Here is a 57,671-nt window from a genome sequence, read left to right on the forward strand (position 1 = left end):
GGAAACGCCATCGATCTTCAAAAGAATGATGGAATGGTTGAGGAGAAGGCTCCGGATGATTCGATGGAAAGAATGGAAATTGCCTAAGACAAAAGTGAATAATTTAATAGCATTGGGAGTGACAAAGGCGAAAGCCTTCGAATGGGGAAATACAAGAAAAGGCTACTGGCGTATAGCCAGTAGCCCAATTCTCCATCGCACACTCAATGACCATTATTGGCAACGTATGGGTTTGAAATCATTGAATGCACGTTGAATTTTATGAAACCGCCGTATACGGAACCGTACGTACGGTGGTGTGAGAGGACGGAGGTTAGTCACCTCCTCCTACTCGATTGAGTTTTTGATTATTTAAATGAGTGATTACTCACTTTACTTTTTTGTGATATTGATGTTTAATAAAAGTGAGTAATCACTCACAACATAGAGGAGGGGCGGACGTATGAGTTTTATTGTACAAATGAACAATATTTCACATAAGTTCGGGAAGACCATCATTCTTCAGGACATTAATCTTTCAATTAAAAAAGGTGAGATTTTTGGGCTGTTAGGTCCTTCAGGATCCGGAAAAACGACGATTGTGAAAATGATGACAGGGATTCTATCACCTGGGGAGGGCGAAGTGTTTTTAAATAATGAATTGATGCCCTCGCTTAAACAAATGAAGAGGTACGGATTCATGGCTCAATCGGATGCTTTATATCAGGAGTTAACAGCGAGAGAAAACTTGGACTTTTTTGGTTCATTGTATAAATTATCTAAATCAAAAAGGAAACATCGTATTCAGGAAGTTATGGATATGGTGGATTTAACGAAACATCTTGACCAGCCGGTCGAAACTTATTCAGGTGGTATGAAAAGGAGGCTTTCCCTTGCAGCCGCACTTATTCATGAACCGGAAATCATTATTTTGGATGAACCGACAGTAGGAATTGATCCTGTCCTAAGACAATCAATATGGCAGGAATTATATCAGTTAAAAGAAAATGGTGTAACCATCATTGTCACCACTCATGTTATGGATGAAGCTGAAAAGTGTGATCGTCTGGCGATGCTGCGTGATGGAAAGGTTATTGCCGTAGATTCCCCTGAACACTTAAAAGAGGGGATTGGCGCCTCAACCATCGAAGAAGTATTTCTGCATTATGGAGGTGCTGCTCAATGAATACGTGGACGTTAATGAAACGAATACTAAAGCAGTTTCGCCGGGATAAAAGAAGCATGGCCTTAATGGTTGCAGCTCCGATCTTTGTACTTACGTTGATGTGGCTCGTGCTCGATGGGGATAGTAAAACGCTTAACGTGGCACTTGTTGATGTCCCGGATCCTTTCCAGGAAACGCTTGAGGAATCAGAACTCCAGTTAACTTCCATGAGTTTGGCAAAGGCGGAGGAGGAAATAGATGATGGATCTATTGATGCATTCCTTCAGTGGAAAGAGCAAAAACCTTATTTGATATTAGAAGGAAGCGACCCTAATACAGCCGGTGCTATAAGAAATGAGTTACAGGCAGCAGCGGCGCCAAATGATCCAACTAAAGAAATGAATGTAAGTTTCTGGCATGGTTCGGAAGATATGGAGCTGTTTGATTACATTGGCCCCGTACTAATTGGTTTCTTTGTTTTCTTTTTTGTGTTTATTGTCGGTGGTGTATCTTTCCTTAGAGAGCGGACTCAAGGAACTTTGGAACGGTTGTTAGCATCGCCGATTAAACGAAGTGAGGTCGTCTTTGGCTATCTGGGAGGTTTCGGTTTATTTACGATCCTTCAATCTATTTTAATTGCGGTTTTTTCCATATATGTGTTGGATGTGTATATGACTGGTTCGTTGATGTATGTGCTGTTAATTACCTTTTTATTAGCTCTTACTGCTCTCAGTCTGGGAACGCTCCTTTCTGCGTTTGCTAAAAATGAATTTCAAATGATTCAATTCATTCCTCTTGTGATTGTCCCTCAGGTGTTCTTTTCAGGGCTTTTTCCAATTGAAGGTCTGGCTGTCTGGCTGCAGGCTATAGGCAGGGTTATGCCGCTAACATACGGAGCGGAGGCACTAAGGGGGATCATGCTGCGTGACGAAGGTATCGCAGAGTTTCAGCTTTCCATGTATATACTAATCGGTTTCGTGGTTCTCTTTACTCTCCTCAATATATTCGCGTTAAAACGGCACAGACGTCTATAATGGTACTAGAGATCCTGAGAAGCGAGGAGGACCCACGTGAGTGAATTTAAAGATATCTATAATGCAATAAATGAAGCACAGGATGGAAAGGGTTTAACCCCGAAACAGGAACAAATTCTAAAAGCAGCCGTGGAAATATTTGCTGAAAAAGGATATGCTTCTTCTTCTACCAGCGAAATAGCAGCTAGAGCTGGAGTGGCCGAAGGGACGATTTTCCGTCATTACAAAACAAAAAAAGATTTACTACTTTCGATTGTGACTCCTTTTATGACCCAATTTACTGTTCCCTTATTAGCAAGTCACTTTACAAAAGAAGTTTTTGATGAACCTCCCGAAGGTTTCGAACAATTCCTTAAGAAAATTATTAAGAATAGGTTTGAATTTGCAAGGGAGAATGCTCCTTTATTAAAGATTGTATTACAGGAAATCGCTTTTCAGCCTGAACTTCAAGCCCATTACGAATCAGTATTTCTTGAGGAAGTTTTTCCTAAATTTGAACGTGCATTAAATGAATTGAAAGAGCAGGGGAGCGTGATCGATTTCCCTAATCGTTCGATTATCCGGATGATCATTTCTACGGTTGTCGGATTCCTGGTGACCCGCTTTTTGCTTGCTCCTGAAAGTGATTGGGAGGACGAAGAGGAATTAGATCGAACCATTCATTTTATTATGTATGGCTTAGGAGGAAAATAAACGTTTACACAAAGGGTCCAGCAAAGTGTGCTGGACCTTTTATTTGGTACGGGTGGTTTTCGGTTAAACAAGAATCAGCTCTGGGTATAATAAGAAGAAATGGTACAGGAGGGATTAGAAATGTGCGGAAGATACACTTTATTTTCACAAGAAGCTCAAATAGCAGAGGAATTTGGAATTGCTCATTCAATTGAGGATTATCAGCCAAGATACAATATTGCACCTGGTCAGAAGGTACTAGCTGTTATTCATAATGGTAAGGAAAAGAAAGCGGGCTTTATGTATTGGGGGCTGGTACCTTCGTGGGCGAAAGATCCTAAGATCGGTTATAAGATGATTAATGCCCGGAGTGAAACGGCTCACGAAAAACCAAGTTTCAAACACTTAATGGCTAAGAAAAGGTGTCTGATTATTGCAGACAGTTTTTACGAATGGAAAAAGACCGAAAATGGAAAGCAGCCACTCCGTATTTATCCGGAAAATCGTAAACTGTTTGCTTTTGCGGGTCTTTGGGATCAATGGAAAACGGATGAGGAGGAACGCTTTACATGCACCATACTAACTCAGGAAGCGGATCGTTTCATGGAGGACATTCACCACAGAATGCCGGTGATTCTGCCGAAGCAGGAACAGGAAAAATGGATTGAACCCTTTAAATGGACACCAGAAGAAGCTCACAATTTTGTGCAGGGAATGGGGACGGAACAATTGGAAGCATACGAGGTGAGTGATTACGTGAACGCTGCCCAGCATGAAGGGGAGGAATGTATTGAGCCTTTAGGCTGATTACATGGTAATATTATCTTTTTTAATTCCATATATTCAGGTATACTTTACCCATAAGCGTTGTTACATGAGGAGATAAAAAACGTGGTGAATAAAAATACCCAGATCGATCTAGAAAGAATCACCCATATTTGTGCTCAGCTGGCATTCAGGGCGGGAGATTCCGATTCCCTCAGTCTTTTGGAAGAAGTGAAGAAGATTACGTTCCCATACATAAAGGAATATGAAGAATTGGAAGCGAGTCGGGTTCTTCAAATACAGGAATTCTCACGTACACTTGAAGCTATTGTAAATGTCGTATTTAAAGTGAAAAAGAACGAAGGTCAATCGTTCTACTACGATCTGTTTGAGGGGAAATTAGCGAAAGATATAGGGTTGACTACCGATTTAGTTAAAGGAAAGAATCTAGAAGAATTGTTTACGTACGAACAAGCTGCTTTTTTTCGCCAAAAATATGCCCTGGCGTTTTCCGGAGATACGATCTCTTATAAACATCAATATAAAGGAAGATATTTTGAGACTACACTTTCCCCTGTAGAAAATAATGGGGAAATTGTAGAGGTTATTGGAAGTTCGGTTGAAGTGACTTCTTATGAAGAGGCAGAGCAGAGGCTCGAACACATGGCTTCTCATGATCATTTAACCAATCTTCCTAACCGAAACAGGCTCCAAAAAGATCTTACAAATTCCAGCAGTACCGGAAGTCCATTTACGATCATTTTTTGTAACCTGGATCGATTTAAGTATGTAAATGATACGATGGGGCATATAGCTGGCGACCAGGTCCTGCTATTGGTAGCTGAGAGGATACAACGTTCGCTTTCCGCAAAAGATCAGCTATACCGTTTGGGAGGAGACGAGTTTGTCGTTTGCTTAAAGGGGATGCATACTCAGTCTGAGATTGCCAAGCTTGGGAAAGAGATTTTACAAGATATCCGTCTTCCCATCAACTTGCTGGGGAGGCAGTTTTTTATCACCGCAAGCCTGGGTGCAGCGCAATATCCTAAGGATGGACCTTCTGCAGCCCGATTGCTAACTAGCGCAGAAGTCGCCATGCATTTCTGTAAACAAAATGGCCGGCAGAATTTATTGTTTTATTTGCCTAATATGAACAAGCATTACGAAACAGTAATTACGTTAGAAGGGGATTTGCGTCAGGCTCTTACCCTGAATGAACTCTATTTGCACTATCAGCCTAAAGTGGACGTTCGTACGGGTTACATAAGTGGAATGGAGGCTTTAGTAAGATGGAAGCATCCGAAGCGAGGGTCGGTATCTCCTGCCGAATTTATTCCAGTTGCTGAAGAAACTGGTTTGATAAACCAGCTGGATGAGTGGGTATTGAAAGAAGCCTGCAGGCAGAATCAGGAATGGATTGAGCTGGGTTATGCCCCGGAACGAGTGGCCGTTAATGTGTCAGCAAATGAGATACAACGCCCTGATTTTTCGGAAAATGTAAGGAGCATCTTAGTGGAAAGCATGATGGATCCTCAATACTTAGAAATCGAAGTAACGGAAAACAGTGTCATGAGGAATACGGAGCAATGTATTCAAACCATGCAGAACCTTAAGTCAATGGGGGTATCCTTATCTATTGATGACTTCGGGACAGGATACTCCTCACTAAGTTATCTACGCCAGTTTCCTATTCATTATTTGAAGATTGACCAGGCTTTTATTAAGAGAGTACTGACCGATCCCAGTGACGCGGAAATGGTCAAAGCGATGCTTCAGCTGGCCGAGGCTTTCAAATTGGAGGTGGTAGCGGAAGGGATAGAGGATCAGGAAGTGCTGGATTTCTTAAAAGAAAATGAGTGTGCTTACTATCAAGGTTATCATTTCAGCAAACCACTGCCTCCTCACGAGATGGAAAAGCTGCTCATCAAAAAGCAGACCTACTCCTAATGGAAGGCTTCATAATATTCCTTTTATTTTGCTCTGTTAAAGTTTGTTGTTGATTTTTCATAAGAGGCTTATTACGCAATAGGGCCGGTTACTGTAAGACTCAGTATCGAGATAACTCGGGTCCGTTACTCTATGTGGAAGAGGGCTGGTGGGGAAATAACTCGTCTTGTTCCATCACCCAGACACTCGAGCCATAAGCCGTTCATCAACGGATTGGAAAACCGCCATCCTTTTGATGCTCGGCTTATGCTGTTCGTGTCTTTCGGGGTGATTCCACATTTGAACACTTTCCTATGGCCCTACACGTAGGGTCGATCGATGTTGCGTCGTGCAGGGCCGGAAAGCGAAATCTTCCCCTGGAGGACCTTCCGCTCAACAAATATCTCGAAACTGAGTCTTCAACAAACGGGAGCTTATCCTTAAAATCAACACGAATCGAAGAAAGGCTCTTGCTATAGAGGGTTCTTTAGGAGAGTGACTTTGAGATGATAGTACATGGAATATATCTACCATCTTGGAATAAACCATAAATCGAAATTCATAACTAAAGCGCTGTAGAGGTTCCATAATGAATGAAGAAGCAATCCAGGTATGATTGATTTAGTCCTGACGTATAGAATACCAAGTAATAATCCGAAGACCCCGGCGGAAAAGGGAGAGAACGGATGGTTCACTGTAAAAATAAGCATTTGTAAAATAACAGCTATCCAATTGTTCACCCATTTACTGAAGAAAGCAATCAGGAATACTCTGTAAAAAAACTCTTCAATAATAGGTACTATCAAAACTCTTGCTATTACGTACAATGTAAAACCGAGGACGGGATATTGAAAATGAGTGATGTATGGGATTTCCAAATTGTAAAAAATACGCCAACTATTAGAAATCAGTATTCCATAATCATAGGTGATTTTCATAATTAGATATTGAATAAGTAAGAATCCAATTATGTAGACCCAAGACATCTTCAAAGATAATGAAGTTAATACAAATGAATTTAGAAACATTTTACGAATGACGGGCAATGATACGGTTATCATCAGAGGAACGAGCGCGACGATTATTTCCTTTACATACGTCTTGTAATGAAATGCGGGTGAAGTATCGATTCCTACTAATTCAGTTACTGTGTAAAAGGAACCCGCGGTCACTATGCAATACAAAAACATAAATAAGCTTTCTTTATTATTTAACCTTTCCACATTGTCACCCCATTAAATTGTTATACGCGTTCGTACAACAAAGGTTTCAATAATATGGAAAAGTTCCTTCCCAACTTACCTCGAAACTAAGTCTTACACCCTCCATCCCTATAGTTGAAGAAGCGCCTATAAGAAATCAACAGCGAAGTTTTACATACCAAACAAAAAAGCAGGCCGGCATAACTCCGGACCTGCTTTTTTTTTAACTGTTATATTGTGCTTGTTTTTCCTGCTCGCGTTCTTTCTTAGCCACTTTAAGGAACTTGGTGGTTTCAGCTCCGACTACACCTGATAGAAGCAGCAAGCCGATTAAGTTTGGAAAGGCCATCAGCCCGTTCATCACGTCTGCAAACTTCCAAACTGTATCAAGCTGTGCAACGGCTCCTACAAATACAAATAATACAAATACAATTTTGTATAATCCTAATCCACGTTGGCCGGTTAGGTAGCCGAAACATTTCTCACCATAATAGGACCAGCCTACAATGGTGGAGAAAGCGAAGAAAACCAAGCCGATCGTAACGATATAAGAGCCGACATCACCAAGGAAGACACCGAACGAAGCGGTTGTTAGATCAGCTCCATCCAACTGGCCTTTATACTGCCCTGCCATAACAATGGTCAATCCGGTCATAGTACATACAACAATGGTATCGATAAAAACCTGAGTCATGGAAACTAATGCCTGACGGCCGGCGTAATCCGTACGTGCTGCTGCGGCCGCAATAGGAGCCGATCCTAAACCGGCTTCGTTGGAGAAAACTCCACGGGCCACACCAAAACGAATCGCTGTTCCAAGAAGACCTCCGCCAACAGCGCTACCTGTGAAAGCATCATTGAAAATCGTTCCGAAAGCTGGCAATACCAAATTTAAATTCATAACGATAATAATAAGAGCACCGACAACATAAAAAATAGCCATAATTGGTACAAAGAAAGCTGTTACTCTCCCGATACTGCGGATTCCGCCTAATAAAACAAGCCCGGCAAAGAATAATAAAATGAGTCCAGTTACCCAATGGGGCACGCTAAAGCTTGTTTCCAATACATCAGAAACCGAGTTAGATTGAACCATGTTGCCGATTCCAAAGGCAGCTACGGCTCCAAATATGGCGAAGAGAACTCCAAGAGGTTTCCCGAGCCATTTCGTTTTAAGTCCTCTGGACAAATAATACATGGGTCCGCCTGCCATGTTTCCATTTTGGTCGGTAATTCGGTATTTAACGGCCAGAACTGCTTCCGCATATTTAGTAGCCATCCCGAATACAGCGGTAATCCACATCCAAAACACAGCTCCAGGTCCGCCTAGGAAAACGGCTGTTGCTACCCCTGCGATATTACCCGTACCAATTGTCGCAGCAAGGGCAGTGGTTAATGCCTGGTAATGAGAAATGTCTCCTTTTTCATTTTTCTTTTCCTTAGCTGGTTTAAAAGCCAGCTTTAAAGCGTAAGGAAGGGTCTTAAATTGCAGAAACCCAAGCCTTAGAGTTAAGTATACGCCAGTACCAACCAAAAGAATTAATAAAACTGGTCCCCATACAATCGCGCTTGCTGCATCAAAAAAGTTATATAATGCCCCTTGTTCCTCCATGAATATCCCCCTTCAATTTCTTGAAAATTATGTCTATATATAAAATATTCCGAAAATTATGTATAAAAGTCAAGGAATTTTCAAAAGTTTGAGGAAATAAATCCGGGTTTATAATCACAACTTGAGGGAAATTATCCACTATAGTTGTCGATTTAATGCAGGAATTGGACAGGATTCATAGAAATTATTAAACATGAAATACTATACTTGGGGGCTTTGGAAATGATCCGTGTACTTTTTGTTTGTTTAGGCAATATATGCCGTTCTCCTATGGCTGAAGCCATATTTAAGGACTTGGTGAAAAAGGAAGGACTGGAAGAGGAAATTTCAGTTGATTCTGCCGGTATAGGTCACTGGCATGAAGGCTCAATTCCTCATGAAGGGACAAGGGGGATTTTAGACGAACACTCCATCTCCTATGAAGGAATGAGAGCGCGACAGGTTGCAGAAGCGGATTGGGACGATTATGATTATCTTATTGCTATGGATAGTAAGAACATTCAGGATCTCAATTCCATCCGCGAGAAAAATGGAGTGACCGTGGCTAAACTATTGGATTATACCCCTCATGAGGAAGCGGATGTACCCGATCCGTATTTTACTGGTAATTTCCAATACGTATATGAGCTGGTGAGTGAAGGATGTTCTCGCTTACTTGAACAAATAAAAAAAGATAACCATTTATAAGGAGGAATCGCTATGGGACAGCAAAAGTTATGGAAAGGTGTCGTGATCGGAGCTTTGGTCGGCGGAGCTCTTGTACTCATTGACAGGGATACAAGACAGTATGTAGGTACGAGGTCACGCGAAGCCGGGACTAAATATAAAGGTTACGTGACCAATCCATCAGACGCTATCCATTCGGTAAGGGTAAACTATGAACAATTTTCTAAACGAGTAAGTAAAGGATTAGAAGATTTAATTGAAATATTGAATAAAGCAGAGGACATACTGAATAGAGTAGGAGAGATCAATCAAGAGGTTGAACAACAATTGAAAGCAGTAGATGATCCAAAAGAAGCTTCTTAAGTTAGGGTGATGGAAAATCATGAATAGCGTTTTAACATTTGGAAAAGAGCTGCTGAACCGTTTTAGAGATGATGATGTTGCGGGGCTGGCAGCTCAGCTTGCTTACTTTTTCCTGTTATCATTATTCCCATTTATGATTTTCCTGCTTACGTTGCTTGGTTACTTAAATATTGACGAAGAACGTGTTCTCGCTATTATCAGTACTTATGCTCCTCCTGAAACCTTTGACCTTATTACAGAAAATGTGACTTCCTTGTTGAATAGCGGGAGCGGAAGTCTTTTATCGGTAGGTATTCTTGGTACATTGTGGGCGGCCTCTGTTGGGGTAAGCGCCATCATGCGTGCGTTTAACCGCGCTCATAACGTAGAAGAAAACCGGCCCTTTCTTGTATCAAGGTTTATAGCGATCATTCTGACTATTGCTATGGTTCTCGTTATTTGTATTGCTTTTTTACTGCCGGTTCTTGGACACACGGCCGGAGTTTTCATTTTCTCTTCTTTTGGCTTATCAGACAGCTTTATTGAGGCATGGGGAACGCTTCGATGGGCCATTTCGTCTATCATCTTTTTCATTGTATTATCCTTTTTATATGTAACCGCCCCAAGCCTTCGTTTGAAATACAGGGACGCAGTCGCAGGTGCAGTTTTTGCTACCGTTGGGTGGCAGTTGGTTTCCTTACTTTTTTCCTTTTATGTAAGCAGTCTTGGGAATTTTTCAGCTGCTTATGGAAGTTTAGGCGGGGTCATTGTCTTAATGATCTGGTTCTACCTCTCCGGCATCGTCATTATTTTAGGCGGCGAAATCAATGCTATTTTCCGCAGGCGTCGAAGAGATAAGAAATATTCCTGAACTTAAAATAAAAACAGACATTCCCGCACCCAAAGGTGAGCCGGGAATGTCTGTTTATTTTAATAAACGCAGACCATTTAGAATAACTAAAATGGTACTTCCTTCGTGTCCAACGACCCCGAGGGGAAGGTCAATAACCTGAAGGAAATTGCTGATTATCAGCAGCATGATTATGGTTATGGAGAAGACCACATTCTGCTTAACAATGCGATTCATGCGTGAAGACAATTTTCTTGCCTGTGAAATCCTTGAAAGGTCATTTTTTATTAAAACAACATCCGATGTTTCAAGAGCTACATCTGTGCCTCCTCCCATAGCTACCCCCACATTGGCCGTAGCAAGGGCTGGAGCATCATTAATTCCGTCGCCTACCATGCCTACCTGCGTGAAGTGAGCTTTTAGTTTTTTAATTTCATCTACTTTTTTCTCAGGGAGCAGCTCGGCGATATAGTGGTCAACTCCGGCTTCTGACGCAATAGCTTCAGCGGTGGCTGAGTTATCTCCTGTCAGCATAATGGTATAAACACCTTGTTTTTTTAATTCTTCTACCGCCTTTTTGGTATCCTCTCTGACTGTGTCCTTCATAGCAAAAACAGCAGCAATTTCGTTATTCTTTTTTACAAAAATTACAGTTTTACCTTGTTTCGCTAATGTTTCAGCAATTCCATTCTGAAATAGATAGGCTTCCTCTTTTCCCACAAATTCAGGTTTTCCTACTTTCCACTCATTTCCTTCATGAAATGCTTTTACACCGTTTCCGCTTATATCCTGCATGTGTTCCACTGAGCTCAAAGGCACTCCCTCTTGTGAAGCATACCGGACGATGGCCTGTGCAATAGGGTGGTTTGATTCCTGTTCGATGGATGCTGCAATAGAAAGGATCATTTCTTTATTTTCTTCTGCTGCATATAAAGCATCGGTTACCTCAGGTGTTCCATTAGTCAGCGTTCCTGTCTTGTCAAACGCAATCGCATTCAGATGAGCCAGATTCTCCAGGTGTACGCCGCCCTTAAAAAGCAGCCCATGACGTGCGCCGTTTGAAATGGCTGACAACGTAGCAGGCATAATGGAAGCTACTAAAGCACACGGGGAGGCAACTACAAGAAGGATCATGGCTCTGTAAATCGTATCCATCCAGCTCCAGCCAAATAAAAAATGGGGAAGGAATAACATTACGGCAACTACACCTAGTACAATTTTCACATAGGTACTTTCAAAACGCTCAATAAAAAGTTGAGAAGGTGATTTCTCGCTTTGTGCGGATTGAACCATGAGTATAATTTTTTGGAATAGCGTATCTGTTGATTTCTTGGTTACTTCAACAGTCAGACTTCCATTTAAATTAACGGTACCTGCGAACACTTCTTTGTCAATGCCCTTTGTTACAGGGATCGACTCTCCAGTAATGGCACTTTCATTAATAGCACTTGACCCTTTAATGATCGTTCCATCAGCTGGGATACGTTCACCTGGTTTTATTAAAATACGGTCGTTCACATATAGATCGGTTACTGATACAACTTCGTACCCTTCATCCGTCAATTTCAGTGCTACCTCGGGTTGCATGTCCATTAAGGAAGAGATTTCTTTCTGGCTTTTATTTAACGTGTACGTTTCCAGGGCTCCACTTAACGCAAAGATGAAAATGAGAATGGCTCCTTCTGTCCAATAGCCGATAGCAGCAGAACCAATGGCAGCTAAAATCATGAGCAGTTCAACGTTTAGTTCTTTTTCATGTATGGTGTCTTCGAGTCCTTCTTTGGCTTTAGCAAACCCGCCGATCACGAAAGCAGCAAGGTGAAGAAAAACAAAAACATTTTCAGAAATGTAATTGGATAAAAGCCACGCGGTTAAGACAAGGATTCCGCTTAGTAATGCGGCCAGCAGCTCTGCATGTGTTTTTATGAAATTCCAAGATGGGCGAGCGAAATGGCTCTGAATAGGAAAAGAGTGTGATTCAGAAGACATGATTCTCAACTCCTTAATATAATTGATAACGATTATCAAAACCAACTAGTTGTAAGGCAGGATTCATTGAAACTAGAAGTATTTTAAATTAAAATAATTATAATCTGATATATATTATTAATATATCATTAAATCGTGCGTAGTCAAGTGCAGAACAAGCACTATTTTTTGACAATGCAGGAAATCAATAACCGAGCAAGCTGGTTGATATTAAGGTGCTTGTATTGCTATATTGGATAAGTGCGTAAACAATTTTAGAAAGGTGGATACCTATAAATGCGTAAAGGACTATTAACTATACTTATGCTTACGCTTTCTGTGATACTTGCCGCTTGTGGCTCAAGTGGAGATGAGAACAACAGTGAAAGCAGTGAAGATAACAACTCCAGCCAGGAAGCCTCAGGAGAAAAATGGAGCGAGATCAAAGAAGAAGGAAAAATTGTAGTCGGTACAGCAGGAACATTATTTCCGGCTTCTTACTATCCGGAAGATTCAGACGAACTGACGGGCTATGATATTGAAATTATGCGAGAGGTAGCCAAACGACTGGATCTTGAGCTTTCCTTTAAAGAATACGGGGTAGATGCGTTATTATCCTCCATTAATAGTGGGCGCGTGGACATGGTTATTAACGATTTCCAGCCGACAGAGGATCGTAAGGAAAAATTCGCCTTCAGTGAACCTTATAAGTATTCTTATTCTACAATGGTCGTCCGTGAATCTGATCTTTCTGGAATTGAAACGTTGGAAGATCTGGAAGGTAAGGTACACGGCGGAGGAGCTACCACGGTATACTCTCAAATTGCCGAGCACTTTGGTGCAGAAACCAAAAGTTACGGAAATGTTGCGAATGATGTGTACCTTCGTGATGTAGCGAATGGTCGTACAGATTTCATCATTAACGATTATTACTTGCAGTCGCTTGCTTTAAAAGCTCTTCCGGAAATTGAAGTACAGCTGCATCCGGATCTTCAGTTCCATCCAACCACTTCAGCGATCGTGATGCCTAAAGACGCTCAGACGCTCAAAGAGAAGGTGGATGCTACACTTCAGGAGATGAGAGAAGATGGCACGCTTACTGAAATATCAAAAGAATTCTTCGGAGGAAAAGATGCTTCGAAAAAACCCGATAAAGATGTCCGTGAGCTTGAAGACATCGACTTGTAAGGGCTTATTATGCTAGGTATTCAAATTGATGAGATTAAATTAGAGCAGCTTTTTAATACGGAAACCGCCTGGAACAATCTTCCCTTTATATTAGAAGGGGTCCCGCTGACTCTGCTTATTTCAGTGATAGGCATGGCCATAGGGCTGGTTATTGGCTTTTTCCTCGCTCTTGCCAGGGGAGCGGATCGGATTTGGTTTAGATGGCCTGCCCGCTTATATATCTCATTCATGCGCGGAACGCCTATTCTCGTTTATTTATTTGTGTTGTATTATGGATTTCCGCTTATTGGTATTGAGTTTTCTGCCATTATGGCCGCTATTATCGGTTTTGGTACAAATAGTGCCGCTTATATTGCGGAAATCAATCGTTCATCCTTAAATAGTGTTTCCTACGGGCAATGGGAATCCGCCAGGGCGCTAGGTTTCTCCTATTGGAAAACCATCCGGCGGATTATCATGCCTCAGGCAACCAGAATTGCCATTCCGCCGCTAGGCAACGTATTTCTAGATCTATTAAAAGCGACCTCGCTTGCAGCCATGATTTCTGTACCGGAAATCTTAAACAAAGCTCAAATTGCGGCAGGACGGACGATCGATTCGTTAACGATGTATATCACCGCGGCTTTAGTTTACTGGCCGCTGACGATGCTGTTTTCTGCTTTACAGGATTATTTGGAAAAACGATACAACAAACACTTATAGTTCCAACAAACCGCCGGAAGAAACATTTGTCTGGCGGTTTTATTATTATAGTGCGCACCCTGGGTTTTGGGTTCTCGATATAAGAAACTTCAGCAGACATTGTCCTACCACGAGTCATTACAAAGCTTATTATAAATAAAGGAGCTTATATGAAACGCTGCTATTGAAATAATAGAGCTTACCTAAATAGATAAGTGTTGCGTGAAGAGCTGTCTTGTTTTATGATGAAGATTGCGTTTTAAATCGTAACCATTATGAATTAAATGAGTGGAAAGGAAATATCCTTCTCATTTACTTAAAGTTCTGTGTCTTATATAATTTAAATCGTAATCATTATTATTTTTTGAGAGGGATTAATATGAGTAATCATCCAATTGTAAAGATGGAACAGGTCTCCTTTAAATATGAAAGAGAATGGGTCGTAAAAGATGTGAATTTGACCATTAGACAGGGGCAATTCCTAGGTCTGGTAGGCCCTAATGGTTCAGGGAAATCGACATTAATCAAGCTCATGCTGGGACTTGCTAAACCGGACCGGGGTTCCATTACTCTATATGATCGTCCAATTAAAAATTTCAGCAACTGGCAGGAAATTGGTTTCGTGTCCCAAAAGGCCAACAGTTTTAATTCCGGTTTTCCGGCCACAGTATTGGAAGTTGTAAAAGCAGGATTGGTTTCAAGAATAGGAACGTTTAAATTCTTTAATAAAAAACATAAAGATAAAGCGATGCAGGCTTTGCATACAGTTGAAATGGAAGATTACGCTCATTCCAATATAGGGGAATTATCGGGAGGACAGCAGCAGCGGGTATTTATCGCCCGCGCTCTGGTCAGCGATCCTTCTCTACTTATTTTAGACGAACCAACGGTAGGGGTGGACGCTAAGCACGTGACGGAATTTTATGATCTGCTTGGCCGTTTAAATAAAGAACAGGGGATTACCCTGCTAATGGTCACGCACGATATCGGAACCATTACAGAGCATGCCACCCATGTAGTATGTATGAATAAAACTGTTCATTTCCACGGAAATACAGAAGAGTACAAAGAATTCAATGATGAAGATCTTAATCGTCTGTATGGTCATTCTGTCCAGCAGCTGACTCATAATCATGACCATGACGAGGTGAATCCATCATGATTGAAAGTTTTTTTCAGTATGAATTTCTACAGAATGCAGCCATTACCGGGATACTGATTGGAATTGTAGCCCCTCTTCTCGGAGTATTCATTGTTGTAAGACGCCTTTCTCTGATTGCCGATGCTTTATCTCATATTACGTTGACCGGGATTGCAGCAAGCCTGCTGCTCGAGAAGAAGGTGACAGGCATCAATGACTGGAATCCTGTCTATATGGGAATGGTCTTTTCAGTCGGCGGCGCCATTTTAATTGAAAGGCTCCGGAAGCTTTATAAGCATTATGAAGAACTCGCTATTCCGATCATCCTCTCAGGCGGAATAGGGCTTGGGGTTATTCTTATATCACTCGCAGACGGATTCAATACCGATCTGTTCAGCTATCTATTTGGAAGTGTAACGGCTGTCGATCGAACAAGCATGTGGACCGTGCTCATTATTACCATCATGGTTATTGCTATTGTTATACTATTTTATAAAGAACTGTTTGTATTATCCTTTGACGAAGAACAGGCCTCGATTTCCGGGGTGAACGGCCGTTGGATTCATCTGTTATTTATCGTTATGGTAGCGCTCGTTATTGCCGCTTCCATGCAGGTGGTAGGTATACTGCTCGTTTCTGCCCTGATGACGCTTCCAGTAGCGTCCGCGTTACGCCTGGCAAGGAGCTTCAAGCAGACAATCGGACTATCGATTGCATTCGGTGAGACCTCCGTATTGATCGGTTTGTTTTCATCTTATCATTTGAGTGTGCCTCCTGGCGGAACAATTGTTATGGTTGCCGTAATTATTCTTGTGATGACGATTCTTTTCAAAAAGGTTAGAACCCAACAATGGATAAAGGGTGAAGTATAATGAATGTCGAGACGGCTTTACAGCGATTGAAAGAAAAAGGTTATAAAAGGACGAAGCAAAGAGAACGAATTGTCGAGATATTTGTTCAACAGGATCAGTATATTGCAGCAAAGGATATCTTAAAAGCCATACAAGAGGATTTCCCCGGGGTCAGTTATGATACGATCTATCGAAATCTGTACCTGCTTACGGAAGAGGAAATTCTGGAGACGACAGAGCTTGGTGGAGAGAAACATTTCCGGTTGGGGTGCGAGACCCATGGCCATCACCACCATTTTATATGTACTACATGTGGAAAAACGAAGTCTATTGAATTCTGTCCGATGAACAGTATTAATGAAAATTTAAAAGGCTACGACGTCGAAAATCATAAGTTTGAGATCTATGGAAAGTGCCCTCAATGCCATTAAGAGTCTGCGGTGCCAGGTATCGCAGACTTCCTTTTTAAAACTTTCAAAAAGTAATGATTACTATTTACAAAGTGTAATCGTTACGATATAATTTCGGTGGAATGGAAGAGGAGGAGAAAAGGTGAAGAAACTAGCTATTATATTATCTATAACGATCTTAACAATCATCATGACGGCATGCAGTGAAGAAACTTCAAGTCAGAAAGATAATGCATCTGCAGAAAACAATGAATCGGCCTTGAAGATCCACACGACTGTATATCCTTTACAGTATTTTGCGGAACAAATAGCAGGAGATGCAGCTGAAGTAGAAACGATTCTGCCACCAGGGACAGATCCCCATACGTATGAGCCCACGACTAAGGAAATGGTGGATATGGCTGAGGCAGATGCCTTTATATATAACGGAGCAGGACTCGAAGGGTATGCTCAAAAAATCTCTGATTCTTTGAAACCTGAAGATGTTAAAGTATTGGAAGCGGCTAAAGGGATTGATTTAGAGGAACATGTGCATGACCACGGGGAAGAGACCGAACAAAGTGAGCATGGCCATGAAGGCGAGGACCATGCTGACAAAGAAGATACCACGTCTCATGAGGGTGAAGAGCAGGGTGATCATGAAGGCCATAATCATGGAGAGAATGACCCACATGTATGGCTGGATCCGATTCGTTCCATTCAGTTAGCTGAAAACATTAAAGAAATGCTTATAGAGCTAAAGCCCGAGCAAGAGAAACAATTTAACAAAAACTTTGAAGAATTGGAACAGAAGCTTACGGACTTAGATCATCAATTTCACGAACAGTTAGAAAACAAACCAAAAAATGAAATTATTGTTTCTCACGCCGCCTATGGGTACTGGGAGCAGGCATACGGAATCGAACAAATTGCTGTTTCCGGTTTGAGTCCATCCAATGAGCCTTCCCAAAAGGAACTGGAGGACATTATTGAAACAGCCGAAGCTCATAAGTTGAACCACGTTCTATTCGAACAGAACGTCACCCCTAAAGTTGCGGAGGTTGTTCAAAGTGAAATAGGAGCTGAACCTCTGCGTATTCACAATCTTTCCGTGCTGACAGAAGAAGATATTCAGAACGATGAAAATTATATCAGTCTGATGAAGCAGAACTTGGAGAAGTTAAGTGAAGCTTTGTCTGAATAAAGAAAACTGCGGACTTAAGCGTCCGCAGTTTTTTGTGTCTGAGGATCGCTGGATAAAGCGGTGGCAGCAAACACAATAACTAAAAGAGCAACAATAATATAAAAGAAAGACAGACCTGGTATAAAATCTAAGAAGGCTCCGGATAGAAATGGACCAAGGATACTTCCAATACTAAAGGCCATCCCGCATAAGATATTGCCTGCTGGTAGAAGTTCCCGTGGCAGTAAATCGGTCATATATGAAATTCCTAGGGAAAATAAAGACCCGACAAACAATCCGCCCATTGCAAACGTAGCGAATAAGCCAAAGGTAGATTCTTCAAAAATGGCCGCTAGAATAAAGGCAGCGATCCCTCCCGATAATACTGTCAGGATAACAATCTTACGCCCCACGCGATCACTAAGTGCACCAAGGGGGATTTGGGATAACAGACTGGCTGCTGCGAAAGATGGGATAATAAAGGACAACACATTTACATCATGTCCTATCCTTAATCCATACACAGGGAAAATCCCGTGGAGAGTGGCCTCCAGAAATCCATAAGCCATCGGTGGAAGAAATGCGGCCCAGCCGATTTTAATTGCCCCGAGGAACCGCTTGTAAGAACTGGTTCCGTAAGCGGTGGCCTGATCGTTTGGAGGTGTTTCATTATTAACTCTCCACATCATAAGCCAGACCATTAAACTGAGACCGGAAGATACAAGAAACGGTAAGTAGATATTAAACTCAAGCAAGTTGGTCATTAAAGGACCAATGGTAAACCCTAAACTGAAAAACAGTCCGTAATAAGCGATGTTTTTGCCTCGTGAATGCGAGGCGGACGTAGCGGTAATCCACGTTTGAGTCCCGAAATGAAGGATCTGATCACCGATTCCGATTGCAACTCTTAATATAAACCAGAACCACAAAGCCTGCCAGAATGGGAAAAGAGCCAGAGAGATGAATACAAGGGCTCCCCCAATCATAATCACGGGCTTGTAGCCGAGCTTCTGAAGCGGTTTTTCCATAAAGGGAGAGGATATGAGAATCCCGATGTAGAGCCCAGTTGCATGCAGTCCGTTGATCGAAGAGGAAATTCCATTTTGTTCAAGAATAACAGCGAGCAGGGGAAGAAGCATTCCCTGTGAAAATCCTGATATCGTAACCAGTCCAATTAAAATCCAAAACCTTGTACGAGTGGAGACCAAAGAATTCCCTCCTCTCCAAATATATGATACCTTCATTATCGTAAAGGAATCTCAATAAACAGGGCAAGTCTTTTTACTTAGAAGGTTATGTCGATGGTTAAAACGGTTACTATATAAGTAAAGGCTTGATAAAATTCGAAAGGAGTGGGGAACATGGATTTTTATTTAAAAGAGAACGGGGTACGTACATCATTTGATTATGGACAATTAAATATTTCAGGAGATGAAGCATTTGGATTTCGACCTTATCAATTAATGGTAGCTTCCATTGCAGGGTGCAGCATCGGAGTCTTTCGTAAGATACTAGACAAACAGCGGATTGAGTTTGAAGACATCAAAGTTACGGCAGATGTTACACGTAACTCGGAGATGGCGAATCGAATTGAAAAAATCCATCTCCATTATGCTGTGAAAGGCTATCGTCTTAATCAGGATAAACTACTGAAAAATCTTGATATTTCAAGGAACAATTGCTCAATGGTACAATCAGTTCAAAATAGTATTGAAGTAGAAGAAACACTTGAGTGCATTGAGCTAAGCTAGTAATATAAAAGAGCCTTATCCTTACGAAGGGAAAGGCTCTTTTTTTATGAAAAAGTTATATTAAATCTCAAAGTTGCTTGTTCCATATAAGCTCCCGTTTGTTTAAGATTTGATTTCGTAATATTGGTAGAGCGGAAGGTCCTCCAGGGGACGATTTCGCTTTCCAGCCCTGCACGACGAAGGGTCGATCGACCCTACATCGTGTAGGGCCATAGGAAAGTGTTCAAATGTGGAATCACCCCGAAAGACACGACCGGCTTATGTGTCGGGTGCCTGGGTGACGGAACAAGACGAGTTACTTCCCCGCGATCCCTCTCCTCATGTCGTAACGGACCCCGATTTATCTCAAACTCAATTCTTACAGTATACGGCCAGATAGTGAAACAACTACTTATAACTAATAAAATTAAATAACATTTTGTAACATGGCTTATGGAAAAGGGAGAGAATTTTATGAAGAACATAGCTTTAAAATCGATATTCTATTTAGTTGGAATTGTTGTAATTGCCTTTGGTATATCCTTAACGATTAAAGCTGATTTAGGAGCAGGAGCGTGGGATGCGCTGAATGTTGGGTTAACAGAGTCTTTTGGACTTACAGTAGGAAACTGGGTTATTATTATCGGCGCCTTATTAATTGTCAGCAACGCTCTCATCGCAAAAGAGCGCCCTGATGTACTTGCAGTCATCACTATATTAATCCTGGGGAAAGTTATCGATTTTTGGCTCTTAGGCGTTTTGAATACGGTTACGTTCTCTACGTTCTGGGAGCAATTAGTTATCCTTCTTAGTGGTATTGTCGCTATTGCAATTGGAGTCGCTTTATATTTGCAATCGAAGTTCTCTCTAAATCCGGTGGATGGGTTTATGGTAGCTCTGCAAAAACGATTCGGCTTCAGTCTGACACTCTCGAAGACGCTGACCGAAGCATTTGCATTGGTAGGAGCTCTAATACTCGGAGGACCGATTGGCTTTGGTACACTCGTGATTTTAATAGGAATCGGCCCGGCTATTCAGTATTTCGATACAAAAGCTCAATGGGCTATGAATAAGCTGCTTTCCTGAGGTTTCCAGCATAGGAGAACTCTATCTTCCACAGACTAAGAAAAACGAAAGGCGGTCAGGAAGATGGAGGTAAGAAAGATATTTTTAACTGCTGCAGTGGTTTGGCTTATGGGAGCTTGTTTGTCGGGAACCGCTGTTGAAGCGAAGCAGGAAGACAGAAAGGATACCGACGTGCCAGGTCATGTGGTGAACATTTCTGAAAATAACACTTACACGAATAAGAATGGCGAAGATAGGAAGCTGAAAGAAGAAAACAGAACTCACGAGCTTCTCAGAGATACAAATGTGAAAATTAACAACCCGAAACTAATCGAGATGTTCAATGAAACGTCGATCACTCCTTCCCCTTTTGCGATCGGATATAGAGGGGAGATCTTCCTTGGCCGCTGGCCGCTTGCTTATAACTCTAAAGAAACAGCGGTAAACTGGAAATATCAAAAAATTAATGAGAATGAACTTAATAATGTAAGTGGCCCTCAGACTGAAAAATTAAGTTACGAGCAAATCGCAGAGAAGCAGGTTCAGGGCGGTTTGACTACTCAAACCAGCCATAGTGATCAATTGAGGGAAATGATTTTGCTTGAAGCACAAAAAAACACAGAACTTCCGCTTGCTTATCAAACCGTAATCGGGAGGGGAACGACTCATAGTAAGGCTTACGACGTAGCTGTAGATTATAAAGGTGTTCTCGAGGCATATGCTCCTGCTCTGAAGGAAACGGGTGAAGCAGCTTTTGGGGATGTTTACATTCAGCTAAAGGGAAGCGACAAAAAGGTTATTATAAAAAACGTAACCAAGCAGGAAATAGGAGCCTGGATACCCGTAGAGAATCGGATAAGCTTTCGTTTGATTGCAGAGTGAGAAGACTTATTCTTCCGTTTCGGAGGAATAACTCCTCATTTCAATGCGCTGCTCAGCCATAGCGATCTTATGTTTGTGCATGGTTTCAGCGAGAATCCGCCGGGTTTCTTTGGCAGCTGTCCAGTAAACAAGGTCATAGACCAGTCCAGTCACTGTATATTCATAACCTCGATAGTGGTCGTTCAGGGATGTCATACCGTAGACTTGGAAAGGCTCAATTGGTTTGTCTGCTAAATCCTTTTTCACATAGACATCCAGTTCTTCATTCATTCGCTCACAAGCTTCCTCTAAAACCTCAAACATACGTTTTGGATCTTCTTTGAAGTTCGTCGTGATTTTTTCAATAACACGCATATGTTCAAAATTATAATTCTCAATTGTCGTAATCTGTCCATTGCTGATGGTGAGCAGACGACCGCTCCATTGCCGGATTTTTAAGAACCGGAGGCCGATTTCCTCTACCGTTCCATGAAAGGTATTATTCAAAGTAATAAAGTCACCTTTATGCAGCTGTTTCTCATAAAGTAGAAATAAACCGGCGAAGAAATCTTTAATCAGATTCTGAGCACCAAAACCAACAATAATACCGATGACTCCAGCCCCGGCCAGCAGCCTGCCGATAGGAATGAATTGATCGAGTACAATAAAAATAAATCCAATCACAGCGGCATAGCTTATGATGGAGTTGAACATGGATTCTAATGTTTGCTCTTTTCGCTCCTCGATAAAGGAGGTGCGTTTGAAGAATGATTGAATTATTTTTCGGATGATAATAACAGCTAAGAAAAGTAGAATGGCGCTGCTTATAATTACAACTAACGGACCGGAATCTTCTACCCATTTACTTAAATCTATTTGATCTAAACCCATAGAATCTGACCTCCTCTTAGGCAAGTATTATAGCACGTTTATCCACCAGTATGTCCACGATGCACATAGTGCTATGCTTATCTTAATCCTCATTTTCGGTATGACCTGTTATGTATAGTTGTTAATGGTGAAAATACCCACAAGCTGAAGCGATTGTTTACCTTCATCATGCAAAGCATTAAAATTTGTAAAAATTGGCACCTCAGGTCATCCATATTATGGATGACCTGAGGTGCTAATTTATTCCAATTGAACAAATGCTTATTTTTAAGCTATTTTTAAGAACTTTATAAATGTCTATTAAGTTTTTTGAGGGATAATAGGATCAAGAAACTTAAGAGGAGGAATAAAATGACCCAGCCCATTGCTCAAATCATAAATGTTAAGAAAAGCATAGGGAATACACCCATTATCCACGGGATAACACTCGATATTTATCCAGGAGAAGTATTTGGTTTCCTAGGACCCAATGGAGCAGGTAAGACCACAATGATTCGAATGCTTGTAGGTCTCATGAAGATGTCTGAAGGAGAGATCTATATTCAAGGTCATCACATTCAACGCGATTTTGAAAAGGCTATCGCCCATGTAGGCGGTATAATTGAAAATCCTGAAATGTATTCTTATCTTACTGGCCTTGAAAATTTAAAACATTATGCTCGCCTCACCCCGAAGGATATTCCAAAGAAGCGTTTAGAGGAAATTATTAAACTTGTAGGACTTGAAAAGAGGATCCACGAGAAAGTAAAAGGATATTCTCTAGGGATGAGACAAAGGCTGGGGATTGCTCAGGCTCTTCTTCATTCGCCATCATTGCTGATCCTTGATGAGCCTACGAATGGTCTTGATCCTGCAGGTATAAGGGAAATACGTCAGTATATCCGAAGGATCGCTCATGAAGAGAACCTGGCAGTTTTTGTTTCGAGCCACTTGCTGTCCGAGATGCAGCTTATGTGTGACCGAATTGGGATTATACAACACGGGCGGTTGATTCGCGTAGAAAAAATCCAGGATCTTGTAAGTAAAGATATAGATCTCACGGTTGAACTGAAAGCTTCTCCTATTGAGAAAGCTTTCCAACTATTAAATGACCGTTCATGGCACCCCAAGAAGAAGGGTTCCTGGATAGAATTGACTGTTTCAGAGGAAGAAAAAATCCCTGAATTAGCTGAACTTTTGATCTCAAACCAAGTTAAACTGTATCAAATCTATTCTAATGTACAAACGTTGGAAGATACTTTCCTTGAATTAACCCGGGAGGAATCATAATGCATTTTCTAAAAATCTTACAGAATGAGCATATTAAAATTTATAAAAAAACAGGAACCTGGATTATCATCGGTATTCTAGTGACTTTGCTCCTTGGTTTTGCGATGTTACAGAAGTATGTGCTGGATAATGGAGACCAGTCAAATTGGAGAAATCAAGCAGAAGCGAGAATTGCACAGATGGAAGAAGGTATGGAAAGAGGTCCTGACATTGAAGCAGGTCGAGAAGCCATGGGGAAAGAGATTGCCATTCAGCAATATCGTTTAGACAACGACCTTCCGCCTGTTGCTGCCGACTCTTTGTGGGGATTTATGATAGACGCAACTAATTTCACAGCAATTGCCACTCTGTTCACTATTGTCATCGCAGCAGGGATTGTAGCCAGTGAATTCTCTACCGGAACGATCAAACTACTGTTAATCCGTCCCGTTCGCCGCGGGAAAATCCTACTAGCTAAATTTATTACAACGATGATGTTTGCTCTTTTCATGCTTATTTTATTATTTGGATTTTCTTATATTATTGGTCTTGCATTTTTCGGAAGCACAGGATCCCAGCTTCCCTATTTGACATATACCGGTGGTGAAGTTGTAGAGAAGCACATGGCGGGGCATATTATTAGCTTGATTGGTTTTCGAAGTATAGAAATTATTATGATGGCTACGGTGGCCTTTATGATTTCTACCATTTTCAGAAGTAGTTCATTAGCGATTGGGTTTTCCATATTTCTCATGTTTACAGGTCCCCAGATTGTCCAGCTTCTTAGTCAGTATGACTGGGTGAAATTCGTACTTTTCGCTAATACAAACCTCATGCAGTATGTCGATGGGACCCCTGTTGTAGAAGGGATGACAATGTCCTTCTCGATTGTTGTGCTGCTCATATACTTCTTTGTTTTTCTCGTATCCTCCTGGGTTATTTTCAAGCAAAGAGACGTTGCCGTATAATGACTAACTAAAGTTGTAGAAGGTATAGGGGGGTAAATGTGGAAAAGGAACGAATTCTTGTTGTCGAAGATGAGTTTGAAATCGCGGACTTAGTTAGAGACTATTTAGTGATGGAAGGATACGAAGTAATGCATGCAAAAGATGGTCAGGAAGGGTGGGACTTATTTCAAAAAGAAAATCCTACCCTTACTGTACTTGATCTAATGCTTCCAAAACTTGATGGAATGGAATTATGCAGGCTGATCCGCTCCCGATCGATGATCCCGATTATTATGATGACAGCTAAAAAGAGTGAATCCGACAAAATTATCGGACTGGGTATTGGTGCTGATGATTACATTACGAAACCCTTCAGTCCAAGTGAGTTAGTAGCACGGATTAAAGCCCAACTCAGGCGCTATAGACACTTTTCTCAGGATGCCTATTTACATCAGGACATTTTAACGTTTGGGGATTTAACAATCGACGCTAGTGAGTACAAGGTTCGAATTAAAGACCATCCGATTGAGTTATCAGCAAGGGAATTTCAGATCCTGAATCTTCTGGCAAGTCATGCAGGACAAGTCTTCACGAAGGAGCAGCTTTTTGATAAGATTTGGGGCTATGATCATATGGGTGATTTCAATACATTAATGGTGTATATGCGCAAACTTCGGGAAAAAATTGAAGTGGACCCTTCTAATCCTGTTTATCTTAGGACTGTGTGGGGGGTGGGTTATAAATTTGAGGGAGGAGTTGAATCATCATGGGGCGATTGAAAGTGCGTTTAATCTTAGCGTTTCTTTCCCTTATTCTCCTGCCTATTGGAGTGACAGGTTCCCTTCTTCAACTCCAATCTTCAGAATTAGAAGAAAAAGAACGTACTTACCGAAATTCGATGAATGAATTAGAATCCACACTTAAAAGACAATTAAACAACACTTCTGTATCCAGTCTTGAACTCAATGCGCTCGCTAATCAATACGCAGCAGAAATTAACATTAAGGATGTCGAAGGAGAGACCGTTTTCACATCATACAAGGACTCCGAAGCTGCGTCTCAAAATAAAGCTTTCGCAGATAGTTCTACTCTTTTTCACGTTCAGGCTGAAGACGGCCGCATTTTATTTGTCGAATTATCCAGTCGGATGCCTTTCACCGATACCATTTTAAGGAGTATCCTCATTAGTGTTGGAAGTGGATTAATTGCACTTATTTTGCTTATAATCGGGTGGACTTGGTATATCTCACGTACAATTCTTAGTCCTTTGAAAGAAATTTATGCAGCAACTGAGGAAGTTAAAGAAGGAAATTTAGATTATCCTATTCAGTATCGAAGAAAGGATGAGATAGGCAAGTTTATCCGTGGCTTTAATACGATGAGAACCCACTTGAAACAATCGCAGGAAAAAGAGGAACAATTCAGGGAAGACCGCAAGCAGCTGATTGCCAATATCTCGCATGATCTTCGTACTCCACTTTCTTCTATCAGAGGGTATGTAGAAGGATTGCAAGATGGAGTAGCTCAAACGGATGAAATGCAGAAAAAGTATTTTCGGGTGATCAGGCAAAAAACCGATCAGCTGGACCATCTAATAGAAGACCTCTTTCAATTTTCTAAATTGGATCTTCGACAGCTGCCTTTGGATCAGCAGTTTGTGGACAGCCGTGCTTTCTTTCAATCTTTATTAGACGATACAGTAGAAGACGGCAAAAGCAAAAATGTGCGTATTGCCATTCCACAGCAGATCCCCTCCGTCCCCCTGTCGCTTGACCCTGTTAGAATAACCCAAGTGATGAATAATCTGACGGAAAATGCTGTTCGATATGGAGCTGATTCTATAGTAATTGCCATTAAAATCGAGCATGATAAATCTAATTTAACTATATCCGTTAAAGATAATGGGGAAGGGATGGAAAAAGAAGATCTTACTAAGATTTTTTCACGTTTTTACAGAGCGGAAAAGTCACGATCAAGGGAATCGGGAGGTACAGGGCTTGGGCTCGCTATTGTAAAGTCCATAATAGAACAACATGGAGGGGCTCTATGGGCTGATAGTGAACTTAATTATGGAAGTACGATCGCTTTCACTCTTCCGTTTTTAAAAAAATAATTAGTTATAGGCTGTAATGTTATAGGGTTTATCTTCCAGTAAGTCCATGATAGACATAAGGCTATGCTTGTACTATGATAAGCATGGCTGAAAAAGTACAAAAAGGAGTTCGATAATATGACCCAGCAAGAGAGAATCGATGACTTAAAAACACGATTATCTGAATTCATGGTTCGAATCGAAGAATTAGAGCCTGAAGAAACTTCTGTAGAAGATATTGACCATTTAATTTCTATGCTTGAAGAATTAGAGAATAAAATGAACAAATAATAAAAAGGGAGGGGAATGAATTGGATCTGTTGATTTTTTATATTTCCCCTGTGCTCGGCTTTTTGTTTATGCTGACCCTTATTATGGCTCTATACCGTAAAGTTTCAGGACGGTCCATTCAATATTCACAAAAGAAGATTCTTATGGGCTCAAGTATGGCTCTAGCAGCTATTATTATTTATGTGAATTTTTTCTAGGTTAACTCTCGAATAAGAGGGTTGATTTTTTTAATATTGTACTTTATCATGGTAAATCGCTAATAAATAAAAGATAGAAGTAGAGAGGAGAATGGATTATGGCCTGGGCAGTTGTTGTATCTGTCCTCGTAATGACGATTTTAAGTCTATTACGAATTAATGTCATTATCGCAATTATTGCTGCGGGACTAACCGCCGGTTTAATGAACGGAGAGTCGCTTAAGTCCTCTGTGGAAATACTAGTTAATGGAATGGGAGGTCAGGCAAGTGTCGCTTTAAGCTATGTATTGCTTGGCGCCTTTGCTGTGGCTATAAGTTATTCTGGAATCACGTCATTATTAGTAAATTATTTGCTTCGTGCATTAAAGAGCAGACGTACGATGATTGTATTCGTAATTGCTTTCGTAGCGAGTTTATCTCAAAACGTTATACCCGTTCATATTGCTTTTATACCTATATTAATACCGCCGTTATTAAAGCTTTTCGATGAAATGAAACTGGACCGTCGCGCTGTTGCTGCAGCTTTAACGTTTGGCTTGAAAGCTCCTTACGTTATGATTCCTGTAGGATTCGGTTTTCTCTTTCATGAGACAATCCAGGAAGCTATGGACGCGAATGGAATAAGTCTTGGGATCGGAACGATTGCCCAATCACTGATCATTCCAGGGTCCGGGATGATTGTTGGGTTGTTTATAGCAGTACTGATCACATATAGGAGGAAGCGGGAAGCCCCAGTTCTTGCGGAAGCCGACTCTGTGGTGGAAGAACCCGTTAAAAGCCAGAGTTTTCAGACGAAACATGTTTGGACGATTCTTGCTATTTTAGTCACTTTATTTATCCAGGCTTTCTGGCAGAACCTGATTCTCGCTGCTCTAGCTGGAATAATTATTATGTTCATCTTTCGTGTTGTTCCTTTCACTAAAGGTGACAAAGTGGTTAACGACGGAATAGGCATGATGGGGTTCATCGCCTTCGTTATGCTGGTAGCATCAGGTTATGCTAATGTGTTAACCCAAACAGAATCAGTAAGTGCATTAGTGGAAATCAGTTCTGATTATATTGGTGATAATCAAGCTATGATTGCCTTTATCTTATTGCTCGTGGGACTAGTCGTTACTATGGGAATTGGATCTTCCTTTGCGACTGTACCCATTTTAGCAGCTTTATTCGTTCCTATATGCGTCAGTGCCGGTTTTTCACCGATGGCTACAGCAGCGCTGATCGGAACTGCAGGCGCTCTGGGCGATGCAGGCTCGCCAGCGTCCGACAGCACACTTGGGCCTACATCAGGTTTAAATGCGGACGGCAGGCATAACCACATCTGGGATACATGTGTACCCACTTTCCTCCATTATAATATCCCGTTATTCATTTTCGGATGGGCAACGGCATTAATTCTTTAAAAAAGGCGAGTGGGTAATATTCCCACTTGTCTTTTTTATATTTAGCTCGGGACTCACGCATACTAAGCAAAAAGTGAGTGGTAGTTATGTGGAAAGTTATTCTGGCTTTACTTGTATCCTGTGCATTTCTTCTTCAGCCGTTAACGATACAGGCAGAAGGCTGGGGGTACAAAAAAAGCAATAACGGAGAAGCGCCGGATGTAGGTCGGTATGGGCCTATGCTGGAAAAAGAGGATGGATTTTATGTCGATCCTTCTGGAGCTCCTGTTATCTACTTAACCTTTGATAATGGATACGAGCAAGGATATACTGGAAAAGTGTTAGATATTTTAAAGGAAAAAGAAGTGCCTGCTACTTTTTTTGTGACCGGGCATTACATTCAAAGTGCTCCTGATTTGTTAAAACGCATGGCGAATGAAGGCCATCTAATCGGTAACCATTCATGGAGCCACCCTGATTTTACAAAAGTTTCTAAGGAACAAATGAAGCAGGAACTGGACAAAGTTAATCAGGAAGTGAAGAAATTAACAGACCAGGAGACCATGACATTTGTCCGTCCACCTCGAGGTACATTTAATGAACAAACCTTAAAGTGGGCAAAAGAATTCGGATATACCCACGCGTTCTGGTCTCTTGCTTTTAAGGACTGGGAAACAAATAACCAAAAAGGCTGGGAATATGCTTATCATAGTGTGCTCGACCAAATCCACCCTGGGGCTGTAATTCTTTTGCATACAGTCTCGCAGGATAATGCGGAAGCTCTAGAGCAATTAATTGATGAACTAAGAAAACGCGGCTATCATTTTGGCAATCTTAATGATTTGATGGTAAAAAAACTACTTCCCTTTCCAATTTGGAGCCTGTAACAAACAGCCTCTACACGCACTGCGTGTAGAGGTTTTATCATATCTTTTTGACAATATTAAAGATAAGCTCCCATTAGTTGAAGAGTTGATTTCGGGACATTTGTTGAGCGGAAGTCCTTCAGAGGACGATTTCGCTTTCCGGCCCTGCACGACACAGGGTCGTTCGACGTTGCCACACGAGGTGGCGTTCTTAGTCGAACATATCTTGAGGTGAGCTTCCTCGGGCTTAACAGCCCTGCGGGATCTCACCAATCATGTTCATCCCGCTCTTACACTTTGGGAAGTTGCAAGCAACAATTATGGACTAAACGCATGGAGTGCTATCCAGCTCCAGCACCTAGCGGCTAGTGAGACTTCCCTCACTTCTGTACGATAAGTCAACATCGAATCGCTCCGCTCTTCGTGTTTCCTTTATCTCCGCCAGCTCAGTCCAGTCCATACGCCGCTGACCAAGGTGCTTCCGCTTTTAACGTAGGAGTCTACATCGTCCCCCTCCGGACCCTGCCAAAATAGGGAGCTCGAAATCATGTTTGAAACACTCTGGTTGATGGTGGAGACTTCTTTAAGAACGAGCTTGTCCACCTGGATGAATACTGCTATAGAAGCATTTGAGGCGAATCAAGCATTTCCCTATCGCTAATAGAAGGGTCCGTTCTTCCTAATAAAGTTGGGCTGGTGGGGAAATGGCGAGACTCCCATGGGAGAAGGAATTAGGTGAGATCCCGCAGAGAGTAAAACGAGCGAGGAAGCTCACCGTTCCCCCATAGGAAAGCGAGTTATTTCCCCACCAGCCCTCTTCCACATAGTTTAACGGGCCCAAATTATCTCGAAACTGAGTCTTACAGTAACCGGACCTGTGCAATAACTACTTCCGAAAAATTACACAATAACGGTTAACAGAGTCTTTTACTAAAGATAATCCCCCATTGTGTAAGACTTTTATTTCGACACGACTTTAGCAGGGAATATTAAATTTAGATTAGGCTTTAATGGAGAAGGGAAAAGGAAAAGAAACACATTATAATGAATCAATTGGAACGAAGGAGGTTACAGGGGTGTGGGAAGAAGTACTTACAGCAAATAGTTATTATGATTTCGATTATACATTGCAGCGCTGGTCATATGACCCTTTAACGAAGTTGGATCGAGAGGAGCGGTGGGTAGATGTTCCTGTGAAGCTGAAGAATGGTTCCCATGTTGTCCGTGTACAGGCTCATGGCACCACTGCCCGTCCATCCTTTAGTATTTCCAGTGAAGATGAAGATGCCAAAGAAGCTTTGATTCAGCATGTACGTGATTTATTTCAATGGGATCGTAATCTTGAAAAGGTGCAGAACCACTTTCATAATACTAACTTGAAAGATTTATTTTCAGCTTATCCGGGCACACCTATCGTCAAGGACTTTCATTTGTACGACTGCTTGGTTAAAGTCATTATACATCAGCAATTAAATATGAAATTTGCTCATACATTGAGTACTCGATTTGTCGAACGGCTAGGGTACCAAAAGGACGGCATTTGGTTTTATCCTGAACCTGAAACCGTTGCTGACGTCCCTTACGAAGAGTTGAGAAAGCTTCAATTCAGCCAGAGGAAGGCTGAATACGTGATCGATGTCTCTCGTAAAATAGTTGAAGGTAAGTTGGACCTGGAGTGGTTAGCCCGTCAGTCAGACGAAGACGTAATGAAGCATCTTGTTAAAATTAGAGGTGTTGGCCCCTGGACAGCTGAAAATTGGCTGATGTTCGGAGTGGGAAGGGAAAATCTGCTGCCTAAAGCAGATATCGGTATACAAAATGCGCTAAAATCCTATTTTAAATTGGAAGATAAGCCCTCCAAAGAACAGATGGAATCGTTCAGTGAAAGCTGGCCCCCTTATCAAAGCTACGCTTCCCTGGCTTTATGGAGAAGTATTGAATAATAAATAAAGTAGAATAAAGTCATAATATCAATTTTATTTAAGTAAAATGTAAAGATAATAAAACCTTAAATTTTAAGAATAATTGTTTGAAAATATTCAAAATTTTCCTTTGATGCGTTATAATAATACACGTATTGGAAAATCTTGAACGGTAAAGGAAAAGAGGTCTTAATATTGGTGATAAGAGAAAGGTATTCTGACCAAGTCCATAGTAATGAAATTCTGGATGTCCTGAGTATGAATGGCACACCTGGCTGTTTGCTGGATCTGCGTCTTCATAAGGTTATACTCAATCCTGAGATGCAAAGGACACTTGAGCTGGAAGATGTTGAGTTATCATACACCGAGTGGCTTCAATCCTTCCCTTCATCCAGTCAAAATACTTTGCAGCGTGTTTTACACCAGTTATTAACAGAAGGATTACGTGACATATCCCTGCAGGTGAACAACGGGAACACCTTTCGACCATGGGATTGTAAAATGGTACATTTAACTAACGGTCAGATTGCGTTTTCTTTAAGGGAGAGAGTTAGAACTGAGAAGCTTAATCCTGAAGATTCTGTTCGTGGGGCCAAAGAAGAGGAACAATTGTACCCTGAGAGGCCTTTTAAAGGCACAATAGCTGAAAAACCGGAAAAACATAGCATTCTTTATTCAACTTCTAAGAATTCACAGTTGAAACATCGAATGACCCATCTGGTAGACAAGTTTCCTCACGGATTAGCCATTATCAGCCATAACTGGAAGATCACCTACGCCAATCATAAGATGGAACAAATCACTGGCATTTCTTTTGAACAAAATTGTAATCGTAAGTTATGGGATGTTTATCCTATCAATGAATATTATAATTTTTTTCAGTATTATTTAAGGGCAATGGAAACCCAGGAGACGTGTGAATTCGAAGGTTTCATTCAAAAGACTAATACGACCGTACTGATGACGGTTCACCCTACGGAACTTGGAATAACGGTATTTGCGCAGGATATCACCCAATATAAAAAACAGCTTCAAGCCTTAAAAGATTCAGAGGAACGTTTTGCACTGCTTGCTAACAATATTAAAGATGTCTTTTGGATTTGTGACCCTCAGTTTAATGAAATCCATTATATCAGTCCTTCTTTCCAAAATTTATTTGGAATTTCCCGCCGCGAAGCCTTTACGAACCCGTCCATTATTCTACGTGTGATTAATGAGGCGGATCATCCAAAAGTCAAAGAATCTATAAAGCTGATGCGAACGCAAAAGGATCAAGTAGAATATCGGGTGAAAAGTAGTAATGGAGAAGAAAGATGGATACGGACAAGAGGTTTTCCGGTAGAAAATAATGGAACCGATTACGTGATAGGAATTCATGAGGACGTAACTGAGTTTAAAGAAATGGAGCAGTTGAAAGAAAAATCCCAGCAGCTTTCTACTATTACTCAAATGTCGGCTGGAATTGCCCATGAGATTAAAAATCCTTTGACGGCAATAAAAGGATTCCTGCAAATTGGAGCAGCTAATCCAGAATTAAGGGATAATTATCAAGATATAATTCTGGATGAAGTGAACCGGATTGAAGCAATTGTGCAGGATTTCATGATGTTGTCCAAACCAAAATCATCTATCCAATTAGAACAAGTAGCTCCAGAACATATTGTTTCTTACGTCATTCGTTTACTGGAACAGGAAGCGAAGGATAAAGGTGTAAAGCTTGTATTTCAACATAAAGGCTTAGATGAAGAAATCGATACAGAACCAAAGCGTCTGAATCAAATCCTCATCAATTTAATAAAAAACGGAATTGATGTGATGGATGGCGGGAAAGTAGTGATCGATGCGGAAATGTCGAGTCACGAACTAACGATTTCCGTTAGTGATGAAGGTCCTGGCTTAACCCCTCACGAACTGGCGAAAATCGGGGAGCCATTCTTCACTACCAAAGAAAAAGGAACAGGGCTAGGTGTTATGGTTACTAAGAAAATCGTATCTGATCTGAATGGCACGATGTCATATGAAAGTAAAAAAGGAGAAGGAACGACGGTGACCGTTAGATTACCTAAATAAAATAATCGCGGATAAGAATTGACCACTGCATATTTATGCGGTGGTTTATTTTGTGGATGTCTTATCTTCTTTATATATATATATCGGGTTGAATCTCTTAATTGTAAATAGAATCCAGGAAATTTGACTTAGATATAAAAAGCTAAAATTGTGAATTTTTCAGCTTCAATCGCTTACATAAAATAAAATATTTTTTTACAATCAAAGCTGTTTACAAACGCAAAAAAGGGCTCTATAATCCCGATTGTACTATTCATTCGTTCGACAATATTTTTCAACATTTTAAATAAAGGAGGCTTACTGATGCTAAAAAAATTATGGTCCTTTCTAATGATGAATATAGGTGCTTTATGCGTAGCGATTAATGTTCACTTTTTCCTTTCCCCAAATGATCTAGCGACCGGGGGAGTTAGTGGTTTATCAATCGTAATGAATAAAGTCATCCCTGATTTATCTTTAGGAATGATAATGATCTGCTTAAATATCGTTTTGTTTATTGTTGGTTTTATCTTCTTAGGTTTTCAATTTGGAGCGAAAACCATCTATGCTAGCTTTGCTCTATCTTTCATGGTTTGGGGACTGGAAACCTATGTTCCAATGCAGGAAGCATTGAGCAATGACTTGCTGATTCAACTAATTATTGGTCAAATTATTGCCGCATCTGGAATGGCCATTGTTTTTCATCAAGGAGCCTCTACAGGCGGAACAGATATCATTGCAATGATTCTTAATAAATACTTTTCTATTGAAGTGGGCAAAGGCGTGCTTTTCTCTGACATAGCAATTGCCGCATCTTCCATCTTTATATTTGGTCCAACAGTCGGTATGTATGCTTTCTTTGGAGTTATTCTGAATGGTCTAGTAATTGACTATACACTACAGCAATTTGATAATAATAAAGAAATTGTTATTATCAGCCGGGAAAGTGATCTTGTTCGTAATTTCATCGTTAAGCAGCTGGGACGCGGGGCAACGATTCACCACGCGAAAGGTGCATTTAATCAGGAAGATAAGGAAGTAATTACGACAATCTTAAACCGAAAAGATTACACTCGTTTGAAAAAATTTATGTCGTCTGTAGATGAGCGAGCATTTATTACGGTTCATTCCATGAATGAAATATTGGGAGAGAACTTCAAACGTCTTGCTTAATTAAATCAGAACGTGAAAAAGCCTTCAGAAGCTATTTTAATCTGAAGGCTTTTTTATAAGGTTTTTTAATACGTGTGAAGCCTAATAAAGCAGAGGCATTTATAAAACTCACAGCGATAAGTGAGGCTATGGTGTAGTTATAGCTGCCTGTTAGATAAGAAAAGCAGAAAAATAACAGAATAATCATCATGGAAAGACTGATAAGTAAGAGCGGTAATGGGCTTATCATGGTTCCAGTTTTTCTTTCCATTATAAGATTTCACTCCTCACGAACGAACTTGTTACGGTTAATCATACATGAAGGGATTATTTTCTGTCAATTTACTCGGCTCAATAGATTTGCCCTGGGTAAAATTAAATTGATTGAATAATTAAGAATATTTGATATAATTAGTTTGCTGTAAAAAATGAACAGACGCTCATTATTGTAGAGGAGGAATATGAAGTGGATCGTGAAGAATTAATTGCCCCTGAAAGATATAACGTAGTTTCAGAGATGGAAAAGTTTGCGGAAGATCCTGATCGCAAGGCTCTATTGTGGCTGAGTGAAGCCGGGGGCCGAAAAGAAGTTACATATGAACAGCTGCTGCATCAGGCAAATAAGATGGGAAATGCTTTTCTGGACCATGGTTTGCAAAAGGGAGATAAAATCCTTGTCATGATTCCTCGATTGATTGAAGCGTATCAAGTATATATCGCTGCTTTAAAAGCTGGATTAGTTATTATTCCAAGTTCAGAAATGCTGCGTGCGAAAGACCTTCAGTACCGGATTACTCACGGGGATGTACGTGCGGTTATCAGTTACCATCCCTTTACAGAACATTTGGATGAAGTAAAAGAAAGTGATCAACTCCTTAAATTTTCAGTAGGAGGTTCGAAAGAAGGCTGGTTTGACTTTGACGGATTATTAGAGGATTACAGTTCTACTCTTGAAACAGCTGACACAGCTAGCGATGATATGGCCTTTTTATCGTACACTTCTGGAACGACAGGCAATCCAAAAGGAGTGGTTCATACCCATGGATGGGGTTACGCTCATTTGAAGACTGCTGCTTATAAGTGGCTTGCTATTCAAGATGGTGATACAGTATGGGCGACAGCTGGTCCGGGTTGGCAGAAGTGGGTTTGGAGCCCGTTTTTATCCGTGCTGGGCACGGGTGCAAGAGGGCTTGTGTATCAAGGAAAATTCAATCCGAAAACCTATTTAAGCCTTATGGATGAGCATAATGTTAACGTTTTATGCTGTACACCAACTGAATACCGTCTGATGGCTAAAGTAGATAATCTTGATGATTATCAGCTTGCTGGCCTGCACAGCGCTGTTTCTGCAGGTGAACCTTTAAATAGGGAAGTTATTGATACATTTAAGAATCATTTCAACGTAACCGTTCGTGATGGTTATGGACAAACAGAGAATACTCTTCTAGTAGGAATTTTGAAAGACATGGAGGTCCGTCCCGGCTCCATGGGACGTCCTACACCAGGGAATCAAGTTGAAATTATTGATGAACTTGCTGAACCTGTTGAAACGGGAGAAGTTGGAGATATCGCTGTGCACCTGGATACCCCTGCTTTGTTCAAAGAGTATTATAAGGATCCGGAACGCACAAAAATGTCTCATCGTGGCCATTATTATGTAACAGGGGATCAGGCGAGAAAAGATGAAGATGGTTATTTTTGGTTTGAAGGCCGCAGTGATGATATTATTATCAGTTCTGGCTACACCATTGGACCTTTTGAAGTAGAAGATGCTCTCGTGAAGCACAAAGCGGTGCAGGAGTGTGCTGTAGTTTCAAGCCCTGACGAGGTTCGTGGTAATGTTGTTAAAGCTTTTATTGTACTTCAGAACAACTATGAGCCGACTGACAGTCTAGTAAAAGAATTACAAGACCATGTTAAGAACACCACAGCGCCTTACAAATATCCAAGAAAAATAGAGTTCACCGAGGAACTTCCTAAAACGACGTCTGGAAAGATCCGTCGCGTAGAGCTTCGTAAAAAAGAAAATGCTTCCAGATAGGCTGCCTGATTGGTATCTTATCTGAGATTATAACTGAAAGACAAGACCTGTTGCTGAGAAAACTCTTCAATGGGTCTTTTTTTTGGAAGTGGATAGGAGAATAAGTCAATGATTAGAGAAGCTGTTATAGAAGATTCTAATAATTTAGCAGAACTTATGAAAACATTAGGTTATCCAACCACAGAAAACGAGATGAGGCAGCGCTTAGAAGTGATTTTGCCTCATGAGGATTTTAAAACCTTTGTATATGACTCTAATGAAGGGGTGATCGGCATGATTGGGATGAGTTTCAGCTATGCCTATCATACCGACAGCCCCCATGTTCGAGTCATTGCATTTGTAGTAGATAGAGAACATCAAGGAGAAGGAGTGGGAAGATTACTAATGAGAGAGGCGGAGCACTGGTCAGAGGTTAAAGGTGCTAAAACGATTCAATTAAACAGTGGTAACCGTAAAGAACGTGAAATAACCCATAAGATATATGAGGGATTTGGTTTTGTCGGAAAAGCTACTGGTTTCTATAAAAAGCTATAATTTCTAATAATAATCCGCTTTAAGAATTTATCTTAAAGCGGATTTTATATTTTATGACCGGTTCCATAATTCCATTAATGGTCCATTTTCCCCCAAGAGAGGATCTGCTGCAGGAGCTGGCGCATCAGGAATTTGAGAGAGGGCTTCTTCGTATTCCTTTTTATCTCCTGTTTTTAAGTCAAATGATTCTCCAAATGGGTAGCCAGCAAGAACTTGGAAGTCATCAGTGGACCACTCATTTTTATGAGCCACGCCGGCTGGAAGAATAATTAAATCTCCTTTTTTAACTTCCACGGTTTGTCCGTGCGGCCCGCCTAGCCTCAAACGGGCTGCTCCTTCGATTACACCTAGAATTTCGTGAGTTCGGCTATGGTAATGGTGGTAGTCAAATATTCCGCCAACCCATGTGTTGGACCACCGGTTTTTTTTGAATAATCTTTCAGCTTCCTTTGTTGGCATATCCACTGCCTGGCGATATACTAACGCTGGCAAGTAAGGGTGATTTGGATAATAACCATCCTCTTTTAGTAAAATGCGATCTATACTTTTGTTCATGAGTCTCTCCTTTCAATATATCTCCCAGTAAAACATAACCATACATAAAAGAAGATAAACATTTTTTGAATATAAATGAAACTATTACCAACTTATAATCGTATATTAATACAGAGACACAATTTATACTAGATAGTTAAATATTATATTAACATAATGTGAATAGTTAAAAAAAGTGCTTAATGAATTGGAAAGATATTACTAATATTGTTAGAATAATAAACGAGGTGAGCGAATGGCAAAGAAAATAATCATAATAACGGGTCTTCTATTTACGATAATTTTGTCTCTAGTTTACATAGATCAAAGGTATTTCTTTAATCCGATAAAATTCAGCCAAGATGCAGTTACACCTCATGATTGGAATGAATATGAACGCCCGTTGACTCTGACTTATTATAATTTAGAGGATGGAAGACAGACTGTTACGATTGATACAGAAAAGGAGATTAAAACCTTATTAAGAACGTTAAAAGAATCTCCACAGGAAGAGGATGCTGAACTGTCAGAAGATGTCGAAGGAGCCTTAAAGCTTTCAAGTAATAAGCACACCTTACTAGAGGTTTACTTTTACGCAGATCATTGGAAAATTTTGAAGGAGAAAGGTGCAATTTACGAAATTACTCAGCCACTTGAGAAATTATTCAATGAATACTAGTCAGCCGTTTTTTCCAGGCTGGCTAGTTTTTGTTAAGGAGATAATGATTCCTTCAAGAAATCTTGTCTTGTTCAATCACGGAGACATACGGGCAATAAGCCGCTCATCAATGGGGCTAAAAACCGCAATCCTTTTGATAGTCGGCTCATGCTGGTCATGTCTTTCGGGGCAACTCTTTCCACGTCGTGCAGGACCAGAAGCTAAGCCTTAAAGAATCGTCAGTTTTACTGTGAATCAAGACGAAAATCTTAATTTAAAAGAAATTATCTAATGAAAACTCATAAAACGTTTATGATAGTCAAAGAAATAAAAAGAATGTAATATACTTGAAGAGGTTAAAATGATTAAGACAACAACGAGGAGTGCATAAAATGAGCAGAATATTTACTCATATCTTTAACATACTGGTTGGAATTCTGATTCTCATTGAGGGAGGCGTCTACATCTTTGTAAACAATAAAGATGGGGACTTTCATCTTCGCAGTATCATCATGTCCATTTTGTTACTTTTAGCGTGGGGAATGTCTTATCGGAAACAATTAACGAGCGAAAATCCAAGTGCGTGGCTGATTGTTACTATTATTATTACGATCCCGATGATACTCCCATGGCTTTTCTTTATTTAATTAAGTATTGCCAAGCCAAATCATAAGACCGACAGCTCCAAAAACAAGCGCCGAGACAAGATAAATATATCCGAAAACTCGGTGCTTAACTTCCTCCTGATTGGTTTCAACAGCCCCTGAATAAATTAGAAATAAAATAGCTATGATATACATGGATAGTTCTACGCTTGCGTAGGATCCTTTTTTTATTATGAGCCATGAATCGATGGGAATGGCTGTGAAAAGAGGGAGATAAAGAGGATTAACCCAATCTCCCCGTTCTTTTTTCTCCTTGAACATAGTACCCCTCCTTATTTTTATAGAAGCAGCCAGCCGAGCATAGTTCCTGCGGTTCCAAACCATATAGCAAAACCAATGTTCCATTTCGTTATGCGGTAAGGATTCCTGCCTGTTAACTGGCTCATGATGGTGACAGTTGTATTAAATGTACCTGCAGCGTCACTGGCGAGGGTAGATGTTAACAGTACAATAGCAAGACTTAAAGGATTTAACTCGTTCAATAAGGGCTGAATTAAGGTTCCCATTAGGCTAATGGTTACTAAGGGATGGATGCCGATTAATGAGAAGAGCAGGGAAACCAGTTGAATAGCTATGAACAACAGTAAAGGCAAGGAAGATAACTGCAATAAGGGCGTTTGAATCACATTTATCATTGTTGTCTGTTCAAACATCTCACTGAAGAAACCAAGTGAAATAAACAAAAGCATTAAATTCTGTAAGCCGTTGACCTGGGGAACCCAGGTTTTTTTGTTATAGCTCATAAATTCTTTTAGTTGTTTTATAGTAAGCGCCCATAACAGAGTGAAAGGCAGAATGAATAGAATAACGGCATTAAAATATGTAACATTTAAAAGCTTCTGCACTCCAAAAGCAAGAAAAATGAACAAAAACAGCATTCCGAGTAAGTAGCTGATTTTCCCTACTAATTGTCTGACAGATATCTCTGAAGAGGACTCCGGTGCTTCATAGGACTCTTTTCTATAAGTGAACCATCCAATAAACCAGTCGATCAACAGTAATGAGATAGAAAAGAGCAAAGCCCAGGGAAGCAAATCAAAGTAAGCTACTCCTGTAATCGTAACGGTAAGGGCAATGAAAATTTCTATAGGACTCCATACGTTGGCTAGTGCAAAGGCGCGGAGGATGGATTGGCTGGAAAATGGATCAAGACGTGATTCGCTGATTTTCTGTGCTGATTTTTTAACAACTCCCTGCACGATAGTGATTGCTGAAAAAAATACGAAGAGGCAGAGAATGTAAGAAATTAAAGAACTTCGGTAATATAGCTGACCTAGATGTTTTGTTCTTAGCTGCAGAAGATTCTGCAGTTCTTCGTCATACTTGCCCACTATCATCAGGTTATTAATAAATGGCAGGAAATATAAAAGACTGAGAAGCAACGCGGTAGAAGTAAAATGTAAGGGGAGAGAGAGCCAGTTTTCTCCAGAGAAGCTGAAGATCATAAACCCTGCAGAAATAAAAATAGCAGAGATGATTTGGAAGGTTCGGCTCGCTCCTTTGAAAGAAACCGGAATAATAATTAGCGCGGTGTAACCTAATAAATAGGGAATGTAATTATTATCCATAAAAAGAGATGTTAAGTAAAAAAGGATAAAACTAGTGTATAAGCAGGCTTTTAAGATTTTTCCATGTGCAAAATTCATGAACAAACTCCCCTAATTTCAAGCATCTCGTTTCAATCGTCCAAGAATAGAAGGAAAAAGTCAACTTCCATGGATTAAATTTGCCAGACGGTAGGTTTTTGTGAAATTTAGCCTCAAGTATTGTTTTATGAATTTGGCATATGTGTATTCACTTGTTACGCTTAAGCTTGTCTGTATCTCTCCCCCTCTTTTAACCCTCTATTTTCAAAACAGAATGAATGGCTTACTTAGGAACAAACTAACAACTAGTAGATTAGTCAGAAAGGATGCTTCGAAATGAAGACGAGATTGATCGATTGGCCTACATTTATAGGTGCTTTAATTTTACTGGTAGCGGTTACGCTTCCACTAATTCTGTTTCCGGATGCCGGAAAAGCTTTTGTGGCGGACGCCAACAGTTTTATGACAGGTAATTTCGGCGTTCTTTATATGATCATGGGCTTTGTGGTTTTTGCTTTTCTATTATTTGTAGCGTTTAGTAAAAATGGTTCGATTAAACTAGGTGATGAAGGAGAAAAGCCTGAATTTAATACGTTTTCCTGGGCTGCCATGTTATTTGCTGCCGGGATTGGTTCGAGTATTCTATACTGGGCGGTTATCGAATGGGCTTACTATTATCAGGGCCCTCCGTTTGGGGTAACTCCTGAATCTCAAGAGGCCATTCAATGGGCATCCGCTTATGGAATCTTTCACTGGGGTCCTATTGCATGGGCAATTTATACGCTGCCTGCGTTACCAATTGCTTATTTCTATTATGTAAGGAAAAAGCCGGTACTTAAAGTAAGCGAAGCTGTTCGTCCCGTATTAGGAAACTCAGTAGACGGACCTCTTGGAACGGTAATTGATGTTCTGTTTATGTTTGGACTGCTGGGGGGTGCAGGGACAACGCTTGCGCTTGGTACACCTATGATCGCTGAAGGTGTTAATAGTTTAACAGGTATCCCGGCGAATCTTGGCTTGAAAGCTTTCATCATGCTGTTATGTACCTTGATTTTTGCAATTAGTTCGTATTCAGGACTTAAAAGAGGTATTAAAGTTTTAAGTGATATTAACCTTTGGTTAGCTTTGTTTATTCTTGCATTTATTTTCATCTTTGGACCTACACGTTTTATTAGTGAAACGACAGTGAACGGGCTTGGAATACTTGCAGATAATTTCTTTAAAATGGCTACATGGATGGAGCCTTTTGCAGGTATAGGTCCATTTGGTGAGACCAATTTCCCTGAATCCTGGACCATTTTCTATTGGGCCTGGTGGCTTGTTTATGCCCCGTTCGTAGGGCTGTTCGTTGCCCGAATTTCAAGAGGGAGAACCATTCGTCAAATGGTTCTTGGAACCATGATCTACGGAACAATCGGTTGTATCCTGTTCTTTGGGATCATGGGTAACTTCGGTTTATACATGCAGTTGACCGGATCGTTTGATGTAGTTGGTTTTATGGATCAGAATGGAGCTCCGGCAACGATTATTGCTATTATTAATCAACTGCCGCTTGCTAAATTTATGGTTCTTGCCTTTACGGTGCTCGCTATTATATTTCTCGCGACGACTTTCGATTCTTCCTCCTACATCCTTGCTTCTGTTGTTCAAAAGAGTGTAGAAGGTGAGCCGATGCGCTGGAACCGACTGTTTTGGGCGTTCGCTCTATGTCTAATGCCGCTTGCACTCATGTTCCTGGGAGGATTGGATACACTCCAGACGGCAAGTATCGTTGGAGGATTCCCACTGATTTTCATAATGGTTTTATTAGCCTGGTCCTTTATGAGAGCCTCAAACGAAGATATTCGGGCTTCTGATGATTATCAGTCCTCTACGATTCATATCGAACGCTGGAAGAAGAAAGGTAAGAAGCGCAGAAGATCAGCTCTTGAAGTACTTGAAGAGAAAAATAAAGATGAAGATGACAAATAATCGAGGAAAGCCTCCGTGCATAGCGCGGGGGTTTTTCATGTTAAAATAGATCAAAAGGAGGGCTCCTATGATATTAAATGCTTTCGGAATATTAATCGTCGGGGCAGCTGTATGTATATTGATTATCCTCGTAGCTTATAAGTTGTTTGTTAAGAAAGAGTCGATTGATACCTCCCATTCTTACACTCCTTTTGACTATATAACCGGACAAACCAGTCAGGAGTTCCATGAAGAAGAAGACTTCCTCCAAGAAGAAGAAAAAGATCCTAATGAAAAACCATAAGTTTATGTAATTAATTCCCACCTCAGGTCATCCAATATCTGGATGACCTGAGGTGGGATATTTTGTGTGATTTTATTTTGGCAAATAGGGGAGAGGTGACTGGATGATAAAGTCTCCACTGTCGCTTAAGAACTGATTAAGCAGGTGAAGGTGATCGCCTCCAATTAAAACCAAGATTCGATCATGGGGACCGGCCATCCGGGCAATATTGGCGGAGATGGCTAGATCGCGATGGTGCCATTGTTTCAACCATTGAACCCCGACCTGATGCTGCCGGTCTCCCACTTTTGCAAGTTTCATGTACACTCTTTGCAGTTCCTGGATATAATCAGGTCGATTAATATAAGACAGGGAATGCAGCAGATCTTCGTCGTTTTCCATCTCCTTTAACTTCGACTGTACAACAAGAATCTCTTGGAATAATTCATGCTGATGTTCCTTAGCCCATTCAAATACTTGATTTAAAGAAGGTGTATTCATATCTACGATTTCATCCACGGGGTGTACCCGAGGATGCTCCAGCTGATGAGCCAGTCTGAAAGCAATTTGTTCGACTTCATCGTAGGTGGGTTTCAATTCACCGGATTGGAATTTCTGATATTTACGATCTAATTCTTCTTCAATAAGAAAGGACTTCTCAACAGCAATTTTAGTCGGGTTATATTTCTTAAAAGCTTCGACGACCGTGTGGATATGATCCTGTTGCTCATTGACGGTTTGAGGCTCCATTGCCATATGAAATGTACCGAGAAGCATAACTTCAGGTTTACTCATTTATCATTCTCCTAACATTATCCCAGTTTTACCCACCTCAGGTCATCCAGATTATGGATGACCTGAGGTGGGATATTTTAACATAATTATTCTGCTGAGGTATGGAAGTGGGGGAGTACATATTCTCCCAGTTCTTGCAGGATCTCAGGAACGGGGCGCTCATTTTTGGAAAGGCCAAACATGATGTGATTAACTCCCGCCTTTCTATATTCTTCAAGCAGTTCGACAGCACGTTTTCTTCCTGTTCGATAGCCTGCAGGTATTTTCTCGAGCGGGTAATCAGGATCGTCCATTAATTCCAGGGGAAGTGGCATGAAAAAGGGACGAAAAGCACCAGAACCATGGTATTCTTTCACTTTTTCCCTGTAAGCAGAAATGGTCTCTTGCTGTTTATCAGGACGCTGTGGATAGAACATCCACCCATCTCCGTGCTCAGCAACCCAGTCCAGGGGTTGCTGGCAATAGCCTGTCATAAAAATAGGAATTTTGTTTGTGGGCTTAGGCACCAAGTTCGACTTGTGCAGCTTTCCGAATTCTGATTCCACCTCAGGGAATTCCTCAGCAATAACCTCATTGAAATAATGAAAGCTTTCACGAAACAGCTCGCCTCGTTTCATAATATCAATTCCAAGACCTTCAAAATCTTTCCTTCGGTCGCCAGAAGAAATACCAAGCATGAGCCGTTCAGGAAAAAGCCGCTCAATACTGGCAGCTTCTTTAGCCGTACGAAGCGGATGTCGCAGAGATGTGACAAGAGCCGCTGTTCCTAAATGAATAGACGAGGTATGAGAGGCCAGATAAGTAAGATATATTAAACTGTCGAAAATTTGTCCGGTAGCTGGATCTTCAAAAGTAGGGTCTTCCAGTAGTACATCCTGAAACCATAAGCTTTGAAAGCCCATTTTCTCAGCAAGCTGAGCTCTTTCTATTTGATGAATCATTTGAGGTGATTCTTTATCGTAATTTTCAAGCGGGACATTGACACCGAATGAAAGTTTGTCTTTCTTAAGCATTTTTTGAAAGCCTTTATGATGTTCGAACAAGAGAGGTCCTCCTCTGTGGTAATCGTGATGGTTCCTATTATAAAGAGGAAAGATAAGAAGTGCGAACAACAGACATTGCAAGCAGGTTATCAGAGTTCGCATTACAGGTAGCCGACTTTATACCACCAATCACCAGGTTTATAGTTCCAGACCGGCTAGTAATCAGAACATAAACGAAAAATCTGCTGGGCATAACTATACCTATGTAAGGTAATGGTCCAGATAAAAAATGACTGAAATATGCTCTTTATTTAATCTTGTCAACAATGAATCTGACAAACATGCGTTTAGATTATATTGTATATAGCTATGTAACCGCTTTAAAATAAAGTTACAGACAAAGAGAAAAAAAGCGTTGAGAGACGGAGGAGGAAATAAAATGAGTGAACAACAAGAGAAAGCGGGAATGAGAGCAAGAGTCCAGAAGTTCGGCAGCTTTTTAAGCAGTATGATTATGCCGAATATTGCTGCCTTTATTGCCTGGGGACTTATTACCGCATTATTTATTCCGGACGGCTGGTTCCCGAATGAAGATTTAGCCGCTATGGTTGGTCCGATGATCAACTATCTATTGCCATTATTAATTGCTTTTACAGGTGGACGCTTGGTTCATGGTTTACGCGGAGGAGTTGTTGCTGCGACGGCTACCATGGGTGTTATTGTGGGATCACCTGATACACCAATGTTCCTTGGGGCCATGGTTGCGGGTCCGATTGCTGGTTATTTCATGAAAAAAGTAGACGAATTCTTTGAAGGTAAAGTTCGTCAAGGCTTTGAAATGCTCGTTAATAACTTCTCAGCAGGTATCTTGGGCGCGTTACTAGCCGTACTAGCCTACTATACATTAAGTCCGCTCTTCTCAGGTATCACTGAACTGCTAGGCATAGGAGTAGATTTCTTAATCTCAGCTGGTTTATTGCCGCTAGCCAACTTATTCATCGAACCTGCCAAAGTGGTGTTCCTTAACAACGCCATTAACCATGGAATTTTAACACCGCTTGGTACAGAACAATCTCTAGAAACAGGAAAGTCGATTCTGTTCTTACTTGAAGCAAATCCTGGTCCTGGTCTTGGCGTATTACTCGCCTTTATGTTCTTTGGAAAAGGAGTCTCTAAACAAACAGCGCCAGGTGCAGCGATTATCCAATTCCTTGGGGGAATTCATGAGATTTACTTCCCATATATTCTATCGAAGCCACTTGTCATATTAGGAGCGATTGCCGGTGGTGTTTCAGGTACAGCAACCTTTGCTTTCTTCAATGCTGGACTGACCGCCGCAGCTTCACCAGGAAGTATTATAGCTATTATGGGTATGACCCCAAGAGGTAATTATCTTGGAGTGGCTGCTGGTGTAGCTGTAGCTGCTACTGTTTCATTTATCGTATCTTCAATTATTTTAAAAGCGAGCAGAGATGAAGATGAGGGAGATATTGAAGAAGCAACTTCTAAGATGGAAGGCATGAAAGGGAAGAAGAGCAGTGTATCTGGTCAGCTCTCAGGTAAACAATCTGGAGAAACTTCCACGGAAAACCGTAATACAGACGAAGTTCCTAAGCTTGATTACTCCAAAGTAGATAAAATCATTTTCGCCTGCGATGCCGGAATGGGATCCAGTGCCATGGGGTCATCCTTATTAAAAAATAAGTTCAAAAAAGCGGACCTTGATATTGAAGTAACGAATATGGCAATTAACGACCTGCCACAGGATGTAGATGTTGTCATTACTCATAAAGACTTAACGGAACGTGCGAAGCAGAAAGTTCCGAATGCTCACCATATTTCCGTCGAGAACTTCCTGAATAGTCCGAAATACGATGAGCTTGTGGAAGAACTGCAAAACAAATCTACTGTTGAAGAAGAAGGAACGAGCGGTACAGCAAAAGTACCTGATGTAGATGCTTCTAACGTGGACAAAATCATTTTCGCCTGCGATGCCGGAATGGGATCCAGTGCTATGGGCGCATCCCTCTTGAAAAACAAATTCAAGAAAGCAGGAATCGATATTAACGTGACGAACATGGCGATTAATGATCTGCCGCAGGATGTAGATATCGTTATTACTCATAAAGACCTAACAGAGCGAGCGAAACAAAAAGTTCCAGGTGCTCATCATGTGTCCGTCGATAATTTCTTAAACAGTCCGAAGTACGATGAGTTAGTAGAAGAGTTGCAGAAATAATGAAAAGTAGAAAAGAGTCTGTGGGACCAGGCTCTTTTCTGTCCGATTACCTTTTCCTATGGCTGACGGACAGAGAGGAGTGGAAGGATGTATGTCTCAGCTCGAGAACGAAGACTGATTGAAATGCTGCTTGAGACTCCTCAAGATCTAACCATTAAAGACATGGCTGAATCTCTGGATGTGAGTGCACGAACGATTCATCGAGATTTGAAAGGCGTAGAAGACGTTCTGGAAAGTCACGGGCTGTCTTTAGAAAAGAAAACCGGTAAAGGAATAGCCATTCTTGGTGAAGAGGAAAGACGCCAGGATTTAAGAATGTCAATTTATGAACAAAACTCCGTAGACTACACACCTGAAGAGCGTCATGTGCTCATTCTTTCCTGGCTGCTTGAATCCCAGGATCCGGTTAAACTCATGACTTTATCAAACGAACTTGGTGTCACCGTGGCCACTATCAGTAATGATCTGGATAAGATTGAAGAAATTCTTGTTAAATTTCAACTCCAGCTAATCCGTAAGCGTGGCTACGGAGTGGAAGTTCAGGGAGAAGAAGGCAACATCCGTGAAGCTATCCAATATATCATTATGCAGCATATGAATGAGCATGATTTTCTTAAACTGCTGCGGGAAAACATCCAATCTCCTGCTGCACCTTCGCTGGATGCCGTCTCCGATCATTTGCTTGGTCTCGTTGATCGTCAAAACATCAGTACCATTGAACAAACAGTGAATTCCATTCGGGAGGAGCTGCCTTATCATTTGGCTGATAGTGCTTATATTGGATTAGTCATTCATTTGGCCTTAGCAATTGAACGGCTGCAGCAAGGGGAATTTATACAGATGGAAGACGAATATTTAGATCGTCTACAGGCAGCCAAAGAATTTGATATTGCTGGCAAACTGATAAGCAAGTTAGAAGAAATCTTCGAGTTATCGATTCCAAAAGCGGAAACCGGCTACATTACCATGCATTTAATGGGGGCAAAAGTCCGGTACAATCAAGATTACATTCTGGAAGATAGTAGTCTGAGTGTTGCTTTTAAAGCAAAACAGCTAATTGAATTTGTATCGAACGCCTTACAGCAGAATCTTCACAAATCTGATCAGTTATTAAATGATCTGGTGATCCATTTGAAGCCAAGTTTATACCGGATCCATCAGGGAATGGATATTAAAAATCCGCTGAGGGAGCAAATTGAGCAGGACTATCCAGAATTATTTTTAACGCTTGAGAGAGCAACGGAATTTGTTTTTCCAAACATTACTTTTCCCAAAGAGGAAACGGCATTTCTGGTGATGCACTTTGCCAGTGCTTTGCTAAATATGGAAGATTCACGCGGCTTTAAAGCGTTAGTGGTCTGTTCAAGCGGTATAGGTACCGCCAAAATTTTAGCTGCTAAGCTTAAGAAGCAGTTCCTGGAGATTGAAGAAGTTGACCATCAGTCGCTGTTCGACTTAGATCAACTGGCTAAAGACGATTATGATTTAGTCGTATCTACAATTCCGCTGGATAGTATGGAGGATTATGTACTCGTGAACCCAATGCTTCCAAATGCGGATATTCAGCTGCTGGAACACCGAATACGAAAACTGAAGATTATGGATAGTATCAAGACGTTCAAAGAAAACGTGGCACAAGAAGATGAGACTCTGCAGACTATACAAGATTCTGTAAGCGGAATTCAGCGTTATGCTGCAACCGTAGGACAGTTGTTAAACGGTCTGTATGTACTTAGCCACTTCAGTACATCCAAAAAAGAAATTCTTCATGACGCGTGTTTATCCTTAGAGGAAGAGAACATGCTCACAGAAGCGGAATCCATTTCGGAAGCTTTAGTGAACAGGGAAACTGTGGGAGGACTCGGGATTCCAGAGACCACTATTACCTTGTATCATACAAGGCATCCGGCTGTAAGTGAGCCTACCTTCACCATTATTAAGCTTAACGAACCCTTGGAGGTTACGGGAATGGATGGCGAAATGATGACGTCGTCCGTGTTTATACTTATGCTCGCCCCACAGGATATAAGTAAAGAGGGGCTTGAGGTGGTCAGCTTCTTGAGCTCTCTGCTGATTGAGGGGCCTGAAATGGTGAGGGTGCTCGAAAAAGAAGAAGAAGACCAAATTAAAAATTATGTTTCTAATCAGCTTCATCAGTTTTTTAAGAAAAAAATATCTTAATAATTTAAAGAGGAGAATGAATATGTCTGATAATATCTTAACGTCCAATACGATCGAACTGAATGCACAGTTCAGTTCCAAAGAAGAAGCTATCCGTTATGTGGGAGGTTTGCTTCATAACGGTGGCTATGTAGAAGAAATGTACATTGATAAAATGCTGGAAAGAGAAGAAGTGACTTCGACCTTTATGGGGAATTACGTAGCTATCCCTCATGGTACGGAAGATGCGAAGAAATCAGTGAAAGAAACCGGTCTTGCTGTCGTTACCGTTCCAGATGGCGTTGATTTTGGTGACGGGAATATCGTGAAATTGCTCATTGGAATTGCTGGTAAAGGAGACGAACACCTTCAAATCCTTTCTCAAATTGCCATTGTATGTTCAGAAGAAGAGAACATCGATACGATTTTAAATGCTCAATCCAAAGAAGAAATTATCAGCATCTTTAACGAGGTGAATTAATAATGAAAGCCGTTCACTTTGGAGCAGGAAATATCGGAAGAGGATTCATTGGCGCGCTGTTATCTCAGGCAGGATATGAAACCATTTTTGTAGATGTAAATGGGGAGTTAATTGATGAACTAAACCAGAAAAGGTCCTATCAAGTTGATCTTGCCGGCACAGATCGTTCGATTGAGGTCAGCAATGTATCAGGGCTCAACAGCATCAACGATGAGCCGGCGGTCATTAAAGCGGTCCAGGAAGCTGAAATTATTACTACAGCTGTCGGACCTAACATTTTGTCCGCGATTGCCCCTGTCTTAGCCAAAGGTCTCATTCATAAAGAAAATAAAGGGAACGTGATCGCCTGTGAAAATATGGTAGGCGGCAGTGAAATTTTGAAAAAACATGTTCTTGAGCAGGCAGATGCTGATCAAAAAGACTGGATCAATGAGAATATCGGCTTTCCGAATTCAGCTGTGGACCGAATTGTACCGGATCAGCATCAGGAAGATCTTTTAACAGTAAAAGTGGAGCCTTATTTTGAGTGGGTAGTACAGACTACCGCTATTAAAGGAAATCGGCCGGAGATCAAGGGGATTACCTATGTTGATGATTTGACTCCTTACATCGAGCGTAAGCTTTTCACAGTGAATACGGGCCATGCAGTGGCTGCCTATTTAGGGAAATTCCATGGTCACGAGACGATTAAGCAAGTTATGGACGACCCGGCTATTAAAGAAAAAATCCGAGGAGCACTTCAGGAATCAGGAGAGGTGCTGATCGAAAAGTATAAATTCGATGTGGAAGTGCATCACGAATATATTGAAACGATTCTCAGCCGTTTTGAGAACCCGGACTTATCAGATGAAGTCACTCGTGTCGGACGGGCACCAATTCGAAAACTCGGACCGAATGACCGTCTTGTGCAGCCGGCAGTTTCTTATCTGGACTATATGAAGAAAGATCCGGTGCGTCTTGCAGAAGTTATCGCAGCTGCTTTATTCTACGAGAATGATCAGGATCAGGAAGCGGTTGAACTGCAGAAACTTATCGCAGAAAAAGGAAGAATAAATGCTTTCCAGGAAATCGCTGAGTTGGACAATGACCATCGACTTGTTAAAGCTGTTGAAGCGCAGATCCATCATTTAGAAAAATAAGTACAAAAAACTCCGGAGTGATTTTTATTCCTTCGGAGTTTTTTTGTCTTTTATTTGATTATGTTTCTTTAAGGCCTGGAAGACTTCTTCTTGATGATCGCCGATAAAATCAAGGCCGTAATGATATTGGCCGCGAGACGGCTTCATCCATATGACTTCTGCTGTAAAAGAAAGATCGTGACCGGCCAGCGAGGTGGCGACAAACAAGTGGACGGTTTTGCTAGTGGGTATATGTACATCCGTAGCTAGTCTCATACCTCCAGGACTAATATCTATGACACTGCCTGCGCCCATGGAAGAATTGACGGGGTTCTTGTCTACCTTGATTAGTTTAAAGCCAGCGGAGAGAGGCTCCTCGAAGGTATATCGCAATGTTTCATTTCTTCGGTATCGCATTAAATCGACCTTTCTGGCTAAGACATCTTTTAATTGAAAATACCAAAATATTCTTGAAAAATCAATCTATCGTTTTATGAGTTGTTCACTTTATCTTGTGTGTGAAAATTCTGATACAATAAGATAGGTGAATATGTTTACATAAAAGAAAGGGGAACGTTATGAATACTCTCCATAAAACATGGGATTTAGAAACAATTTTTGAAGGAGGCAGTGAATCTGAACAGCTTCATAGTTATGTTCAGCAAACCGAACAGGAAATCAGCAAGCTTGAAAGCCTTGTACATTCATTCACATCGCCCAAAAATACCGACCAGACAAAAGAACTCTCTGAAATTGTAGATCAAATTCAGCTGGTAACGAAACGACTGGGAGAAATCGGAGCATTTATCAGCTGCTTGAATGCTCAAGATGTTAATGATAAAAAGGCGGGAGCATGGCAATCCAGACAGAATGAGCTAAGTGCTGCGTTTGGGAATCTGCTCACAGAATTTGATCAAAAATTAGTTCAGACGGATGAGGACGTTTGGAAATCTTTGCTGAAAAATGCTCCATTTCGTCAACTGGAATTTATCCTTGATGAGCGAAGGAGGGCTGCCAAGGATAAGTTGGAACTGCGCCAGGAATCATTGATAAATGATTTGGGAATTGATGGATACCACGCATGGGGACAAATGTATGATGCCATTGTCGGGAAATTAGATATTACTCATGAAGGCAAGACGCTTTCCGTAGGACAGGCCTCAAACTTGCTCGACTCATCAGACCGCGCCGTTCGTAAGGAAGTTTTTGATAAGCTGCAGAAAACTTGGAAAGCACAGACGGATCTATTCAGTGAGACATTGAATCATCTGTCAGGTTTCAGACTTCAAACCTATAAATATCGAGGCTGGGAACGGGTGTTGAAAGAACCGCTTGAGTACAATCGAATGAGTGAAAAAACCTTGAACACGATGTGGGAGACGATCACCAAATACAAAAAACATTACCTTCCTTATTTAAAAAGAAAGGCGCATATGCTTGGCTTAGAGCGTTTGAGTTTCTACGATGTGGAAGCCCCTGTAGGCTCCACGGAACAGACAATGAGTTTTCAACAAGGAGCTGAGTTTATTACTCAGCAATTCCGTTCGTTCAGTCCTAAGATGGCAGATTTTGCAGAAATGGCTTTTGAAAGGCGCTGGATCGAAGCAGAAGATCGTTCGGGCAAAAGACCAGGAGGCTTTTGTACCAGCTTTCCTGACAGCGAACAGACAAGGATCTTTATGACCTATTCCGGTACACCATCTAATGTTGCCACTCTGGCCCATGAGCTGGGACACGCCTATCATCAGCACGTAATGGATGATCTGCCTGCCCTGAATCAAGGATACGCTATGAACGTGGCTGAGACGGCTTCAACATTTGCGGAGATGATTGTTTCTGATGCAGCTGTTAAGCATGCGGCGAACGACACCGAAAAATTGACGCTGCTTGAAGATAAAGTTCAGAGAAGTATTGCTTTCTTTATGAATATCCACGCTCGTTTCTTGTTCGAAACCCGATTTTATGAAGAACGTAAAAAGGGAGTGGTTTCAGCTGAACGAATAAACGAACTTATGGTTGAGGCACAGAAGGAAGCCTATGAAGATGCGCTGGATGAGTACGATCCAACCTTTTGGGCTTCCAAACTTCATTTCCATATTACAGATGTACCATTCTATAATTTCCCTTATACGTTTGGTTATTTGTTCAGCATGGGTATTTACGCAAAAGCTCTCAACTCGGACAGTAATTTTGAAAATGACTACATTGCCCTTTTGCAGGATACCGGTCGTATGACGACAGAAGATTTAGCGGCAAAGCATCTGGGGGTAGATTTAGAGAAGCCTGAATTCTGGGAACAAGCTCTGGATCTTTGTATGAAAGATCTAAATGACTTTATGGAGCTTAGCGCAAAATAACAGGGAGGGATTCAAATGGAAGAGAAGCTTATTCCTGAAGCTGAAAAGCAGCAGCGAGTAGAAGAATTAGAAGGCTGGAAATTGACGGATAACAAGTTTATTGTTAAACGCTACCGCTTTGAAGACTTTCTTTCCGGCATCCGTTTTGTGAATCTTGTGGCCGAATATTCGGAAGAAATTCAGCATCATCCTTTCATCAGTATTGATTACAAAGTGGTCACAATGAAACTGACTTCTTGGAATGCCAAGGGGCTCACAGAGCTTGATCTCGCATGTGCAGAAAAATATGATATTTTATACGGCAATATTAAGTAACGATGAGAAAGACCAGTGGAAGAAAAATTCACTGGTCTTTCTTAAGTTATGGTAAGCATTACAGAGAATGCTACACTATTTGTTTAATTGTTGGGGGAGCGGAATGTATATCGAGTATCACTGCTTCTGAAAGAAGCACTGTCAACGAACGATCCACCTTTTATAGAAAAGTTTTATTAAGTCTTGCCATATTATTGCTTTTCAAAAAAGCTCCCGATTCTTTAAGACGCAGTTTCGAGACATCATCATGGAGATAGGGGCGGGAAAACGACTCGCTTTCCGGCCCTGAAGGACTTGCTTATTAAAATGAACAACAATATTGAACATATATGTTAAAGGAGGGAATGGAATGACGGTGGTGAAAGTTGCGATATGGATCGACGTGCCGATCGAGTTTTGTTTTGATATCGCCAGAAATATCAGCCTTCATCCTCAGTCAGTCCCCCATACAAAAGAGAAGGCAGTGGCTGGAGTAACGGAAGGATTAATCCATGAAGGAGAAACCGTGACGTGGGAAGCCATTCATTTAGGGATCCGGCAGACCTTGACGGCCCGGATCATTTCCATGAATCCGCCTTATGAGTTCGTGGACCGTATGGAAGAAGGGGCTTTTAAATCCCTTATTCACGTTCATCTCTTTGAGGAACAGAACGGGGGAACGCTTATGACGGACATCTTACAATTTGAATCTCCATTTGGTCCTATTGGAAAAGTTTTTAATCGGTTATTTCTAAAAAAATACATGAGGGATTTCCTCGCTCGCCGATCTGAAAATCTAAAGCAGATAGCAGAAGATGAGTATTTGAGGGCAGGCAGACCCGGCATCTAGTTCATCAGAAAAACCTGAATTAAATTAGAAGCTATTGCAGATTGGAAAGAAGGCAAAAGAAGGAGAAGTTTTATATTTATCGAAAAACAACGGTTAGGAAAAATCCTTAACACGCTAGGAAAGCCGCTCTTAATTAAGAGCGGCTCTCTGCATGTGGTGTTAAGTTAACCCTTCGTCCTGACGTCGAATCATTCTATATCTATTAGTTCATCTTCTCTCTTAATGAAAAGGTTAACAAGCCAAGAGTAGCATACCTTTATCTCGAAATCTATGACAAAAAACAGACATGTGATATTAGGTATCCAAAGCTTCTACGTGCTCATTTGTAAAGAATGGCGAATCTTCCGGAGGCATAGCGAGGCAACGAATTTCTTTTTCAGTAAAAGGATGAACAAATGTCAAACGCGCGGCATGAAGAGCCTGGGAAGGTCCATTTTTTTCTTCTCCTCCATACAGTTCGTCACCGAGAAGCGGATGACCTAAATAACTCAGATGCACACGAATCTGGTGAGTTCGCCCCGATTGGAGATTAAGTGTAACCAGCGAAGCTTTTCTTGCTTTATCATATTCAAGCACTTCATAAGTGGTAATAGCCGGCTGGCCATTTGGGGAAACACGACGTCTTACCGGGTGATGCCGGTCTTTTCCGATAGGCTGATCTATAGTAGCCTTTTTTGGCTTTAACCGGCCATGAGCCCATGCTATATATGTTCTTTTAATATTCCGGTTCTGCAGTTCTTTCCCTAGCATGGCAATGGCCAGATCGTGTTTGGCAAAAAGGATTGCACCAGATGTGTCCTTGTCAAGCCGGTGAACATACTTCGGAGTGGCTTCAATACCGTTCATCTGAAAGTAAAAAGCAACTCCATTAACCAGCGTATGATGATCCTCCGGTGTGTTGGGGTGAGTGAATAACCCGGCAGGTTTATTAACAACCAGCAGGTGGTCATCTTCATAGACGACGTCGATGTCCATGTACACAGGGGTGACCTCAAGCTGGCGAGGTTTGAATAATCGAATTCTTAAAAGATCGTTTGCCTTTACTTTTGTATCCTTCCAGTTGGCGGTTTCATTGTTTAATGTTACTTCATTGTTGGAGCGGAATTCGTGAACCAGCTTTCTTGGAACAAACCATTCTTTCTTCAGCACCCGTTCAATGGTATAACCGTTCCATTTTTCAGGAATAGTGACCTCCAGCCACTCTCCAATTCTATTTGTTTTCATATATACACCTAACTTCATTAATTGATATCGTGCGGCAGTCTAGTTATTTTACCCGTCACGTTCATCTTCACGCAATTATTTTACCTAATGCTTTCATATTTGTTAAGTTTATAAGAGAGGAAAGCTGGTTATTATGATGATTATGTAAAGAAATGCGGACTGGTATCGACATCTGCATAACTATGTTATAATAGATGGGTTGAATAATTAGTGAAACGAAAGAGGTGTGTGCTTCATGCAACACAGAAATGATATTCGCAATATAGCGATCATCGCTCACGTTGACCACGGGAAAACCACATTGGTTGACCAAATGCTTCATTACTCCGGAACATTCCGTGATAATGAGCACGTTGACGAGCGTGCAATGGACTCAAACGATTTAGAGAAAGAACGCGGAATTACGATTTTGGCGAAAAATACCGCGATCAACTATAATGATGCACGGATCAACATTCTTGATACACCAGGTCACGCCGATTTTGGTGGAGAAGTTGAACGTATTCTGAAAATGGTTGATGGCGTTCTATTAGTGGTTGATGCTTATGAAGGCTGTATGCCACAGACACGTTTCGTGCTTAAAAAAGCACTGGAACAAAAGTTAACACCCGTAGTTGTATTGAACAAAATTGACCGTCCGAATGCCCGTCCCGGTGAAGTAATTGATGAAGTCCTTGATCTGTTCATCGAGCTTGGTGCGGATGATGAGCAGCTTGAATTCCCTGTTGTATATGCATCTGCTCTAAACGGAACTTCAGGTGATGAGCCGGAAGAACAGAACGATACGATGGACCCGATTTTCAAACTAATCATGAACAACATCCCGGCTCCTGTAGATACGAAAGAAGAGCCATTACAGTTCCAGGTAACGCTCTTGGATTACAACGACTATCTAGGGCGTATTGGTGTAGGACGCGTCTTCAGAGGCAGTATCAAAGTGGGACAGCAGGTTTCTCTTATGAAGAAGGACGGATCAGTTAAAAACTTCAGAGTGTCCAAACTCTTTGGTTTCATTGGTCTTAAGCGTATAGAAATCGAAGAAGCTAAAGCTGGAGATATTATTGCTCTTGCAGGACTTGAGGACATTAACGTAGGGGAAACCGTCTGCCCTCCTGACAACCAGGAAGCAATGGAAATTCCTCGAATTGATGAGCCTACGCTGCAAATGACGTTCCTTGTCAATAACAGCCCATTTGCTGGACGTGAAGGTAAATATGTAACTTCCCGTCAGATTGAAGAACGTCTATTGACTCAATTAGAAACGGACGTAAGTCTACGTGTTGAACCAACGGATTCCCCAGATGCCTTTACGGTATCCGGTCGTGGTGAGCTTCACCTGTCCATTCTGGTAGAGAATATGCGCCGTGAAGGTTTCGAACTTCAATTATCCAAGCCAAAAGTTATCTTGAAAGAGATTGACGGGCAGGTTTGTGAGCCAGTTGAACGCGTTCAAATTGACACGCCTGAAGAATATCAGGGCGGTGTAATGGAATCCATTGGTTACCGTAAAGGTGAAATGCAGGATATGGTCAACGACGGCAATGGTCAAGTTCGTCTTGAATTCCTTGTCCCATCTCGCGGATTGATTGGGTATTCCACTGAATTTATGACTCAGACGCGCGGGTATGGAATTTTGAACCATACGTTTGATGGCTACGCTCCATTAACAAAAGGTCAAGTAGGCGGACGCCGTGAAGGTGTGCTTGTTTCCCTTGATAAAGGAAAAGCTTCCACTTACGGCATCATGAATCTTGAGGACCGCGGAACTATTTTCGTAGAGCCGGGTACTGAAGTTTATGAAGGAATGATCGTTGGAGAGCACAACCGTGAGAACGACCTAACAGTTAATATTACTAAAGAGAAACATTTAACTAACGTGCGTTCTGCTAACAAAGACACGACAAATACCATCAAGAAAACTCGTAAAATGACGCTTGAAGAAGCGATTGAGTATCTGGATGACGATGAGTATTGCGAAGTAACGCCTGAAAACGTACGTCTTCGTAAGAAATACTTGAACAAAAACGAACGTGAAAAAATGGCGAAACAGAAAAAACTGCAAAACGCTGATATTTAATAAACGAAAGGCCTGAACCTCTTTATAGAGGCTCAGGCCTTTTTGTTATTCAGTGACTTCAATAGTCTCTTCCTGATGTCCATGGATATCTTGATTCGGTTTTTCATAATGAATGGTAATGGTATAAGAACCAGCAGCAGGGAAGGTGTGGGAGGCGATGTATTCTCCAGGCTCTTGCTCTTCAGCATCCACATAAAGATGCTTATCCATTTGATCGGAACTGATTTCAAAACTCACCAGACCATCTTCAAATGGCTGTTCCATCTGATTGATGTGGGTGGTTAACTGCGTTTCTTCTCCAGCTTTAAAGCCTTCTTCTTTCATAAAATGAACCATGAATTTCTCTTTCATATCGTTATGATCTTGTGAATCTTCGTGACTGTGTGAGCTACTATTATCAGAAGTAGATGACTGTTCTTCTCCAACTACTACTTCCACCTGAGGCATCGTGTGCAAATCTCCTACTTGTGTATGCGCGATCACTTGATAGGTACCTGAAGAATCGAAAGTATATTCGATCTCATAGATCCCGTCT

General features: G+C 41.1%; 55 protein-coding genes and 1 pseudogene (1 of these 56 running past the window's edge). 43 read left to right on the top strand and 13 right to left on the bottom strand.

Annotated features, from left to right (window positions below; all coding sequences use genetic code 11):
- From BMZ06_RS09545 to BMZ06_RS09570, 6 genes and pseudogenes are all read left to right on the top strand, one after another.
- Window positions 1–256 (top strand): annotated as a pseudogene (locus tag BMZ06_RS09545) (hypothetical protein); the annotation flags it as partial.
- 186 nt (window positions 257–442) lie between these two features.
- Window positions 443–1,165 carry an ABC transporter ATP-binding protein gene (locus BMZ06_RS09550; RefSeq protein ID WP_089751817.1) on the top strand — a complete coding sequence of 241 codons (723 nt, stop codon included), beginning with the start codon at window positions 443–445 and terminating at the stop codon, window positions 1,163–1,165.
- Window positions 1,162–2,178 carry an ABC transporter permease gene (locus BMZ06_RS09555; RefSeq protein ID WP_089751818.1) on the top strand — a complete coding sequence of 339 codons (1,017 nt, stop codon included), beginning with the start codon at window positions 1,162–1,164 and terminating at the stop codon, window positions 2,176–2,178. The genes BMZ06_RS09550 and BMZ06_RS09555 overlap by 4 nt, the downstream gene beginning before the upstream one ends.
- Before the next feature lie 36 nt (window positions 2,179–2,214).
- Window positions 2,215–2,871 carry a TetR/AcrR family transcriptional regulator gene (locus BMZ06_RS09560; protein WP_089751819.1) on the top strand — a complete coding sequence of 219 codons (657 nt, stop codon included), beginning with the start codon at window positions 2,215–2,217 and terminating at the stop codon, window positions 2,869–2,871.
- A gap of 120 nt (window positions 2,872–2,991) precedes the next feature.
- Window positions 2,992–3,657, top strand: coding sequence for an SOS response-associated peptidase (locus BMZ06_RS09565; RefSeq protein WP_089751820.1), 666 nt, complete (start codon window positions 2,992–2,994; stop codon window positions 3,655–3,657).
- Window positions 3,658–3,741: 84 nt separating this feature from the next.
- Complete coding sequence (locus tag BMZ06_RS09570) at window positions 3,742–5,562, top strand: sensor domain-containing protein (protein WP_089751821.1); 1,821 nt, start codon at window positions 3,742–3,744, stop codon at window positions 5,560–5,562.
- Window positions 5,563–6,068: 506 nt separating this feature from the next.
- Here the strand turns inward: BMZ06_RS09570 and BMZ06_RS09575 are convergent.
- Both BMZ06_RS09575 and BMZ06_RS09580 read right to left on the bottom strand, forming a co-directional pair.
- Entirely contained in the window at window positions 6,069–6,764 is a 696-nt protein-coding gene (locus BMZ06_RS09575) for a CPBP family intramembrane glutamic endopeptidase (protein ID WP_089751822.1), read from the bottom strand.
- 202 nt (window positions 6,765–6,966) lie between these two features.
- The gene (locus tag BMZ06_RS09580) at window positions 6,967–8,355 is read right to left on the bottom strand and encodes an alanine/glycine:cation symporter family protein (protein ID WP_089751823.1); all 1,389 of its coding nucleotides are present in this window, start codon (window positions 8,353–8,355) and stop codon (window positions 6,967–6,969) included.
- 222 nt (window positions 8,356–8,577) lie between these two features.
- Between BMZ06_RS09580 and BMZ06_RS09585 the strand changes: the two genes are divergently transcribed.
- From BMZ06_RS09585 to BMZ06_RS09595, 3 genes are read left to right on the top strand one after another with little or no spacing between them, the layout of a single operon-like run.
- Entirely contained in the window at window positions 8,578–9,042 is a 465-nt protein-coding gene (locus BMZ06_RS09585; RefSeq protein WP_089751824.1) for a low molecular weight protein-tyrosine-phosphatase, read from the top strand.
- A 12-nt stretch (window positions 9,043–9,054) separates the two neighbouring features.
- A complete protein-coding gene (locus tag BMZ06_RS09590; protein ID WP_089751825.1) occupies window positions 9,055–9,384 on the top strand; it encodes a hypothetical protein in 330 nt (109 codons plus the stop codon).
- Window positions 9,385–9,403: 19 nt separating this feature from the next.
- The gene (locus BMZ06_RS09595) at window positions 9,404–10,234 is read left to right on the top strand and encodes a YihY/virulence factor BrkB family protein (protein ID WP_089751826.1); all 831 of its coding nucleotides are present in this window, start codon (window positions 9,404–9,406) and stop codon (window positions 10,232–10,234) included.
- A gap of 54 nt (window positions 10,235–10,288) precedes the next feature.
- Here the strand turns inward: BMZ06_RS09595 and BMZ06_RS09600 are convergent, their stop codons facing one another.
- Window positions 10,289–12,202, bottom strand: coding sequence for a heavy metal translocating P-type ATPase (locus tag BMZ06_RS09600; RefSeq protein WP_089751827.1), 1,914 nt, complete (start codon window positions 12,200–12,202; stop codon window positions 10,289–10,291).
- Window positions 12,203–12,478: 276 nt separating this feature from the next.
- On the opposite strand from BMZ06_RS09600, the gene BMZ06_RS09605 reads away from it, so the two are divergent.
- From BMZ06_RS09605 to BMZ06_RS09630, 6 genes are all read left to right on the top strand, one after another.
- On the top strand, window positions 12,479–13,369 hold the full coding sequence (locus tag BMZ06_RS09605; protein WP_089751828.1) for a transporter substrate-binding domain-containing protein: 891 nt from the start codon (window positions 12,479–12,481) through the stop codon (window positions 13,367–13,369).
- A 9-nt stretch (window positions 13,370–13,378) separates the two neighbouring features.
- The gene (locus BMZ06_RS09610) at window positions 13,379–14,071 is read left to right on the top strand and encodes an amino acid ABC transporter permease (RefSeq protein WP_089751829.1); all 693 of its coding nucleotides are present in this window, start codon (window positions 13,379–13,381) and stop codon (window positions 14,069–14,071) included.
- A 358-nt stretch (window positions 14,072–14,429) separates the two neighbouring features.
- Window positions 14,430–15,212, top strand: a complete 783-nt coding sequence (locus BMZ06_RS09615) for a metal ABC transporter ATP-binding protein (RefSeq protein ID WP_089751830.1) — start codon at window positions 14,430–14,432, stop codon at window positions 15,210–15,212.
- A complete protein-coding gene (locus tag BMZ06_RS09620; RefSeq protein ID WP_014642119.1) occupies window positions 15,209–16,063 on the top strand; it encodes a metal ABC transporter permease in 855 nt (284 codons plus the stop codon). Before BMZ06_RS09615 ends, BMZ06_RS09620 begins: the two co-directional genes overlap by 4 nt.
- The gene (locus BMZ06_RS09625; protein ID WP_089751831.1) at window positions 16,063–16,473 is read left to right on the top strand and encodes a Fur family transcriptional regulator; all 411 of its coding nucleotides are present in this window, start codon (window positions 16,063–16,065) and stop codon (window positions 16,471–16,473) included. The genes BMZ06_RS09620 and BMZ06_RS09625 overlap by 1 nt, the downstream gene beginning before the upstream one ends.
- Window positions 16,474–16,594: 121 nt before the next feature.
- On the top strand, window positions 16,595–17,635 hold the full coding sequence (locus tag BMZ06_RS09630; protein WP_089751832.1) for a metal ABC transporter solute-binding protein, Zn/Mn family: 1,041 nt from the start codon (window positions 16,595–16,597) through the stop codon (window positions 17,633–17,635).
- Between the two features lie 14 nt (window positions 17,636–17,649).
- On the opposite strand, the gene BMZ06_RS09635 is transcribed toward BMZ06_RS09630, so the two are convergent.
- The gene (locus BMZ06_RS09635; RefSeq protein ID WP_089751833.1) at window positions 17,650–18,822 is read right to left on the bottom strand and encodes an MFS transporter; all 1,173 of its coding nucleotides are present in this window, start codon (window positions 18,820–18,822) and stop codon (window positions 17,650–17,652) included.
- A 153-nt stretch (window positions 18,823–18,975) separates the two neighbouring features.
- On the opposite strand from BMZ06_RS09635, the gene BMZ06_RS09640 reads away from it, so the two are divergent.
- The 3 genes from BMZ06_RS09640 (at window position 18,976) to BMZ06_RS09650 (ending at window position 21,291) form a co-directional block, all read left to right on the top strand.
- A complete protein-coding gene (locus tag BMZ06_RS09640) occupies window positions 18,976–19,365 on the top strand; it encodes an OsmC family protein (protein WP_014642123.1) in 390 nt (129 codons plus the stop codon).
- 432 nt (window positions 19,366–19,797) lie between these two features.
- Window positions 19,798–20,430 carry a YczE/YyaS/YitT family protein gene (locus BMZ06_RS09645; RefSeq protein WP_089751834.1) on the top strand — a complete coding sequence of 211 codons (633 nt, stop codon included), beginning with the start codon at window positions 19,798–19,800 and terminating at the stop codon, window positions 20,428–20,430.
- 63 nt (window positions 20,431–20,493) lie between these two features.
- Window positions 20,494–21,291 carry a YfkD famly protein gene (locus BMZ06_RS09650; RefSeq protein ID WP_089751835.1) on the top strand — a complete coding sequence of 266 codons (798 nt, stop codon included), beginning with the start codon at window positions 20,494–20,496 and terminating at the stop codon, window positions 21,289–21,291.
- Window positions 21,292–21,297: 6 nt separating this feature from the next.
- Here BMZ06_RS09650 and BMZ06_RS09655 read toward each other — a convergent pair whose 3' ends face one another.
- Window positions 21,298–22,161, bottom strand: coding sequence for a mechanosensitive ion channel family protein (locus BMZ06_RS09655; protein ID WP_089751836.1), 864 nt, complete (start codon window positions 22,159–22,161; stop codon window positions 21,298–21,300).
- 351 nt (window positions 22,162–22,512) lie between these two features.
- Between BMZ06_RS09655 and BMZ06_RS09660 the strand changes: the two genes are divergently transcribed.
- The 13 genes from BMZ06_RS09660 to BMZ06_RS09715 all read left to right on the top strand — a co-directional run bounded on the left by BMZ06_RS09660 (window position 22,513) and on the right by BMZ06_RS09715 (window position 36,882).
- Window positions 22,513–23,430, top strand: a complete 918-nt coding sequence (locus tag BMZ06_RS09660; RefSeq protein ID WP_089751837.1) for an ABC transporter ATP-binding protein — start codon at window positions 22,513–22,515, stop codon at window positions 23,428–23,430.
- Complete coding sequence (locus BMZ06_RS09665) at window positions 23,430–24,377, top strand: ABC transporter permease (RefSeq protein WP_089751838.1); 948 nt, start codon at window positions 23,430–23,432, stop codon at window positions 24,375–24,377. The genes BMZ06_RS09660 and BMZ06_RS09665 overlap by 1 nt, the downstream gene beginning before the upstream one ends.
- A gap of 38 nt (window positions 24,378–24,415) precedes the next feature.
- A complete protein-coding gene (locus BMZ06_RS09670) occupies window positions 24,416–25,135 on the top strand; it encodes a response regulator transcription factor (protein ID WP_089751839.1) in 720 nt (239 codons plus the stop codon).
- Window positions 25,123–26,469: a sensor histidine kinase gene (locus BMZ06_RS09675; RefSeq protein WP_089751840.1), complete on the top strand. Its 1,347-nt coding sequence runs from the start codon at window positions 25,123–25,125 to the stop codon at window positions 26,467–26,469. The genes BMZ06_RS09670 and BMZ06_RS09675 overlap by 13 nt, the downstream gene beginning before the upstream one ends.
- Window positions 26,470–26,586: 117 nt before the next feature.
- Entirely contained in the window at window positions 26,587–26,739 is a 153-nt protein-coding gene (locus tag BMZ06_RS20675) for an SE1561 family protein (protein WP_175477851.1), read from the top strand.
- 20 nt (window positions 26,740–26,759) lie between these two features.
- Window positions 26,760–26,936 carry a hypothetical protein gene (locus BMZ06_RS20680; RefSeq protein ID WP_175477852.1) on the top strand — a complete coding sequence of 59 codons (177 nt, stop codon included), beginning with the start codon at window positions 26,760–26,762 and terminating at the stop codon, window positions 26,934–26,936.
- A 98-nt stretch (window positions 26,937–27,034) separates the two neighbouring features.
- Entirely contained in the window at window positions 27,035–28,339 is a 1,305-nt protein-coding gene (locus BMZ06_RS09680; protein WP_089751841.1) for a Na+/H+ antiporter family protein, read from the top strand.
- Window positions 28,340–28,425: 86 nt separating this feature from the next.
- A complete protein-coding gene (gene pdaA / locus BMZ06_RS09685; RefSeq protein WP_089751842.1) occupies window positions 28,426–29,205 on the top strand; it encodes a delta-lactam-biosynthetic de-N-acetylase in 780 nt (259 codons plus the stop codon).
- A 1,055-nt stretch (window positions 29,206–30,260) separates the two neighbouring features.
- Complete coding sequence (locus BMZ06_RS09690) at window positions 30,261–31,127, top strand: DNA-3-methyladenine glycosylase family protein (protein ID WP_089751880.1); 867 nt, start codon at window positions 30,261–30,263, stop codon at window positions 31,125–31,127.
- Between the two features lie 177 nt (window positions 31,128–31,304).
- The gene (locus tag BMZ06_RS09695) at window positions 31,305–33,176 is read left to right on the top strand and encodes a PAS domain-containing sensor histidine kinase (protein ID WP_089751881.1); all 1,872 of its coding nucleotides are present in this window, start codon (window positions 31,305–31,307) and stop codon (window positions 33,174–33,176) included.
- 303 nt (window positions 33,177–33,479) lie between these two features.
- Window positions 33,480–34,328, top strand: coding sequence for a YitT family protein (locus BMZ06_RS09700; RefSeq protein WP_089751843.1), 849 nt, complete (start codon window positions 33,480–33,482; stop codon window positions 34,326–34,328).
- 445 nt (window positions 34,329–34,773) lie between these two features.
- On the top strand, window positions 34,774–36,348 hold the full coding sequence (mbcS, locus tag BMZ06_RS09710) for an acyl-CoA synthetase MbcS (RefSeq protein ID WP_089751845.1): 1,575 nt from the start codon (window positions 34,774–34,776) through the stop codon (window positions 36,346–36,348).
- Window positions 36,349–36,456: 108 nt separating this feature from the next.
- Complete coding sequence (locus BMZ06_RS09715; RefSeq protein ID WP_089751846.1) at window positions 36,457–36,882, top strand: GNAT family N-acetyltransferase; 426 nt, start codon at window positions 36,457–36,459, stop codon at window positions 36,880–36,882.
- Window positions 36,883–36,933: 51 nt separating this feature from the next.
- Here BMZ06_RS09715 and BMZ06_RS09720 read toward each other — a convergent pair whose 3' ends face one another.
- Window positions 36,934–37,437: a cupin domain-containing protein gene (locus BMZ06_RS09720; RefSeq protein ID WP_089751847.1), complete on the bottom strand. Its 504-nt coding sequence runs from the start codon at window positions 37,435–37,437 to the stop codon at window positions 36,934–36,936.
- Window positions 37,438–37,672: 235 nt separating this feature from the next.
- Here BMZ06_RS09720 and BMZ06_RS09725 point away from each other — a divergent pair, with 235 nt between their 5' ends.
- Both BMZ06_RS09725 and BMZ06_RS09730 read left to right on the top strand, forming a co-directional pair.
- Entirely contained in the window at window positions 37,673–38,095 is a 423-nt protein-coding gene (locus BMZ06_RS09725; protein WP_089751848.1) for a hypothetical protein, read from the top strand.
- A gap of 371 nt (window positions 38,096–38,466) precedes the next feature.
- Window positions 38,467–38,721 carry a hypothetical protein gene (locus BMZ06_RS09730; RefSeq protein WP_089751849.1) on the top strand — a complete coding sequence of 85 codons (255 nt, stop codon included), beginning with the start codon at window positions 38,467–38,469 and terminating at the stop codon, window positions 38,719–38,721.
- On the opposite strand, the gene BMZ06_RS09735 is transcribed toward BMZ06_RS09730, so the two are convergent.
- Both BMZ06_RS09735 and BMZ06_RS09740 read right to left on the bottom strand, forming a co-directional pair.
- Window positions 38,722–39,000: a hypothetical protein gene (locus BMZ06_RS09735; protein WP_175477853.1), complete on the bottom strand. Its 279-nt coding sequence runs from the start codon at window positions 38,998–39,000 to the stop codon at window positions 38,722–38,724.
- A gap of 17 nt (window positions 39,001–39,017) precedes the next feature.
- Window positions 39,018–40,385, bottom strand: a complete 1,368-nt coding sequence (locus BMZ06_RS09740; RefSeq protein WP_089751851.1) for a hypothetical protein — start codon at window positions 40,383–40,385, stop codon at window positions 39,018–39,020.
- A gap of 276 nt (window positions 40,386–40,661) precedes the next feature.
- Between BMZ06_RS09740 and BMZ06_RS09745 the strand changes: the two genes are divergently transcribed.
- Window positions 40,662–42,296, top strand: a complete 1,635-nt coding sequence (locus BMZ06_RS09745) for a BCCT family transporter (RefSeq protein ID WP_089751852.1) — start codon at window positions 40,662–40,664, stop codon at window positions 42,294–42,296.
- 67 nt (window positions 42,297–42,363) lie between these two features.
- Entirely contained in the window at window positions 42,364–42,579 is a 216-nt protein-coding gene (locus tag BMZ06_RS09750; protein ID WP_089751853.1) for a DUF3951 domain-containing protein, read from the top strand.
- Between the two features lie 72 nt (window positions 42,580–42,651).
- Here BMZ06_RS09750 and BMZ06_RS09755 read toward each other — a convergent pair whose 3' ends face one another.
- Together BMZ06_RS09755 and BMZ06_RS09760 are read right to left on the bottom strand one after the other, a co-directional pair.
- The gene (locus tag BMZ06_RS09755; protein WP_089751854.1) at window positions 42,652–43,353 is read right to left on the bottom strand and encodes a DUF5694 domain-containing protein; all 702 of its coding nucleotides are present in this window, start codon (window positions 43,351–43,353) and stop codon (window positions 42,652–42,654) included.
- Window positions 43,354–43,439: 86 nt separating this feature from the next.
- Complete coding sequence (locus BMZ06_RS09760) at window positions 43,440–44,366, bottom strand: TIGR03571 family LLM class oxidoreductase (protein WP_139205817.1); 927 nt, start codon at window positions 44,364–44,366, stop codon at window positions 43,440–43,442.
- 409 nt (window positions 44,367–44,775) lie between these two features.
- Between BMZ06_RS09760 and BMZ06_RS09765 the strand changes: the two genes are divergently transcribed.
- The 4 genes from BMZ06_RS09765 to BMZ06_RS09780 all read left to right on the top strand — a co-directional run bounded on the left by BMZ06_RS09765 (window position 44,776) and on the right by BMZ06_RS09780 (window position 50,355).
- Window positions 44,776–46,575 (top strand): PTS mannitol transporter subunit IIBC, encoded by a 1,800-nt coding sequence (locus BMZ06_RS09765; protein WP_089751856.1) that lies wholly within the window; start codon window positions 44,776–44,778, stop codon window positions 46,573–46,575.
- Between the two features lie 87 nt (window positions 46,576–46,662).
- On the top strand, window positions 46,663–48,756 hold the full coding sequence (locus tag BMZ06_RS09770) for a BglG family transcription antiterminator (RefSeq protein ID WP_089751857.1): 2,094 nt from the start codon (window positions 46,663–46,665) through the stop codon (window positions 48,754–48,756).
- Window positions 48,757–48,778: 22 nt separating this feature from the next.
- Complete coding sequence (locus BMZ06_RS09775; protein ID WP_089751858.1) at window positions 48,779–49,216, top strand: PTS mannitol transporter subunit IIA; 438 nt, start codon at window positions 48,779–48,781, stop codon at window positions 49,214–49,216.
- A gap of 2 nt (window positions 49,217–49,218) precedes the next feature.
- Window positions 49,219–50,355: a mannitol-1-phosphate 5-dehydrogenase gene (locus tag BMZ06_RS09780; protein WP_089751859.1), complete on the top strand. Its 1,137-nt coding sequence runs from the start codon at window positions 49,219–49,221 to the stop codon at window positions 50,353–50,355.
- A gap of 24 nt (window positions 50,356–50,379) precedes the next feature.
- Here BMZ06_RS09780 and BMZ06_RS09785 read toward each other — a convergent pair whose 3' ends face one another.
- Complete coding sequence (locus tag BMZ06_RS09785; RefSeq protein WP_089751860.1) at window positions 50,380–50,751, bottom strand: PilZ domain-containing protein; 372 nt, start codon at window positions 50,749–50,751, stop codon at window positions 50,380–50,382.
- A gap of 161 nt (window positions 50,752–50,912) precedes the next feature.
- Between BMZ06_RS09785 and BMZ06_RS09790 the strand changes: the two genes are divergently transcribed.
- The 3 genes from BMZ06_RS09790 (at window position 50,913) to BMZ06_RS09800 (ending at window position 53,835) form a co-directional block, all read left to right on the top strand.
- Window positions 50,913–52,691, top strand: coding sequence for a M3 family oligoendopeptidase (locus BMZ06_RS09790; protein ID WP_089751861.1), 1,779 nt, complete (start codon window positions 50,913–50,915; stop codon window positions 52,689–52,691).
- A gap of 15 nt (window positions 52,692–52,706) precedes the next feature.
- On the top strand, window positions 52,707–53,006 hold the full coding sequence (locus tag BMZ06_RS09795; protein ID WP_089751862.1) for a 4a-hydroxytetrahydrobiopterin dehydratase: 300 nt from the start codon (window positions 52,707–52,709) through the stop codon (window positions 53,004–53,006).
- A 349-nt stretch (window positions 53,007–53,355) separates the two neighbouring features.
- The gene (locus BMZ06_RS09800) at window positions 53,356–53,835 is read left to right on the top strand and encodes an SRPBCC family protein (RefSeq protein WP_089751863.1); all 480 of its coding nucleotides are present in this window, start codon (window positions 53,356–53,358) and stop codon (window positions 53,833–53,835) included.
- A 294-nt stretch (window positions 53,836–54,129) separates the two neighbouring features.
- Here the strand turns inward: BMZ06_RS09800 and BMZ06_RS09805 are convergent, their stop codons facing one another.
- Complete coding sequence (locus BMZ06_RS09805) at window positions 54,130–55,059, bottom strand: RluA family pseudouridine synthase (RefSeq protein WP_089751864.1); 930 nt, start codon at window positions 55,057–55,059, stop codon at window positions 54,130–54,132.
- A 235-nt stretch (window positions 55,060–55,294) separates the two neighbouring features.
- Between BMZ06_RS09805 and typA the strand changes: the two genes are divergently transcribed.
- Window positions 55,295–57,136: a translational GTPase TypA gene (gene typA, locus BMZ06_RS09810; RefSeq protein ID WP_089751865.1), complete on the top strand. Its 1,842-nt coding sequence runs from the start codon at window positions 55,295–55,297 to the stop codon at window positions 57,134–57,136.
- 45 nt (window positions 57,137–57,181) lie between these two features.
- Here typA and BMZ06_RS09815 read toward each other — a convergent pair whose 3' ends face one another.
- Window positions 57,182–57,671 carry the 3' portion of a FixH family protein gene (locus BMZ06_RS09815; RefSeq protein WP_089751866.1) on the bottom strand. The gene runs 305 nt beyond the window's last position, so 490 of the gene's 795 nt are visible here — the last part of the coding sequence; its start codon lies off the right edge, out of view; the stop codon is at window positions 57,182–57,184.

This window comes from Halobacillus alkaliphilus (genome assembly GCF_900113125.1).
In the GTDB taxonomy this organism is placed as follows: Bacteria; Bacillota; Bacilli; order Bacillales; family Halobacillaceae; genus Halobacillus; species Halobacillus alkaliphilus.

What these genes read in the sequence shown, in the direction of transcription:
- BMZ06_RS09720 (WP_089751847.1), bottom strand. Translation starts at nt 37,437, where the DNA reads ATGAACAAAAGTATAGATCGCATTTTACTAAAAGAGGATGGTTATTAT.
- typA (WP_089751865.1), top strand. Translation starts at nt 55,295, where the DNA reads ATGCAACACAGAAATGATATTCGCAATATAGCGATCATCGCTCACGTT.
- BMZ06_RS09680 (WP_089751841.1), top strand. Translation starts at nt 27,035, where the DNA reads ATGGCCTGGGCAGTTGTTGTATCTGTCCTCGTAATGACGATTTTAAGT.
- BMZ06_RS09585 (WP_089751824.1), top strand. Translation starts at nt 8,578, where the DNA reads ATGATCCGTGTACTTTTTGTTTGTTTAGGCAATATATGCCGTTCTCCT.
- BMZ06_RS09790 (WP_089751861.1), top strand. Translation starts at nt 50,913, where the DNA reads ATGAATACTCTCCATAAAACATGGGATTTAGAAACAATTTTTGAAGGA.
- BMZ06_RS09700 (WP_089751843.1), top strand. Translation starts at nt 33,480, where the DNA reads ATGCTAAAAAAATTATGGTCCTTTCTAATGATGAATATAGGTGCTTTA.
- BMZ06_RS09725 (WP_089751848.1), top strand. Translation starts at nt 37,673, where the DNA reads ATGGCAAAGAAAATAATCATAATAACGGGTCTTCTATTTACGATAATT.
- BMZ06_RS09625 (WP_089751831.1), top strand. Translation starts at nt 16,063, where the DNA reads ATGAATGTCGAGACGGCTTTACAGCGATTGAAAGAAAAAGGTTATAAA.
- BMZ06_RS09590 (WP_089751825.1), top strand. Translation starts at nt 9,055, where the DNA reads ATGGGACAGCAAAAGTTATGGAAAGGTGTCGTGATCGGAGCTTTGGTC.
- BMZ06_RS09750 (WP_089751853.1), top strand. Translation starts at nt 42,364, where the DNA reads ATGATATTAAATGCTTTCGGAATATTAATCGTCGGGGCAGCTGTATGT.
- BMZ06_RS09620 (WP_014642119.1), top strand. Translation starts at nt 15,209, where the DNA reads ATGATTGAAAGTTTTTTTCAGTATGAATTTCTACAGAATGCAGCCATT.
- BMZ06_RS09550 (WP_089751817.1), top strand. Translation starts at nt 443, where the DNA reads ATGAGTTTTATTGTACAAATGAACAATATTTCACATAAGTTCGGGAAG.
- BMZ06_RS09785 (WP_089751860.1), bottom strand. Translation starts at nt 50,751, where the DNA reads ATGCGATACCGAAGAAATGAAACATTGCGATATACCTTCGAGGAGCCT.
- pdaA (WP_089751842.1), top strand. Translation starts at nt 28,426, where the DNA reads ATGTGGAAAGTTATTCTGGCTTTACTTGTATCCTGTGCATTTCTTCTT.
- BMZ06_RS09765 (WP_089751856.1), top strand. Translation starts at nt 44,776, where the DNA reads ATGAGTGAACAACAAGAGAAAGCGGGAATGAGAGCAAGAGTCCAGAAG.
- BMZ06_RS20675 (WP_175477851.1), top strand. Translation starts at nt 26,587, where the DNA reads ATGACCCAGCAAGAGAGAATCGATGACTTAAAAACACGATTATCTGAA.
- BMZ06_RS09740 (WP_089751851.1), bottom strand. Translation starts at nt 40,385, where the DNA reads ATGAATTTTGCACATGGAAAAATCTTAAAAGCCTGCTTATACACTAGT.
- BMZ06_RS09795 (WP_089751862.1), top strand. Translation starts at nt 52,707, where the DNA reads ATGGAAGAGAAGCTTATTCCTGAAGCTGAAAAGCAGCAGCGAGTAGAA.
- BMZ06_RS09730 (WP_089751849.1), top strand. Translation starts at nt 38,467, where the DNA reads ATGAGCAGAATATTTACTCATATCTTTAACATACTGGTTGGAATTCTG.
- BMZ06_RS09650 (WP_089751835.1), top strand. Translation starts at nt 20,494, where the DNA reads ATGGAGGTAAGAAAGATATTTTTAACTGCTGCAGTGGTTTGGCTTATG.
- BMZ06_RS09555 (WP_089751818.1), top strand. Translation starts at nt 1,162, where the DNA reads ATGAATACGTGGACGTTAATGAAACGAATACTAAAGCAGTTTCGCCGG.
- BMZ06_RS09675 (WP_089751840.1), top strand. Translation starts at nt 25,123, where the DNA reads ATGGGGCGATTGAAAGTGCGTTTAATCTTAGCGTTTCTTTCCCTTATT.
- BMZ06_RS09805 (WP_089751864.1), bottom strand. Translation starts at nt 55,059, where the DNA reads ATGAAAACAAATAGAATTGGAGAGTGGCTGGAGGTCACTATTCCTGAA.
- BMZ06_RS09775 (WP_089751858.1), top strand. Translation starts at nt 48,779, where the DNA reads ATGTCTGATAATATCTTAACGTCCAATACGATCGAACTGAATGCACAG.
- BMZ06_RS09645 (WP_089751834.1), top strand. Translation starts at nt 19,798, where the DNA reads ATGGAAAAGGGAGAGAATTTTATGAAGAACATAGCTTTAAAATCGATA.
- BMZ06_RS09610 (WP_089751829.1), top strand. Translation starts at nt 13,379, where the DNA reads ATGCTAGGTATTCAAATTGATGAGATTAAATTAGAGCAGCTTTTTAAT.
- BMZ06_RS09755 (WP_089751854.1), bottom strand. Translation starts at nt 43,353, where the DNA reads ATGAGTAAACCTGAAGTTATGCTTCTCGGTACATTTCATATGGCAATG.
- BMZ06_RS09655 (WP_089751836.1), bottom strand. Translation starts at nt 22,161, where the DNA reads ATGGGTTTAGATCAAATAGATTTAAGTAAATGGGTAGAAGATTCCGGT.
- BMZ06_RS09800 (WP_089751863.1), top strand. Translation starts at nt 53,356, where the DNA reads ATGACGGTGGTGAAAGTTGCGATATGGATCGACGTGCCGATCGAGTTT.
- BMZ06_RS09745 (WP_089751852.1), top strand. Translation starts at nt 40,662, where the DNA reads ATGAAGACGAGATTGATCGATTGGCCTACATTTATAGGTGCTTTAATT.
- BMZ06_RS09600 (WP_089751827.1), bottom strand. Translation starts at nt 12,202, where the DNA reads ATGTCTTCTGAATCACACTCTTTTCCTATTCAGAGCCATTTCGCTCGC.
- BMZ06_RS09665 (WP_089751838.1), top strand. Translation starts at nt 23,430, where the DNA reads ATGCATTTTCTAAAAATCTTACAGAATGAGCATATTAAAATTTATAAA.
- BMZ06_RS09715 (WP_089751846.1), top strand. Translation starts at nt 36,457, where the DNA reads ATGATTAGAGAAGCTGTTATAGAAGATTCTAATAATTTAGCAGAACTT.
- BMZ06_RS09660 (WP_089751837.1), top strand. Translation starts at nt 22,513, where the DNA reads ATGACCCAGCCCATTGCTCAAATCATAAATGTTAAGAAAAGCATAGGG.
- BMZ06_RS09735 (WP_175477853.1), bottom strand. Translation starts at nt 39,000, where the DNA reads ATGTTCAAGGAGAAAAAAGAACGGGGAGATTGGGTTAATCCTCTTTAT.
- BMZ06_RS09760 (WP_139205817.1), bottom strand. Translation starts at nt 44,366, where the DNA reads ATGCTTAAGAAAGACAAACTTTCATTCGGTGTCAATGTCCCGCTTGAA.
- BMZ06_RS09595 (WP_089751826.1), top strand. Translation starts at nt 9,404, where the DNA reads ATGAATAGCGTTTTAACATTTGGAAAAGAGCTGCTGAACCGTTTTAGA.
- BMZ06_RS09780 (WP_089751859.1), top strand. Translation starts at nt 49,219, where the DNA reads ATGAAAGCCGTTCACTTTGGAGCAGGAAATATCGGAAGAGGATTCATT.
- BMZ06_RS09615 (WP_089751830.1), top strand. Translation starts at nt 14,430, where the DNA reads ATGAGTAATCATCCAATTGTAAAGATGGAACAGGTCTCCTTTAAATAT.
- BMZ06_RS09770 (WP_089751857.1), top strand. Translation starts at nt 46,663, where the DNA reads ATGTATGTCTCAGCTCGAGAACGAAGACTGATTGAAATGCTGCTTGAG.
- BMZ06_RS09565 (WP_089751820.1), top strand. Translation starts at nt 2,992, where the DNA reads ATGTGCGGAAGATACACTTTATTTTCACAAGAAGCTCAAATAGCAGAG.
- BMZ06_RS09640 (WP_014642123.1), top strand. Translation starts at nt 18,976, where the DNA reads ATGGATTTTTATTTAAAAGAGAACGGGGTACGTACATCATTTGATTAT.
- BMZ06_RS09580 (WP_089751823.1), bottom strand. Translation starts at nt 8,355, where the DNA reads ATGGAGGAACAAGGGGCATTATATAACTTTTTTGATGCAGCAAGCGCG.
- BMZ06_RS09605 (WP_089751828.1), top strand. Translation starts at nt 12,479, where the DNA reads ATGCGTAAAGGACTATTAACTATACTTATGCTTACGCTTTCTGTGATA.